Source organism: Ruegeria lacuscaerulensis, assembly GCF_013031245.1.
Classification (GTDB): domain Bacteria; phylum Pseudomonadota; class Alphaproteobacteria; order Rhodobacterales; family Rhodobacteraceae; genus Ruegeria; species Ruegeria lacuscaerulensis_C.
On record NZ_WPZL01000021.1, the window covers coordinates 1 to 57,671 of the forward strand.

Genomic DNA, 57,671 nt, shown 5'->3' on the forward strand with positions numbered 1-57,671 from the left:
AATCAACCATCTTACCACCCAACTCAACATGCAAGTCGTACAACGGCGTGCGTTTAACTTCGGTCATTTTTCAACCTTTCAATCAACGAGACATGTCGCGAACAACCATGACAGTGCAATGTGCATTGCGCACAACACGAGCCAGGTTCGGACCAATCTCATAATTCGGGAAATCGCCCTTGGTCGACGCCATGACGATCAGGTCAAAGCCTTCTTTATGGGCGAGCTTCAGGATTTCGCGGTAAACACTGCCTTCTTCGATGTGAATTGCGACATCGGAGGCATTGCCGTGATCCAGAATGGCCTGAACCGCATTGCGCACGTGGTCTTTGGCGCCTGCGCCATAGTTGGCAGGCAGGTTCGGCAGATGGATGATCTCGGGGATGACGGCAACCGCATGCAGTTCGGCACCGTAGAATTTTGCCTGTTCCAATGCGACCGGCAGAGCCAGTTTCCACGAGCGGTCATCGGTGTGATCAATAGGCAGCAGGATTTTCGTGGCCATCACGTCTCTCCTCGAGATATGGAATTCTGTTAAAAGCCGGGGGGCCGGGATGGCCCCCCGTTGAGTGTCAGGGCCGAGGTTACTCGGCGGCTGTGCCGCCTGGCTCTTCGGATTTGCCATCGCTGGCGAAAAACTCTTTCGTCAGTTTGAAGACGATCGGGCTCAGCAGGGCCAGGGCGATCAGGTTCGGGATGGCCATCATGGCGTTCAGCGTATCTGCCAGCAGCCAGACAAAGCCCAGATCCGCGGTCGCGCCGAAGTAGATCGCGATGATCCACAGCACGCGGTACGGCATCAGAGATTTGACGCCCAGCAGGAATTCGACGCATTTCTCACCGTAGAACGACCAGCCAAGGATGGTGGTGAAGGCGAAGATCGACAGTGCAATGGCGATCAGGTGCCCACCAAATCCGGGCAGCGAAGTCTCAAACGCCAGACGGGTCAGAGCCGCGCCAGATTCACCGCTGGTCCAAGCGCCGGACGAAATAATCGCCAATCCGGTGATCGAGCAGACGATGATGGTGTCGATGAACGTACCCAGCATCGCGATCAGGCCCTGGTTGACCGGACCTTTTGTCTCGGCTGCCGCGTGCGCGATCGGGGCGGAACCCAGACCGGCTTCGTTCGAGAACACACCGCGTGCCACACCAAAGCGGATCGCCGCCCAGACTGCCGCGCCAGCGAAGCCACCTTCGGCGGCCGAAGGCGTGAAGGCGTAGGTGAATACCAAGCCCAACGCGTCGCCGATAGCGCCGATGTTGATCAGTAGGACCAGCAGACCGGCGAGGATGTAGGCAACCGCCATGAACGGAACCAGCTTACCGGCAACAGCACCGATACGGGTGATGCCGCCCAGGATAACGCCTGCCGTCAGGACCATCAGCACAATGCCGGTAACCGAGGTGTTGACGCCAAAGTTCGAATCCAGAACCTGAGCCACACCGTTGGCCTGCACCCCGTTGCCGATGCCGAAGGCCGCAACCGCGCCGAACAGAGCGAAGGCCCAACCCAGCCAGTGCCAGTTCGCGCTGAGACCGTTCTTGATGTAGTACATCGGGCCACCGACAAAGTTGCCCAGCTCATCCTTCTCGCGGTATTTCACCGCGCAGACGGCTTCGGCATATTTGGTGGCCATGCCCACCAGGGCGGTCATCCACATCCAGAACAATGCGCCCGGACCGCCCAGGAAGACAGCAGTGGCCACACCGGCGATGTTGCCGGTACCGATGGTCGCCGACAGCGAGGTCATCAGCGCGTTGAACGGGCTGATCTGGCCGTCACCCTGACCTTCACGACCTGCAAAAAGCAGCTTGAAGCCGGTTCCTACACGCAGGATCGGCATGAATTTCAGCCCGACCTGCAGGAAGAAGCCGACGCCAAGAATGAGAACCAGCATCAGCGGCCCCCATACGACGCCATTTATGGCCCCTACGATTGAATTTAACGCTTCCATGGTTTCCCTCCCAATAGCGTTAGGTTTATGCCCCGTTTGCGATGGCCCGCTGGCGGGCTTGCTTAAGGGCGGCAAAGTCTTCGTCCGCGTGGAACGAGGAACGGGTCAGCGGCGTGGCTGACACGTGCAGGAAGCCCTTGGAGCGTGCGATCTGCTCCAGTTGGGCGAATTCTTCCGGTGACCAGAAACGATCAATCGGGTGGTGTTTTGGGGTCGGTTGCAAGTACTGCCCGACGGTCAGAAAATCGACATTGGCGGCGCGCAGGTCATCCATCACCTGACGCACGTCGTTCAGGGTTTCTCCCAATCCGACCATCAGGCCGGACTTGGTGAAAATCTCGGGCTTGGCGCGTTTTGCATCGTCCAGCAGCCGCAGCGAGGCATAGTAGCGCGCGCCGGGGCGCACAGACGGGTAGAGGTGCGGGACGGTTTCCAGATTGTGGTTGAACACATCGGGGGCGGCTTCAAAAACGACATCGGCGGCGTCGCCCTTACCCAGAAAGTCGGGCGTCAGAACTTCGACAGTGGTGCCGGGGTTCTGGTGACGCACTGCGCGGATGGTCTGGGCGATGTGTTCAGCCCCGCCGTCGGCCAGATCATCCCGGTCGACCGATGTGATCACAACATGGCGCAGGCCAAGCTTCTTGACCGCCGCCGCCACACGCCCCGGCTCGAAAGCGTCCAGCGCGTCCGGGCGACCTGTGGCGACGTTGCAGAAGGAACAGCCGCGGGTGCAGATCTCGCCCATAATCATCATGGTCGCGTGGCGTTTCGACCAGCACTCGCCGATATTGGGGCAGGCGGCTTCTTCGCAGACCGTCGCCAGATCGTGGTCGCGCATCAGGCGTCGGGTCTCGTAATACTCGGCGCTTTCGACCTTCTTCTTACGAATCCATTTCGGCTTGCGCGGGATGACACTGTCAGCCTTTTTGGCTTTTTCCGGGTGGCGAGGGCGAAGCTGAATGGTCATCTGGCTGCTCCGGTTCAGGCGTGAATAGCTCGGCCCATGGCGTCCAGGCAGGCCTCTTTGACTGCCTCGCCCATGGCCGGGTGTGCGTGACAGGTGGCAGCGACTTCGGCGACAGTTGCACCTTTAGTCATAGCGAGAACCAGCTCTGCAATCAAATCGCCGCCATGAGCCCCACAGATATGCGCACCCAAAATTTTGCCATTGTTATCAGCCAGAACCTTGACCGCACCGTCGGTTTCACCGGTCGAACGGGCGCGCGAGTTGGCCATGAAGGCGAATTTGCCGACCTTGTATTCCGCTCCGGTTTCTTTGAGCGCTTCTTCGGTCAGACCAACCGAGGCAACCTCGGGATCGGTGTAAACGACACCCGGAACGGTGTTGTAATCCACATGCCCGGCTTCACCCGCCAGCATCTCGACACAAGCCACGCCATCTTCTTCGGCTTTGTGCGCCAGCATTGGGCCGGGAACGCAGTCGCCGATCGCATAAACACCGGGGACAGAGGTCTGGAAAGTACCGTCAACTTCGATGAACCCGCGCTGGTTTACCACAACGCCCAGCTCTTCCAGCCCAAGCCCTTTAGTGACGGGGCGGCGGCCAACGGCGATCAGAACCTTGTCGGCCTCCATCACCTCTTCTTTGTCCTTGCCCACACGGTCCATGGTCAGGGTCAGACCCGCGTCGGCTTTCTCAACCGATTTTAATGCGCGGCCCAGCTGGAATTTCAACCCGCGCTTTGACAGGGCGCGCTGCGCCAGCTTGGCGATCTCGCCATCAATGCCCGGCAGAACGCGGTCCAGATATTCAATGACAGTCACTTTGGCACCCAGTCGTGCCCAGACCTGCCCCAGTTCCAGGCCGATGACGCCGGCACCGACAACCACGAGGTGTTCCGGCACGGACTCCAGAGCAATCGCGCCGGTCGAGCTGAGGATGTCCTGCTCGTCGATCTCGATCCCGCCCAACGTGGTAGGTTCCGAGCCGGTGGCGATCAGGATGTTCTTGGCCTCATAGACCTCGTCACCGACTCTAACCTGCCTGGCCGTGGGAATGCTGGCCCAGCCTTCGATCAGATCAACGCCGTTTTTCTTGAACAGAAACGCGATGCCCTTGGTCAGATCGCCTACGATCTTGTCCTTGCGCCCCATCATCGCGGGCACATCAATGCTGGCCCCCTCGACCGCAATACCGTGGGAGGAGAGATGTGCAAGTTCGGCATATTTGGCCGAGGAGGTCAGCAACGCTTTGGAGGGTATGCACCCCACATTCAGACAGGTCCCGCCGAGCGCGCCGCGCCCTTCGACGCAAGCGACTTTCATGCCCAGTTGCGCCGCGCGGATCGCAGCGACATAGCCGCCCGGTCCGCCACCGATAACTATGAGGTCGTAGGTGTTCATGGGCTTTCTCTCAGTAAATCGGGTGGCTTGCGCACAGGGTGCGGACTTTTTCGCGTGTCTCTTTCTCGATGGTCTCATCGCCTTCGGGCGACTGGGCCAATGCGTCCAGCACATCGCCGATCAGGTGGCCGATCTGCTTGAATTCTTCGGGCCCGAACCCGCGGCTGCACCCGGCGGCAGTGCCCAGACGAATACCGCTGGTGATAGTGGGTTTTTCCGGATCTCCGGGGACGCTGTTCTTGTTGCAGGTGAACCCGGCACGCTCAAGCGCGGCTTCGGCGTCCTTGCCTGTCACACCGACCGGACGCAGGTCAACCAGCATCAGGTGGTTCTCGGTCCCGCCCGAGACGATGTCACAGCCGCGTGCCATCATTACGTTTGCCAAAGCCGAGGCGCTGTCGACAACGCGTTGCATGTATTCTTTGAACTCCGGTTTCAGGGCTTCACCGAACGCCACAGCCTTACCGGCAATCACGTGCATAAGGGGGCCGCCCTGCAGACCGGGGAACACGGCAGAGTTGATCTTTTTCGCAAGTGCTTCGTCGTTGGTCAGGATGATGCCACCACGCGGACCGCGCAGGGTTTTGTGCGTGGTCGACGTAACCACATGCGCGTGGCCGATGGGTGAAGGGTGCAGACCGGTTGCAACCAGCCCGGCAATATGGGCCATATCGGCCAGCAGCCAAGCGCCAACTTCGTCTGCAATTTCGCGGAAGCGGGCAAAGTCGATCTTTTGCGAATAGGCCGACGCACCCGCGATGATCAGCTTGGGCTTTTCAGCTTTTGCCAGTTCTTCGACCTGATCATAGTCGATCAGACCCGCATCGGTCAGCCCATACTGGACCGGGCGGAACCATTTGCCGGATTGGGCGGGTTTTGCGCCATGGGTCAGGTGGCCACCGGCATCCAGCGACATTCCCAGGATCGTGTCACCTGGGTTGAGCAGCGCCAGCTTCACCGCGCCATTGGCCTGTGCGCCGGAATGTGACTGCACATTCGCGTATTCGCACCCGAACAGCTTTTTCAGCCGCTCGATGGCTTCTGATTCAACCTCATCGACATATTCGCACCCGCCATAGTAGCGGCGGCCGGGATACCCTTCGGCGTATTTGTTAGTGAGTACGGAACCCTGAGCGTCAATCACGGCCTGAGAGACGATGTTCTCGGATGCAATCAGTTCGATTTGTTCCGCCTGGCGTGTGCCTTCTCGCGCAATCGATGCAGCGATGATCGGATCAGCCTCTGTAAGCGACGTCTTGAACATGGTGTCCTCCTCCGGAATCGAATCCTCAGTTCGAAATTTTGTTTCCTATAGTGGAAATGATCCCCCTAAAGCAACATAAATCTCGTATTTGTGAAGTTGCGTGCAAAATGCGAATTTAGTATCCTTTGATAAATTTGGGAGATTTTTATGGCTGAAGACCAACGGAAGGACGTTTCCGTGCCTGAAGAACAGGACGAAGGGGAGGCTTTGGGCCGTTCCATCCGCGATGCGCGGCGCGCAAAAGGCTGGACATTGGAAGAAGCTGGTCAGGCAGCGGGAATCGGTCGTTCGACCCTTTCAAAGATTGAAAACAACCAGACTAAGCCAAGTTTTGAAATCGTTCGCCGGTTGACCCAGGCGTTGGAAATGAACACGCCGCAACTGTTCGTTCAATCAGGCCAATCCGGAATTGCGGGCCGACGAGACTATACTGCCAAAGGGCAGGGAGAGATCAGGGAAACCTCGACATATCTGCATGAGTTGCTGTGCTCGGACCTGACAAGCAAACGAATGTTGCCATATGTCGCGACAATCCGGGCCCGCGACATTTCAGAGTTCGATCCATGGGTTCGCCATTCCGGTGAGGAATTCATGTATGTTCTGAGCGGTGAACTGGTCTTTGTATCGGAGCACTACCGCCCGCTTCCCATGAAAGCCGGAGACTCACTCTATTATGACAGCGGCATGGGGCATGGCTGCATTTCGACCAGCGAGGAGGACGCCAAGGTACTTTGGGTGTCACTTGAATGACAACGATATTGCGCCGTTGATCTGGATTTTCAGCTTACGATGGCCCTTCCCTGCAGAACCAATGGCTGCATAAAATGCCGTGACGGGAAGTGTCAGGAGAGTTTTTGTTCCGACAAAAGGCGGCGCTTTTCGGCCATTGCTTCTCTGCGGCTGCGCTCAATTCCCAATCTGAAAGACTCTTCCACAAAATCGATGTGGTCGGTTGCGGCTTTTTCCGCGCGCGCTTCATCGCCATCCATCACGGCCTGACCAAGTTCCAGATGTTGGGCCAACAGCTGCCGGCCGGTACCGTCAATCGTCTTCAGGAAGTCGCGGTTATAGAACACGCCCTTGCGCGTGAGTTCATAAATCGAGGCCATGATATGGATAAGGGTCGCATTCTGGCTGGCATCTACGATGGCTGAATGCAGCGCAAAATCTGCTTCTTGTGAGGCCCTGGTGTCGTTCTCCCGCCAGGCACGCTCATTTTCGGCCAGAATTTCAGCGATCCTTTCTTTGTCCGCCTTGGTTGCGCGACGTGCGGCGAGGCGAGCGGCAAAGCCCTCCTGCTCGCGCCGGTATTCCAGATAATCGAAAAAGGCGGGTTCGTGCCGTTCATACAGCGCAAGAAGCGCGGGCATCATGGCCTGTCCCGTAAGCGCAGCAACAAATGTACCCTCGCCATGTTGGGTCGTGACCAGACCACGCTCTTCCAGAACGGACAAGGCTTCGCGCAGTTTCGGGCGCGACACGCGCAGCATCTCGGCCAGGTCCCTTTCAGAAGGTAGTTTGCGGCCCTGTTTCAGGATGCCCGAGGCAATCAGATCTTCAATTTGCGCCACTACGGCTTCGGCCAGCGATTCGTGTCCAACCGGTTCAAATATCGCTGTGGGGCTCATGACGCACCGCCTCTTTTGCTGCCAGGCTCGAAGATTACTGGTAAATAAATATAACCATAAATGCCCAAAACTCAAGCGGCAGTAGCTGGCAAGCGTATTGGGTTCAGATCCCTGTTTTTGAATGAATTTTAAGCAATTTTCCTATTTTCCCCGCTTTTGGCCCGTTTCGCGGGACCTGCTGCAATCACCACCGTTTCATGTGTAGGAATTAGCCAGTGGTAAACAAAATTGTTGACTGGTTGCGACTGGTAAAGATAGTTTACCACCGGAGAGGCGCTGGAAGAGCCTGCGCCGCTGATTGGGACGATGTTCCGACCAACCCTGGAGGAGATTTCATGAAAAAGACCCTGACGAGCCTTGCCGTGGCCGCAAGCCTGATGGCCGCACCGGCGGTTGCCGCTGACAAACTGCTGCTGAAAACCCCGATTGCATTCTCGACCGAACTGCCGGGCCTTGGTTCACCAATCCCGCGCGTTGCCGAACAGCTTGAGCTGATGTCGGGCGGTACGCTGAAGATGAAGGTTTACGAGCCGGGCAAGCTGGTCCCGCCGTTCGAGATTCTGGATGCCGTTTCCACCGGCAAGATCAACTCGGGCTACACCACTGCCGGTTATTGGGCGGGTAAAATCCCTGCCGCACCGCTGTTCTCGGCTGTTCCGTTCGGTCCCGAAGCGGGCGAATACATGGCGTGGCTCTACTATGGTAACGGCCTGACCCTGTACCAGGAGATGTACGATCAGGCGGGTTTCAACGTCAAAGTTCTGCCTTGCGCCATCATCGCGCCTGAAACCTCGGGTTGGTTCGCAACCGAGATCAACTCACCCGAAGACCTGAATGGTCTGAAGATGCGCTTCTTTGGGCTGGGCGGAAAAGTGATGCAGAAGCTGGGCGTGGCGACGTCGCTGCTGCCGGGTGGTGAGATCTTCCCCGCGCTGGAAAAAGGCGCCATCGACGCAACCGAATTCTCGATGCCTGCCATCGATGCGCGTCTGGGCTTCCACAAGCTGGTAAAATTCAACTACTTCCCCGGCTGGCACCAGCAGGCGACCGTGTTCGAATTGCTGATCAACAAGGACGTCTGGAACGAAACCAGCGACCAACACAAGGCGATCATCGAAAGCGCCTGTAAGGCCTCGATGGCCGACAGCTTTGCCGAGGGCGAAGCTATCCAGCACGCGGCCCTGATCGACAACGTGGAAAACAACGGTGTCACCATCAAACAGTGGTCGCCCGAGATGCTGGATACCTTCCGCGCGACCTGGGAAGAGGTTGCCGCTGAAGAAGCCGCCAATGACGCTTTCTTTGCTCAGGTTCTGACCGACATGAACGACTTCCGTGACGGCTATGACCTCTGGAAGACAAACGCGTTCCTCCCGCGTCAGTAAACTCCCTTACTGACGTAACCGGGGCGGCGGCATCCGTCGCTCCGGTTCTTATTTCCTGAACTTCGGAATTTCTAACCATTCACTGCCCGCGTGCCGGGCTGCTGAGCGAGGAATGACCATGACCACTCAGAACAACCTCAACGATCCGGTCGAAGCCTATGAGGGCATCCTGGAACACCCCGAAACCGACCGTCAGAAGATCGCGGTGGCGATCGACGCGAGCGTCAAGGCTGTCGGCCATGTGGTCATGTGGGCAAACGTCCTGCTGATGGGGGCGATCTTCGCTCAGGTCTCACTGCGGTACCTGCTCAGCCAGAACTACCCCAAGTTGGACGAGATCCAATGGCATTTCTACGGTATCGTCACGATGATCGGCATCTCTTATGCCTTGATCACCGACAGCCACGTGCGCGTTGACGTGCTGCACATGCAACTGTCGCGCCGGGCGCAGCGGGTCATCGAGGTGATCGGTATCCTGACCCTGCTGACCCCGTTCATCTACCTGATGATTGATCAGGGATATGACTATTTCTACGAGAGCTTCCGGGTCGATGAACGTTCGGACAGTCCTACCGGTCTGCCTGCGCGTTGGGCTTTCAAAGCGGTTATTCCGATCAGTTTTGTTTTGTTGGCGCTGGCGGCGCTGGCGCGGCTGATCCACGACGGACACGCGCTGCTTTATGGGCCAGCCTCGGAACGTGAGGGCGCACCCTTGCGCCGCATCCTGCTGGTTCTGGCCGTGTTTGCCGCCGTCTGCGTTGGGCTGACCTTCCTGGTGGAGACGACCGAGGAAAAACTGGTCATCGCAATGTTCCTGACCTTCATCGCGCTGCTCTTCACCGGCTATCCGGTGGCTTGGGTACTGGCGGGTGTCGGTGTGGCCTATTGCGGACTGGCCTATCTGTTCGACAACGATCTGATGTTGTGGACGGGGCTTGAGAGCACCTTTACCGGGCTCGACTATCTGACCCTTGGTGCTGTGGTGAACCGGGTTTATGCGACCATGTCCAATGCGGTTCTGGTGGCCCTGCCTATGTTTATCTTCATGGGTCTGATGCTGGACGAAAGCGGGGTGGCCGAACGTTTGATGACGTCAATGCAGCGTCTGTTTGGTACTGTACGCGGCGGGCTGGCCATCACAGTGACCCTGATCGGGATTATTCTGGCAGCCTCGACGGGCATCATTGGTGCGTCCGTGGTGTTGTTGGGTGTCCTGTCGCTGCCGTCGATGATGCAGCAGAAATATCAGCCGACTTTGGCCGCGGGTGTTGTTTCGGCATCCGGTACGCTGGGCATCCTGATCCCGCCCTCGATCATGTTGGTGATCATGGCCGACCAGATGGCCCTGTCGGTCGGAGACCTGTTCATGGCCGCCGTTTTCCCCGGCGTGATCATTGGTGGTCTGTATCTGACCTACATTTTCATTCTGGCACTGGTGAAACGTGACGCGGCCCCTGTGCCCGAGGGTGCCAAGGCCCCAGACTGGGCCGCTGTCAAGGACGTGCTGATTGCCGTCATTCCGACGCTGGTACTGATCCTGGCCGTGCTGGGTTCCATCTTCGCGGGTCTGACCACGCCGACCGAAGCTTCGGGTATCGGTGCTCTGGGCGCGACCCTGCTGGCACTGGGCTATCGCAAGCTGACCTTCAAGAAGCTGTGGAACGTGCTGGTGTCGACCTTCAACACCACCGCCTATATCTTTGCGATTTTCCTTGGTGCGACGGTCTTCTCTTATGTCCTGCGGGAACTGGGCGGGGACGAACTGATCGAACATGTGGTGCAATCCACCGGATTTGGCGCCAACGGTACGGTTCTCTTTATCCTGTTCATCGTCTTCCTGCTTGGCTTCGTGTTGGACTGGATCGAGATTACGCTGATCGTTCTGCCCTTGATGCGCCCCATCGTGAACGGGCTGGGCATCGACATCCCCGGATTTGGCGTTTTGGATGAACCGGCTTTGGTGTGGTTCGTGATCCTGGTCGCGGTGACGCTGCAAACCAGCTTCCTGACGCCGCCCGTAGGCTTTGCGCTGTTCTACCTGAAAGGCGTTTGCCCGCCCGAGATCAAGCTGATGCACATCTACAAGGGCATCATCCCCTTTGTGCTGCTGCAGTTGACTGGTCTGGCGCTGGTCTTCCTGTGGCCGACCCTTGCCACCTGGCTGCCTTCGGTCGCCTATTAAGGAGTTCTCCCGATGCGTTTGAGCCAATGCCATAACTTCCACGACTTCCGGCTGCTGGCCAGGAAACGGCTGCCGGGGCCCATCTTCAACTACATCGATGGCGGCGCAGATGACGAGGTGACGTATCGGGAGAACACAAGCGCGTTTGACCGTTGCGATCTGCTGCCTTCCGTGCTCCGCGGAGTGTCCGAAGTGGACATGTCGGTCACCGTCATGGGGCAAAAGCTGGATATGCCGGTCTATTGCTCGCCCACCGCCTTGCAGCGCCTGTTCCACCATCAGGGCGAGCGCGCCGTCGCGGCGGCGGCCGAGAAATATGGCACCATGTTTGGTGTTTCCTCTCTGGGAACCGTGTCGCTCGAGGAACTGCGGCAAAAGCACAAGAACCCGCAGGTCTACCAGTTTTATTTCCACAAGGATCGCGGATTGAACACCGCGATGATGCGGCGCGCGAAGGAGGCTGGTGTCGAAGTCATGATGCTGACCGTCGACAGCATCACCGGCGGTAACCGCGAGCGCGACCTGCGCACCGGATTCTCGATCCCGTTTCGCCTGACGCTGGGCGGCATGATCCAGTTCGCAATCAAGCCGATGTGGGGGATCAACTATGTAACCCACGAAAAATTCCGTCTGCCGCAACTGGAAGAGCATGTGGATATGGGCGGTGGTGCCAGCTCTATCGGGGGTTACTTCACCGACATGCTCGACCCGTCGATGAGTTGGGAGGACGTGGCCCAGATGGTGCGTGAATGGGACGGCCAGTTCTGCCTCAAAGGCATCATGACCGTCGAAGACGCCCGCCGCGCCGCCGAGATCGGCTGCACCGGCATCATCTTGTCGAACCATGGTGGCCGTCAGTTGGATGGTTCGCGCACGCCCTTCGATCAACTGGCCGAGATTGTCGACGCGGTCGGTGACAAGCTGGACGTAATGATGGACAGCGGTATCCAGCGTGGAACCCATGTGTTGAAAGCGCTGTCGCTGGGGGCTAAGGCCATCGGGGTAGGGCGGCACTATCTGTACCCGCTGGCCGCCGCAGGGCAGGCGGGTGTCGAGCGCGCGTTGGGATTGATGCGTGCCGAGATCGAACGCGACATGAAACTGATGGGCGTGACCCGCATTGACCAGCTGAGCCGCGAGAGCATTCGGTTTCGCAACGCATAGACTGTGACGAGGGCTGTCATGACCAATGAGGACCTGATCAAATCTTTCCGTTCCATCGTTGGTTCGCGCCATGTTCTGACAGGAAAGCGCGCGACCGAACGGTTCCGCAGAGGTTTCCGTTCGGGCGAGGGTGAGGCGCTGTGCGTTATCCAGCCCGGAACACTGCTGGAACAATGGAAGGTGCTTCAGGCCTGCGTCGCGGCAGACAAGATCGTTATCATGCAGGCGGCCAATACAGGGTTGACCGAAGGCTCGACACCTTCGGGCAGCTATGACCGGGATGTGGTGCTGATCAATACTCGCCGGATGGATACGTTGGTGCCATTGAACAACGGTGAGCAGATTGTCAGCTTTCCCGGGGCCACCCTGTTCGCTCTGGAAAAACTGCTGACGCCGCTGGGGCGCGAGCCGCATTCGGTGATTGGCTCGTCTTGCATCGGGGCGTCGATTGTCGGCGGGGTTTGCAACAACTCGGGCGGATCTCTGGTTGAGCGCGGACCGGTCTACACCGAGCTTTCTGTTTGGGCCCGGATCACCGAGCAGGGCCAGCTGGAACTGGTCAACCACCTCGGCATTGATCTTGGCGAAACGCCCGAGGAGATTCTGGGCAATCTGGACGCCGGAACCTTTGACCGGACCCCCGGCGCCACGAATAAACGCGCCTCGGCCAGTGACTATGCGCAGATCGTGCGCGATGTAGAGGCCGAAACACCGGCCCGGTTCAACGCGGACAAGGCAAAGCTTTTCGAATCCGCCGGGTCCGCCGGAAAGTTGGCCGTTTTCGCAGTGCGCCTGGATACCTTTCCGAAGAACGACACTGAACAAGTGTTCTACATCGGCACTAACGATCCGGATGATCTGGCCGCTTTGCGCCGCCACATCCTGTCCGAGCTCAAATCTCTGCCGGTCTCTGCCGAATACATGCAACGGGACGTGTTCGACATCACCGCGCGCTATGGCAAGGATACCGTCGTGATGATCGATAAGCTGGGCACCAACCGGCTGCCAATGTTCTTTGCCATGAAGGGGGCAGTGGATGCCCGCTTGCGCCGGATTCCGTTTTTGCGAAACTTCACAGACCGTTTCATGCAGACGGCTGTTGCGCTCTGGCCACGTGTTCTGCCCAAGCGGATGGTGGAGTTCCGCGATCGTTATGAGCATCACCTGATCCTCAAGATGAAAGATCGGGGAATTGATGAGGTCATGGCATGGCTGCCTGATTTCCTGAAAGACCGCGACGCCGATTTCTTTGAATGCACAGCGCGCGAAGCAAAGATTGCAGGTCTGCACCGTTTTGCCGCTGCAGGGGCCGCCGTGCGTTACATGGCCATCCATGCCGGCGAGGTTGAGGACATCATTGCTCTCGACGTCGCCTTGCGTCGAAACGATAAGGATTGGCTTGAAAAACTGCCGCCAGAGATCGACGACCAAATCGTCCACAAACTCTATTACGGCCATTTCATGTGCCACGTGATGCATCAGGATTACGTGGTCCGCAAAGGGGCAGACCCCAAGGCGCTGAAGGCGGCCATGCTCAAATTGTTTGATGAGCGTGGGGCGGAATACCCAGCCGAGCACAATGTCGGTCATTTGTACGCCGCCAAACCGGATCTGGCCGCGCATTACAAGTGTTGCGACCCGACCAATTCATTCAATCCCGGTATTGGCAAAATGTCGAAGGCCCGTGATTACGCCGAGGATGGGCCGCGTTAGTCGGTTGTCAGGCAAGTACACTCGGGCAACATCGACCATCGGGCTAGGGAAGCCGCGACAGCTTGGGTTTGGGCGCCGCCCCTCTGTGCATTGCAACTTGCTTTTGGGGTTTTTCTGATGCTTACGTCCCAATGTACACTTAGCGAGTTGATCGGAGCCCGGTGACTTTGAGAGACTGCCCTACAGACAGTGAACTGACAGCCGCCCTGCGGGCTGGCATCAAATCGGGCGAATTCCTGAAAAACGGCAAATTGCTGCCCGAGCGTATACTGGCCGAAGCATTGTCAGTGACGCGGACACGAATGCGGCGCATTCTTGATTTCTTAGAGGAAGACGGCACCGTATTTCGGCGCCACGGACAGGGCACGTTTGTCTCGCCGCCTCCTGCCGTAGGTGCCAGCCCATTCCGGGCCGTTGCGGCCAAGGTCATGCCCCGCGACGTGATGGAAGTCCGGTTGGAAATTGAACCGGCGCTTGCGGCCTTGGCCGCGCAGCGCGCAACCGTAAAGGAACTGAAAACACTTGAGCAGCTGACGCAAGCCTCGCTGGATGCGGCTGATACGCAAGCCTATGGCGTTGCCGATGACATCTTTCACTACAAGATCGCAGAGCTGGCGCATAACCCGCTGTTTTTGACAGTTTACGACTCGATCCGCGCTGTGCGGCGGCAGGCAGAATGGACCCGTCAGCGCGAAACGCGGTATTCGGCCTCAACTCTGGTTCGTTTGCGGGAACAGCATCTGCAATTGTTCAGCGACATCGCTGCCCGCAACAGCAAGGCTGCCGCTGAAACAATGGAAACGCATTTATTGTCGGTCTCAAACGCAATGCTGAGGGACCGCTCTTATGGCAGGGTGATCGACACGGATTAAGGGCAGTTACGCGCGGCTGTTGGACGGATTTTACGGGTGAACGCCGTGGGTTCTGATTTTCAACCGCGCCCGCGATAGGGGGGTACGCCCTGATCGGGGATCCAGACGCCTTCCGGCATTGCTCCGGTTTGCCAAAAGACATCAATCGGAATGCCGCCGCGCGGGTACCAATACCCTCCGATCCGCAGCCAGCGGGGCGACAGAAACTCGACCAGACGGCGGGCGATGGATACAGTGCAATCCTCGTGAAACGCGCCATGGTTGCGGAAGGACCCGAGAAACAGTTTCAGGGATTTCGATTCCACCAGCCATTCACCGGGGACATAATCGATCACCAGATGGGCAAAATCCGGCTGGCCTGTCATCGGGCAGAGCGAGGTGAACTCGGGCGCGGTGAAGCGCACGCAATATTCAATGTCAGCCTGAGGGTTCTGCACCCGTTCCAACTCGGCCACTTCAGGTGAGGCCGGCAGTTCGGTTTTCCCGCCCAACTGGGTCAGGTCGCTGTAGATGGTTTCCATATCATGCTCCTATCCGGGGTCAGACCCCGCGTTTGTTGCCCCACAGCAGAACGTGCAGTTGTGGCAGGACCCTGGGTGCGAACCAGCCATCGGCGGTGACTTTTTCGACCAGCCACAGCAGCCGGTCCGACAGGTTCTGTGGATCGACGGGCAGGTCGGGATCAACCTCGGGATTGCCCGGTTGCAAATACAGGGGCAGCGCCGGGTAACGATCCGTCACTGCGCGGGCCCAATTGTAATCGACCTCATCAAAAATCACGATTTTCATTACGACCTTTGGGCCGTTTCGCGCGGCTACGATGCAGGCCGCGAAGGTATCCCAGTCCACGGTTTCACCACTCGAGGGCGGTTTTGGGCTAAGGACCAGCGTGTCCAGATCGCCAAACCACGGCTTGGCCACCGACCCTTGGGTTTCGCAGGCAAAGCGGTATCCTTCGGCCTTGCCCCGCGCGATCAATGGACCGAATTCCTGAATGGCCGGGTTGCCACCGGACAACGATACGGTCAACGGCCGTCCGCCCGACAATTTGCGGACCCGTTCCCAGACCGTTTCCGTGGACATCGCCGCCCAGTCATGGCGAAAGGCCGGATCGACCGCATGCATGCTGTCGCACCAGCTACAGCGGTAATCGCAGCCGCCTGTACGCACGAAAACGGTGGGCTCTCCGATCAACGCGCCTTCGCCCTGAATCGTGGGGCCGAAAATCTCGGCAATTCGCAGGCGGGTCATGGGCGGTACTCGGCCCAGGTCTTTGGCGTTTCACTGACCCGCACGGCGGCGGTTTCCGGCCAGCGCGCGGCACACCAGTCATAGAAATGGCGCGCCATGTTTTCCGCCGTGGTCAGGATGTTCATTACGTCGTTCAGGTGCCTGTGATCGAATGTCTCGTCGATATAGGTCTTAAGCGGCCTAAGCTCACCATAATCCTGCACAAACCCGTCTGGATTCAGTTCGCACGCGGCCAGTTCGACTTCGACCACATAGTTATGCCCGTGCATCCGCGCGCATTGGTGATCGTCGGGCAGGTGGGTCAGCTGGTGCGAGGCCGAAAAGTGGAACTCCTTAGTGATCCGGTACATCAGGCGGATTCCTTCTGCGCCGTGGCCGCAACCCAGAAGTCCGGGTCTTCATAGGTTGTCGGGTCCTGGACCCCGGCCAGGTGAAATGCTTCACGCCGTTCCACGCAGGTACCACAGCGCCCGCAATGGTGTTCGCCCCCCTTGTAGCAGGACCACGTCTGAGCAAGCGGCGTGTCACAACGGGTGCCTTCGGTCACGATATCGGCCTTGCTGCGATGTACGAAGGGGGTGAACAGCGACACGTCGGCGTACCCGTCCAGCGCCTGTTTCTGCATTGCCTCAAAGGCTTCAGTAAATGCAGGGCGGCAATCGGGATAGATAAAATGATCCCCGCCATGCACGGCCGTTGCCACGGCATCGGCCCCCCGCGCGGCTGCCGCGCCAAACGCCACGGTCAGCATGATGGCGTTGCGGTTGGGCACCACGGTCACGCGCATGCTGTCTTCGGCATAGTGCCCGTCTGGCACGTCGACATCGTCAGTCAGCGCGGAGCCGGTCAGAACCGCTCCGACCGGGCGCAGGTCGATGATGTCATGGGGTACACCCAGCCGCTTCGCGCACAGCGCGGCAAAGTCCAGTTCCTTGCGGTGTCGTTGGCCGTAGTCAAAGGAAATCAGGCCCGTCAGCTGGTGATCGCGCGCAACCATATGTGCCAGCGATACCGAATCCAGCCCGCCTGAGCAGATTACGATCGTTTTCATATTTGAACCCTTGTTTTGTTACCCGGGTAGGCTGCGACCGGGACGCGCCCTGTTAACCTGTGCGCTCAGGCCTGCCAAGGCCCAATTGCACAGGACAGGCTCACGATTCAGACATGATTCAGGCGGTGCGATTGGACAGGATTGCCATTTGACCCTTAATCAAATTGATCGCTCAAGTACTCCGACAGTATGTCCAGCCCCTCTCGTAGCGCGTCGGGGTCGTTGGCAAAGCCGATGCGAACGTACCCCTCCATGTCAAAGGCGTCACCCGGGGTAAGCATGACACCGGTCTGCTGAACCAGTTCCACGCAGAATTCCCGCGAGCTTAGGGGTATGTCCAGCTTTAACATCGCCGTTGTTCCCGCGCGGGGTTTGACCCAACTGACGCGCGGCTGATTTGCGATCCATGTATCCAGCAACGCCAGATTGCTGCGCGTGATCCGGTGGCTGCGCGCCAGCAGTTTTTCGTGGTTCTCAAGGGCCATGGCGGCAAAGTGGTCGTTGATCATGCCAACTGAAATCGTATCGAAATCGCGGTGGATCAGAATTTGTTCAGTGACCTCTTTCGGCGCTGCGACCCAACCGACGCGCAAACCGGCGAGTGAAAACGCCTTTGAGGTACTCGCCGTGCTGATCCCTTTTTCGTAGATGTCCGCAATCGATGGCGACATGCCGTTCCCCTCCTGCCCAGTGCCGCGATAAACCTCGTCACAAAGCACATACGCACCGACGGATCGGGCAATCCTGACAATTTCCTGCAGCATCGCCTCGTCGATCAACGCGCCGGTCGGGTTGTTGGGATTTGTCAGAGCGATCAGTCTGGTTCCCGGCGTCACCAATTCGCGCAGGCGGTCAAGGTCAGGCAGAAACCCGTCCTCTGAACGCAGCGGCAGGATTTGAACATCGGCGCCGATACTGGCCGGGATCGAGTAGTGCTGCTGATAAGTGGGCACGATTGATACCACCCGGTCTCCACGAGAAACCACTGCCTTATGCACCAGCATGTTGGCTGCGATCGTACCGTGGGTGATGGTGATGTCTTCGACCTTCTGATCGTCATAAAGGTTCGAAATAGCCTGGCGCAGGCGGGTTGACCCTTCTATCGCGCCATAGGTCATCTTCATGGGCAGTAATTCAGACAGATCATTCTGATTGCGCCCTGACAGTTGCAAAAGCTCTGCTATGGTGATGCTGGCGACGCAGGTTTCCGCCAGATTGTGGATGCAACGGGTTTCCCACTCATTCATCCAGATTTCGACTTTGAATGGTTCGATGAACATATGCGCTCTCCTCAGGATGAAGCGTGGTCAAAAACGGGCATCGCGACGGTCTTACGATCACGGATCGCCATGATAATGCCAGTGCAAAGCGCGCGCATGGCCCGCACCAAATCCAGCTTGCCGAGGGGTGATGAAACGGTTGTATTATCCAGCGCAATCGGCAGATTTGGCATGTTTGAACTCCTTTGCGGCACCTGATAGCAGCATTTGCCAGCGCTGCTCTATCGTCCCAAAGGATGAGACACCTTGAGGAGGAGACGGAGTGCAATTGCATGAATTCAGCCAGACCCTTGCCGAGGTGATCGAAGGTCCGGCGGACAGCGATGCACTGATCCGGGCCGTCCAGTATCTGTTTCCTTGCGAAGCGGCCTTCGCAGTGCTCAACCCGCCGTCAGGACCGCCGGTTTATCTCGCGGATTCCTATCCGGATTCCACGTCCAAGGCGGCGGTGCAGCTTTATGTCTCCAAAACCTACCTGCTTAACCCGGTGCATAACGCAATTCGGAATGGCATTTCCACCGGGGTTTATCGAATGGCGGACCTCGCCCCGGACAATTGGAGCGCCACGACAGCAGATGTCATTGCGGATGATAGTGAAGAGATCAAATTTCGCACACCGGGCTGGCCTCACGGATTGCAAGAGGCTTGCCTTCTTGTTGATCTTCCTGGTGACGTCATAGGTGAAATCAGTCTGGCGCGTGAGACAGCCCCGGGTGGTATCCCTGAGGAAGATCTTGAGGCACTAAGGCATTTTTTGCCGCTGATCCGGCTGGCATTTTTGCGGGTGTCAAAAAACAAGCCCGCCCGGGTGGGCAGGATGTCCCCGTCGCTGGGTGCTTTCGGACGAGACGTTCTGACAGCACGTGAGGCCGAAATCGTTCAGATGGTTTTGAAAGGACATTCCAGCCTGTCGATCAGCCTGGAGTTGCAAATTACCATTTCAACCGTCAAATCGCATCGTCGCAACGCATATGCCAAACTGGGTGTCAGCACTCAGTCGCAACTCTTTCGCGCTTATGTCGACAGTTGCGATATTGGGACCGACTAACAATTGTGCCCCGGTTTTCAACTTCGCCGCTTCGCTAGGTTGCGATCTGTCAGCGGCTCTAGCTGGCTGCGTTAATTCACCCGTACCTAATAGGTCGTTCGCATCTGGTATCCTTGGTGGAAGGTCATACGCACGAATGTGACGGGTTTGTTCTGGAACCACGTGGTGCGTTCAAGCTGGAACAGCGGCGTTCCGGGTGGAACGGACAGAAAATCCTGCAACTGACCCGTGGCGGGGACGGCAGAGAATGCGATTTCAGCGTTTGAAAAGGGCACTTCAGCCAGCAACCATTCGTTGGGGCCAACGGTCAGAAAGTCCTCGTCCGCGACGTGTGGAACAGCCGCGATATTAATCCAGCGTTCTTCAAACTGGAACGGGCGGTTGTCTGCGTGGTGCATACATTGCAGGTGCAGGACCTGCGTGCCTTCAGGAAGGCCGAGTTTGGCCTGAAGCCACGCCGGGCAGTCAATCAGGGTGCGGCTGACAAGGGCATAGCGATATTCGGCATTCATTTCCTCGATGGTCTGACGGACCACGGTGATAGGTAGCCTGGCCTGCTTGACAGGCGTGGTGACCACGCGCGTGCCGCCCTTGCGCTTGCGAGTGACAATGCCCTGATCGGCCAGTTCGCGCAGAGCCCGGTTGACGGTGGCGCGGGCGACGCCGAACTCGGCGGCCAATTCAAGCTCGGTTGGCAACAGGCTGCCTTGCGGCCAGATACGCGTCTGGATGCGGTTCAGAACTTCATCGCGAATATCCTGGAAGCCAATGTTTCTCTGATCGGTCACGCTCTGCTCACAATTTTGACGTCCATATTTCTATTATGTTCAGATTTATAGGAGTAGGCAAAAACATTGAACCTGTCACGACCAGGCTTAGAAGCCGGAGAGAAGCCCGGCCATTGCTTTGCGGTAATTGGTTACGATCCTGTCGCGGGCAACATGGCGGCCGCCTTTCACCTGATGGCGACCGGCGGACCAAAGGTCAGTCACGACGTGATCTTTAGCGGCAAACACAAGCCCGTCCAGCAACTGATCAGGACGCAAAGCGCACAGGGCTGGATTCTGGCCGTCGATGGCAACGAGATCGGCCAGCATACCCTCGGCGATTTGCCCCGCTTTGCGACCAAGCGCCTGCGCTCCGCCCCTGGCTGCACCGCAATAAAGCGTCTGCCCGACCGAACCTTCGCCAACAACCAGTACATTGCGCGACAGGTCACGCAAGCGCTGGGAATACTCAAGTGTGCGCAACTCTTCGGTCAGGGATATCAGCACGTTGGAATCCGAGCCGACGCCGAAAGCACCGCCCGCGGCAAGATAGGTCGGGCCGTTGAACGGGCCATCGCCCAGATTGGCCTCGGTTACGGGGCACAGTCCGGCAACAGCGCCGCTGGCGGCCAAGGCGCGGGTCTCAGCCTCGGTCATGTGGGTGGCATGAATCAGGCACCAGCTTGCATCGACGGGGGCATTGTCCAGCAACCATGCAACGGGGCGGTCGCCCAGGCCGTCCTTCACTTCCTGCACTTCTTTCGGCTGTTCGGCGATGTGTATGTGGATGGGGCCAGCGCCCTGCGCCGCAATAACGTGCTCCAGATCGCGCGGGGATGTTGCGCGCAAAGAGTGGGGGGCAATGCCGACGCGGCAGTCTTCGGGCAGTTCCGCAAGCCCATCGCGGGCCTGCTCAACCAGCGCACCGAAGCGGTCTACGTCATTGCCAAAACGCCGCTGTCCGGGTTCCAGCGGTTTTTCCCCGACACCGGCATAACTGTAGAGCACCGGCAGATGGGTCAGGCCAATCCCGGTCTCGTCCGCAGCGGCCATAACCCGATCCGATAGTTCGGCCAGCCTGTCATAAGGCTGCCCGCCCGGCTGGTGGTGTAAGTAATGGAACTCGCCGACCGAGGCATATCCGGCTTCCTGCATCTCAAGGTAAACGAGTGCGGCGATGGCCTGCACCTGTTCGGGAGTCAGGTGGGAAGTGAAGCGATACATCAGATCGCGCCAGGTCCAGAAACTGTCGCGACCGGCCAACCGGTATTCAGTCATCCCGGCCATTGCGCGCTGGAAGGCATGGCTGTGCAGGTTGGCCAATGCAGGCAGCAGAATGTCGACGCGCGTATCCCCGTCCTGCGCCTCAGCATCCGACGTAAGGTGCGCGATTTGCCTGCCGTCGACCTCAAGCCGCAGATTCTCTGTCCAGCCGGTCGCCAGCAGGGCACGGTTAGCAAATATGGCTGTCATGCATCCCTCCGATTTTATGAATAGACATATGACATAAAGAACTGTACCAGAAAAGAGAGAAGTGCAGGGGAGAGATTCGAATGCAGACCCGCGATCAGCTGTTCACAGATCTGCACGCCGCAACCATGGCTGAAGGATCCAGTGCCTATGGTCTGATCGAAGATGCTGCGATAGCGGCGGTGGATGGTAAAATCGCGTGGGTCGGACCGCAGGAAGATGTGCCGGAGGTTTATGCAGAACTGCCCCGGACTTCTCTGGGTGGTCGTCTGGTGACTCCCGCGCTGATTGATTGCCATACCCACGTAGTACACGGTGGCCATCGCGCAGTGGAATTCGAGATGCGGCTGAATGGCGCCAGTTATGAAGAAGTTGCGCGTGCAGGCGGTGGTATCATCTCGACCGTAACTGCAACCCGGGAGGCTAGTGTTGAGGATCTGATCGCGCAGGCCCTGCCGCGGGTGGATGCGATGCTGGCCGAGAGTGTGTCGGTCATCGAGGTCAAGTCGGGCTATGGTCTGGACCGCGATACCGAGCTGAACATGTTGCGTGCAGCGCGTACATTGCCGGATCATCGCCCAGTGCGGGTTGTGACCAGCTTTCTGGGCGCACATGCGATTCCTGTGGAATATAAAAACCGCCCCGATGCTTATATCTCTGAGGTCTGCATCCCGACCCTGCGCGCAGCCCATGCAGAAGGTCTGGTGGACGCGGTTGATGCCTTTTGTGAGGGCATCGCCTTTTTGCCAGACCAACTGGTGCCATTGTTTGACGCGGCCAAAGAACTCGGTCTGCCGATCAAGCTGCATGCCGAGCAACTGTCCAACCTGGGCGGTGCTAAACTGGCCGCGTCCTATGGCGCGCTTTCTGCAGATCATATCGAATATCTGGATGAAGAGGGCGTGCAGGCCATGGCAGAGGCGGGCACTGTCGGCGTTATTCTGCCCGGTGCTTTCTACACTCTGCGCGAGACACAGACACCGCCGATTGACCTGCTACGCGAGCATAACGTGCCGATGGCGCTGGCGACTGATTGCAATCCGGGTTCGGCGCCGATGACGTCGCTGTTGCTGACCATGAATATGGGCTGCACCCTGTTTCGCATGACACCCGAGGAGGCGCTGCAAGGGGTAACCATCCACGCGGCCCGCGCGCTGGGCCTGGGCGATTGCGGCCGGATTGCTCCGGGTTTGCGCGCCGATCTGGCGGTTTGGAACGTAACCCACCCGGCAGAGCTCGCTTACCGCATTGGCTTCAACCCGCTTCACGCTCGTATTATCGGAGGCGCAATTTGACCCCTCTAACTCTCACACCCGGCGCAGTGTCTCTGGTGCAACTGGAACAGGTCTTTCGCGAGGAACGCGCCGTCCGTCTGGATGCGGCTTGCCGCCCTGCGATCGAGGCCGCTCATGCACGCATTGCGGCTGCGGCTGCGGGTGAGGCGGCGGTGTATGGCGTCAATACCGGCTTTGGCAAACTGGCCAATGTTAAGATCGCGCCCGAGGATACAGCGACCCTGCAGCGTAACCTGATCCTCAGCCATTGCTGCGGCGTCGGTCCCGCGATCCTGCGCACCCATGCGCGGTTGATGATGGTGCTGAAACTGCTCAGCCTGGGGCGCGGCGCCTCGGGCGTGCGGCTGAAATTGATCGATCTGCTGGAAGGGATGCTGGAAAAAGGTGTGACCCCGGTGATTCCGGCGCAGGGTTCGGTTGGGGCCTCGGGCGATCTGGCACCCTTGTCGCATATGGCTGCGGTGATGATGGGCGCGGGCGAGGCAGAGATCGGCGGCAAAGTGATGCCCGGCGGTGAAGCCTTGGCTGCGGCCGGGCTGACCCCGGTTGTACTGGGTCCCAAGGAAGGTCTGGCGCTGATCAACGGCACGCAGTTTTCCACGGCATTTGCTTTGGCGGGCCTGTTCGGTGCATGGCAGGCGGCACAAAGCGCGCTGGTCACGTCGGCGCTGACCACGGACGCAATCATGGGTTCCACGGCTCCGTTGCAGCCGGAGATTCACACGTTGCGTGGTCACCGCGGCCAGATTGAGGCCGGAGTTGCTATGCGCGCGCTGCTGGCCGGTTCGGTCATCCGCGAGAGTCATCGCGAAGGTGACACGCGTGTGCAGGATCCCTATTGCATTCGCTGCCAGCCGCAGGTCGTCGGCGCGGCGATGGATGTGCTGCGACAGGCGGCGACCACGTTGGAGATCGAGGCCAATGCAGCCACCGACAACCCATTGGTATTGTCTGAAACGGGTTTGATCGTTTCAGGGGGGAATTTTCACGCCGAACCCGTTGGGTTTGCCGCAGATATGATCGCGTTGGCTGTGGCCGAAATCGGTGCCATCGCGCAGCGCCGCATCGCGCTGATCGTCGATCCGGTGCTCAGCTTTGATCTGCCGCCCTTTCTGACCCCCAATCCGGGGCTGAACTCGGGGTTGATGATTGCCGAGGTCACTACGGCGGCGCTGATGAGCGAGAACAAGCACTTGGCCAACCCTTGCGTCACCGACTCGACGCCCACATCGGCAAATCAGGAGGATCACGTATCCATGGCCGCCCACGGTGCACGGCGTCTGGGGCAGATGGTGACCAATCTCGAGCGTATTCTGGGGGTCGAACTGCTCTGTGCCACGCAGGGCGTCGAGTTCCGCGCGCCGCTGGTCACCAGCGAAACGCTTCAAGGTGTGATGGCGCGCCTGCGCGCGTTGGTACCGCCCCTAGTCGATGACCGCTATACCGCCCCGGATATCGAGGCCGCCGCAGCCCTGATCGCCAGCGGCGACGTCGCCCACGGTACGGGTCTGGATATGCCCGAGCTTGGCGCATGACCGAACCGGTGGAAGTCACCCGGGGCAACAGCCCGGTCGTGCTGGGCCTGCCGCATACCGGCACATTCGTTCCGCCCGAGGTCGAGGCAAAGCTGAATGCACGGGGCAGGGGGCTGGATGATACGGATTGGCACATCCACACTCTGTATGACGGGCTTTTGCCCGATGCGACCACGGTGCGCGCCACGTTCCATCGCTATGTGATAGACGCCAATCGCGACCCGTCGGGTGTGTCGCTTTATCCGGGTCAGAACACTACGACGCTGGTGCCACTGACGGATTTTGACGGGCATGACATCTGGGACCAGCCACCGACGGATCAGGACATTGCCGAACGTCGCGCCGCCTTCCATGCGCCTTATCACGCCGCGCTTGAGGCCGAACTGGCACGAGTGAAGGCATTGTACGGCTATGCCATTCTCTATGATTGCCACTCGATCCGCAGTCATATCCCGTTTCTGTTCGACGGCACGTTGCCGGACTTCAACACTGGCACCAATCTAGGCACCACATGCGACCCTGAGATCGAGGCTCGCGTAGTGGCGATCTGCGCGGCGGTCAAAGGTTATAGCGCAGTACTGAACGGCCGGTTCAAGGGCGGCTGGACGACGCGCCATTACGGACGGCCCGCCGAGGGGCTGCACGCGATCCAGATGGAGCTGGCGCAAATCACGTATCTGAGTGCCGAGCGTGCGCCTTGGACTTATGACGCGGGTAAGGCCGACCGCCTGCGAGCGCATCTCAAAGACATTCTCGACAGCCTGGCCAACTGGGCCCCATGAGACCGGAGGAAAACCATGACCGATCCCCGTAAGAATACCCGTGACATCTTTCCGCCCACCGGCCCGGACCTGAACGCCAAAAGCTGGATGACCGAAGCTCCGCTGAGGATGCTGATGAACAACCTGCACCCGGATGTGGCCGAGAACCCGCATGAGCTGGTGGTTTACGGCGGCATCGGCCGGGCGGCGCGGACGTGGAACGATTTTGACACCATCGTGGCCAGTCTGAAGGACCTGGAAGAGGACGAAACGCTAGTGGTGCAGTCAGGTAAGCCGGTGGCGATCGTGCGGACCCATACAGATGCGCCACGCGTTTTGATTGCGAATTCGAACCTTGTACCGCATTGGGCCAACTGGGATCACTTCAATGAGCTCGATAAAAAGGGCCTGATGATGTACGGCCAGATGACGGCCGGTTCCTGGATCTATATCGGCACGCAGGGCATCGTTCAGGGCACCTATGAGACCTTTGCCGAGGCCGGCCGTCAGCATTATGGCGGTGACCTGACCGGCAAGTGGATTCTGACCGGCGGTTTGGGCGGCATGGGCGGCGCGCAGCCTCTGGCGGCGGTCTTTGCGGGGGCTTGCTGTCTGGCGGTTGAATGCAACCCTGACAGCATCGACTTCCGCCTGCGCACCAAATATCTGGATGAAAAGGCGGAAACGCTGGACGAAGCGCTTGAGATGATTGACCGCTGGACCAAGGCGGGTGAGGCGAAATCCGTGGGCCTGCTGGGAAATGCCGCTGAAATCTTCCCCGAGATCTACGCAAGGATGCAAGCTGGAGGAATGTGCCCCGATATCGTCACGGACCAGACCAGCGCTCATGATCCGGTGAATGGCTATCTGCCCCTCGGCTGGACCATGGCTCAGTGGAAGGACAAGCGCGAAACCGATCCGAAAGCGGTTGAAAAGGCTGCGCGGGCCTCAATGAAGCAACATGTGGCAGCGATGGTTGATTTTTGGAATGCGGGCGTTCCGACGCTGGATTACGGCAATAACATCCGGCAGGTGGCGCAGGATGAAGGGCTGGAAAACGCCTTTGCCTTCCCCGGCTTTGTTCCCGCTTATATCCGTCCGCTGTTCTGCCGTGGGGTTGGCCCGTTCCGCTGGTGCGCGCTGTCGGGCGACCCGGAGGATATTTACAAGACCGATGCCAAGATGAAAGAGCTGTTCCCGGAGAACACCCATCTGCACAACTGGCTGGATATGGCGCAGGAGCGTATCGCCTTCCAGGGCCTGCCGGCACGCATCTGCTGGATCGGGTTGGGGGATCGGCACCGCGCTGGGCTGGCCTTTAACGAGATGGTGAAAAACGGCGAGCTGAAAGCACCTGTCGTCATTGGGCGGGATCATCTCGACAGCGGTTCGGTTGCCTCGCCCAATCGCGAGACCGAAGCGATGCTGGACGGTTCTGACGCGGTCTCGGACTGGCCGCTGCTGAACGCGCTGGTCAATACCGCCTCGGGCGCCACCTGGGTGTCATTGCACCACGGCGGTGGTGTCGGAATGGGGTTCAGCCAGCACGCCGGGGTTGTGATCTGTGCGGATGGAACCGAAGAAGCTGCAAAACGTCTGGAACGCGTTCTGTGGAACGATCCCGCATCCGGAGTCTGGCGGCACGCGGATGCGGGCTATGACATCGCAAAGGACTGCGCCCGTGAACATGGGCTGCGTCTGCCGGGTATATTGAGGTAATCAACCGGCTGAAGCACAGATCTTCGTATGGAAGTGCTGTATTACCTGCGTGGTCCACTGACCATTGGTTGCCATATAGTGTGCTCGGGTGGATTTCACCGGAACTGGCTTCAGGTGAGCAAATAATGTGCCAGCAGCATAGCGGGGGAAGGATGAAGATCGTGGTCAATCCGGAACACGAGGGCTGAGGCCCTGCGATTACCCCGCGCACGCGTGCCCGAGCGCGCCGTATTCCGGATCACTACTATATCGGCCCAGCCAGAGATGACCGCGTGTTGGAAATCTGGGGTTACACCGACCGTCCCGGCGACACTGTCGAGCTGCGCGTCTCGACTACGGCACAGAACTGGTCATTGGAGGTCGGGCGGGACGGCATCGAATAGACGCCCGCTTTACATATTGCGGACTTGCAGGGGCAGCATTGGGACACCCCGGAACATTGCTCGGCGCATGGGCGTGAATGGGAAATCTCGCATTCCTTTCCCATTCCTGACGGCTGGAGGGCCGGGGCCTATCTGATCACCCTTCGTGCCGAACGTGGGGGCGATTCAATCGAAGAGCATCATCTGATTTTCGTTCTTCGGGCCTCGCATGCGAAACCGGCCCCAATGGCGCTGGTTTGTGCAACCGGGACCTGGCTGGCTTACAATTGTTGGAGCGGGTCCAGTGCCTACGAAGGGATCACAGGGCCCGAGCGCAACGCCTTCTCTCCGGTCCTGTCAAACCAGAGGCCCTGGACGCGCGGGTTCTGCAAACTGCCCGACGGCGCCCCCCGCGTATTGAGCGAACAGTCGAGCGATCCGGACGGAATGGTGCGCTATCCCCATATGGAACTGGCCTTTGCCTATGGGTATTCAAAGAAATATGCTTCGGCTGGCTGGGCCAGTTATGAACGCCATTTTGCGCGCTGAGCGGAAGCCGAGAGGTTTGCGTTCGAAATCGTCACGCAGCACGACCTGGAATTGGAACCCGACCTGCTGACTGGCTACCGATGTGCAGTATTCGTAGGTCGCGACGAATACTGGACTGCAACAATGCGTGAGAGGGTCAAGCTTTTTACCAAAAATGGCGGTCGGGTTGCACGCTTCGTCGGCAACTTCCTCTGGCAGACCCGGCTGGAGGATCAGGCGAAAACGCAAATCTGCTACAAATATGTGGCCAGGGATGCCGACCCCCTCATGGGCAGCGAAAATGAGCTATTGGTGATCGGTGCATGGGATGCTCAGCCGGTCCATTGGCAGGGTGCGCAATCCTTTGGTGTGTATGGTTTGATGGGCGTCTATGCTGGTCTTGGCAATTGTGTCGGGCAGGGCAGTGGGGGCTTCACGGCCTATCGCCCGGATCACTGGGCTCTGAATGGCGCGCGGCTTGGATGCGGCGACCAGCTGGGTGCCGGATCGAGGATATTTGGATATGAGGTGGACGGGGTGGATTTCACTTTTGACGACGGGCTGCCCTATCCAACGGGCAAAGACGGCACGGACAAATCGGTCGAAGTCATTGCCCTTGGACTGGCCACCAACATCGAAGCTGACTTTTCCCATTTGGGGGAAACGCTTTAAATCGGCAGCGCAGATGCCGAGTTCAAAGCACTTTCCCTGTTCGGTGAACTAACGTCGGTAACGCTGGATAAATCAAGCCGTGGCAACGGGGCGATTGTCTCTTGGAAAAAGGGAGATGGCGAGGCGTTTTGCGCAGGAACATGCGAATGGGTCGCCGGGTTGATGCGTCGTGACAGTCAGGTCGAGATCATCACCCGCAATGTTCTCAACCGGTTTTGCGATGAGAGCCAGGCCTAGGTTGAAAGAGCCTGGAGAATTCGCCACATATTCCGCAGGAATTTGCGGTCAAGACGTCGAGTGCGCTCAGATCAGCAATCGTCAGTACAGCGGCACGGATACGACCTTTCGAAAAAAGTTCTGATGACACTCGGATCGCATGTGCGTTGCCCGGCTTAGTACCACGTAACTCCGAATGGAGTTTAGCGACTTAGTCGATTAGCCCTTTTTGCCGTTGCCAGATACAAGCTTTCCTGAGGCTCCGAAGTCAATTTAGAAAACAGATGCTGACATGCGGTCCAAACCGCGTCTTCAAGCAGGGATTGCGTGCATGTTTTCCTCACGAAAGTCCGGGCGCAACGAAGGCTTCTCCAACCAAATCTCTTGCCGAATACCTACAAAATCAGGGTGTTGCGCATGTCGGCTAAGCGTGAGTGCGACATTTGGATCGGAAAGATCTGTATACGCGACGAACCTCGCGATTTGGTCGCCGTTAGGGTGACTATTTGCTGTTTTCTAATGCCGCGTAGTCTTTTCAACCGGATCTTCGGCGTGATTGACCTCGGCCTGCACAACGACAAAGTATGTGTCCGCCTTCTGAGGTTCAGCAACCGCATCTTCCAACCGGTACGCGTCGGGCAACCCTGAGAACGAACCATTCTGACGCCAAGGGTTATCAAATTGCTCGGTGTTCCAAAGGTGAAGATGCGTGTCGACCCGCTGCATATTGGTATCTCCGTTGGATTTGTATCGGAACGCAATAAATGCGCCCGTATCGCCAAACGAGGCCGGTTACGCCTCTTCCAGCTTTTGCATTGCCCATCGAACCACTCCGCCGACCCAGATGAAACCAAGAGCGCCACCGAGGTAGACGTTCATCGTGCCCCCCGGTGCGATGAACCCGGAATGCCCGAAGATAGTAATGGTTTCGATGGCCTGTTCGATCCCAAATACAAGGCTGAGCCAGGCGAGCCAGGAGGGAACGGTTTTGTGTTCACCAAAGCCCAGCACTGCGACCGAGGCAGCCATTGCGGTTGTAGACGCATTCACTACCGGCCCCCAGAATGCAGCAATGGCAAAAATCGCTCGTGCCGTCCCAACGGGTGCACCGCTTGGGCTATAAGCCAGGCCGGCCCAAATCCATGCCTGAACCTGAGCGGTCAGGGCGAATCCAAAGACACCCGCAATGAACACGTAGCGATTTGGCGAAGGAAGCAGGGCCGAGACCTGACCGGCGAAGATCATCAGACCAAGGGATACGAAAGTCGATGCCCAGGCATAAGTGCGTGCGCGCGACCCGTTTTCTGTGAACCATGCAACGATTTCTACCCCGGTCGACCCGATATTTGGAACCGCGCTGCCAAGTGCGATGAAACTGAAAACGTAAAACCCAGCCGTTATAAGGATATTGATGAGTAAAAACTTTTTAGCAGTCATTCGCATCGGTAAGCCCTTTGTCTTGCTTATGTCAGAACGTGTTTTGCGAGGATGTCCGTCGCACAATACCTTTGATACTCAGCACTCAGCGCTTTCAGTCAATTCAACCTGGGGTGTTTTACACACCTCCTGATCCAAAAGAGACTGATCCAGGTCAGTTGGAATCTGAAAGCTCCGGCGCGGCGGAGCTTTCGCTGGTTTCTTTAAGTTCGTATTTTCACCGACACTCAGTCGGTGAACGTGTATTCACCCAGATCACAGAGATTCAGTTCAAAGTCTTCCGCACTGGAACCATCCGAGAAAATGCCCCGAATGTCGTAGATGCACGTCGTCAGTCCGTCTGCGATATCCACGCCAATTTCATAACCAGGGGCCAGATAGCCACCTTCCAAAAGGTCGTCTTCCCAATCACCGGATGATGCCGGGGAGATATTGAACCCGACCAGATCGGCGCTGCTGTCATTGTAGAGTAAGAACTCCAGGTCCTCGGCACAGACCGAAGATGCCGCTGTCAGAGCTAAGGCGGCCAGCGCGGTAAAGTGCAGTTTTTTCATTGAGTAGTTCCTTCTGTTTGAACGATAAATTTTTGTGGGCCATCGGAGGGTGATATCAAGTGGCGGCACGATGGCCCACCTGAAAAAGCGCCTGATACGCGCTTCCTCATTTTGATTGCCGCAGCCCTAAAACCGGAATTCAAAGCCGATTTGCCCTGCATAGCCATGATCTTCTGAGCCGCCGCCAAACCCTCTATGAGCCGCGACTTCACCGAACAGCGTTGTCCTCTCGGAAAGAGACGTATGACCACCGAGTGTCACGGCGACATTGTTCCTGCCACGCTCGGTCAGGACAGTGTCGTTGCCAAATGTCACTCCGGTTTCATTGTCCAGGGTGTGGTAATAATCGAGCTGCCCGTAAAAGACACAGGAACCACCCAGTTCATGTTCAGCGCGCAGACCGAGGCGTGCGCCTAACGAGTTGCCATCAGAAACCGTACCCGCAGCACCTTCGGTTACGTCGGTAAGATCATCGGCATCGACATCGCTGTAGATAAGCTGCGCCTGCGGGATCAGGTTCAGCCCGTTTTCAAGCGTGAATATCTTGCCGATTTCAGCAAGAGGCAAGCTGGCGCCGACACGAAGGCCGCCACGTGTGTTTTTGTTCATACGATCGTCAAACGTATAGCAATCGCGGCCTCCTTCGACATTCAGCCGGATTAGCGGTTGGTCTGTCGTGCCGAAGTTGATCAGGGACCGGCTGACTGTTTCCCCTTCGGCTCTGCCTGTTCGGCCTGACAATCGCCGCAGAGCCCCGTCCAGAGACATATGATCGCTGTATTGCCGGACACCTACGGCAGGAAAGGCGCGGTCGGGGTTGCGGATCACACCGTCGCTTGCGTTGAAAGGAGTCAAAACGAACACACCGGTTTCCGCATCATAATCCATCAAAAACGCATATGCGTCTGCGTTGATCGCAGCTTGCCGCTGTTGGCAACGAAGTCGCCGTCCGCCAGACGGAAGTCCGACGCTGTACGCTTGCCGGAGACGACCGCCAACGTGGTGTTTTGCAGAGTGGATTCGTGGCCGCTGGCAATCCGGACATGCAACCTTTGCCGTGCACCTGCACTGTCACCAGAGACTATGATCCGGTCATTGGTGCCCGACGCGAAATCGACATCCAGAGTAACAGACCCGCTTCCGGAAAGATCGCCCCCGACGGTGACGCGATCACCGCTCTGGCCATCTGCCAAACGAATAAGGCCATCATTGAAGGTGTCGCCGCTGATTGCGACATTCCCCATGTCGGCATGGCTGGCGAGGAAATTGCTGGTTGCGTCAATCTGCAACTCGCCACCCAAATTCAAACCGCTGCCCATCGCTATTTCGTTCGGGCCGTTTTGCGCAGTAACCAGCCCGAAGCCCGCAGCGGTGTTGTCCAGGTTCAGGGTGCTGCCATTGTCGGCGGTCAGGCTTTCCCAATTGGTGGAAAGGGTTCCGCCGAGCGTTCCGGTAAAGGCTGAGAACGTCAAAGTGTCCCGCGTCGCGCCGCCGCCGTCGAAAACGGTTGCCGCGCTGATATCCGCACCGCCTTCGATCATCAGCGCATCCCGACCGTCGTACAGCAGAACCGCCCCAGAAAATGCCGAACCAGCGGCCAACCCGACCTGACTGACACCTTCGTTATTGGTGATTGCTTCATCCGACGCTGACAAAACCGAAGCACTCTGCCGCAATTCGATTACACTCAGATTGCCGGCATTGGTCAGGGTCTCGATACCATCTTCACTGCCGACTTCGAAACTGCCGGATAGACTAACACTCAAAATGCCAGAGCCATAGTTCCGGGCATGGATGCCGTACCCATCATTTGTACTGATCGCATCGCCAACATCGACGGTCAGATTCCCCGTACCGCGATTGCTTGCGAATTTAACATGGCGACTGCCGGTTACGGTGCCCGTCGATTCAACGGAAAGATCGGTACCTCTGTTGCTCGCCGAGATTCCGTGGCGGCCTGCCAGCGAGATCGCTGCACCAAGCGCGGTAGTCGAGACCGATGAAAGCACGCGCCCCGGTGAGGGCGCATAGCTTGCGATCTGTCCCTTGTGCTTCGCCATTCTGCCGCCACGTAGCAGGATAGCCCGATTGCCCGGCAGGTTTGCGCCCTGTTCTGTATTACTCATTATTTCCGTACCAGTTTTGGTTTTGTTGTTTGTTTAATGGGTGTTTTGGAGTCACGCCGATTTCGGCAGCGTTTTCAGCGTCGCCGCTTCGGGCGTACCGGGAGCGATAGCCACCGGGCAAAGGTGTCCGGGAAAATGTTCAAGATCGTAAAGCTCGGACTCCGCGCCATCAATGCGCAACCAGTCGACACAGGTTCTTGTCTCCAGATCGATGATCTGAATACCGCACCAAGGAACACTGTCCGCCGCGGCCAGTCGCGCATCTGGTTCCAACCCTTCGAACCGTTTGTAGCGAGGTTTAGACAGGCCGACGAAGGCGTAACGACCGTTCAGTGCCAGACCCCTCGTAAATCCGGGACAGAAAACGTGTGGTTCAAAATTGCCCTTGCCGTTCTGATCGAATTCCATTGTGCCCAGTTCCCCGCGCCCGGAGTTCAACAGCCACAACCGGCCTTCATGCAGTCGGGGCAAATGCGGCATCGACAGACCATCGCACACGATGTCATTGGTTTCTGCATCAATGATGATGCCGCCATCGGCGCGCCGATCACGCCAGCCGTCAATCGTATCCGACCGGCTGACGGCAGTGACATAGCGCGGCTGTCCGTCCTGTATTGCCAGCCCGTTCAGGTGGTGCAAAATCTGATTATCGGCCGCCACCGACAGACCATGCGCACTGTGCCGATGGATGCCCATGGGCCGGTGAAACGCCATTTGATGGATGTTAACCCCTCCACCTGGCTTGACCCCTGCCATGTACAGGAACCCGGATCGGTATGATGAAAAGGCCAAGGACAACCCAAGTCCGTTCAACCGCCGGGCAAGGCCTGCGGATACTGAATAGTCGACCTTGGTAAAGCCTGCGTTTGTTTCGGGATCAACATTCTCTGCGCTGCAGAAGGATCCCTGATTTAATCCGGTCGTGCCGTTCATTGCGCCGCTTCCCCGAACGGTGTGCGATTGACGGGATGACCGCCAATCGCAAAACCACCCGTCCGCCTGCTTCGACGCGCTGGCGGATATCGCAGACCCACTTGCATAATTAAGCAGCCCAGCCCCACTTGTACTGATGGTGTTCGAAGGACGCGTGCATATCCGTTCTGACAAGCCCTTCTTTCATGTGACGGTAGAGTGACCGCCAATAGGGTTGAACCGTGACACCCTCTTCCTGGATCAGAGCTTCGCCCCTGGCGATCACTTCGCGCCGCTTGTCCGCGTCTGCAATTGCCAGTGCTTCGCTCAGGATCGCGTCGAACTCGGCGTTGTTCCATCCGAATTCATTCCAGGCTTCGCCCGATTTGTAGGCTAGTGCCCAGATCTGAACGCCAAGGGGGCGGGGGTTCCAGTCCGTTGAACTGTATGGGTATTTCGCCCAGTTATTCCAGAAAGTGTTTCCGGGCAGAACCGTCCTCCTGACTTTGATTCCGGCATCGCGAAGCTGCGCGGCGACGGCGTCAGTGGTATTGCGTCGCCAGTCATCGTCGATCGAGAACAACTCATGCTCATAATCGGCCAGCCCGGCCTCGTCCATCAGCTTGCGGGCGCCTTCCGGATTCACTTTCTGTTTTGGAATCGCAGCATACTCGGGGTGATTGGGGCCGACGTGGTGGTTTTCTGCAGGAACGCCACGGTTGCCATAGCCCAGTTCCAGCAGGACATTGTTGTCGATAGCCATCTGCAGCGCCTGACGAACGCGCTTGTCCGCATAGATCTGTTTGCCACCCACTTCCACCAGCTGGTTCGGGCGAATTACTATTGTCGCCATAGTGATGACTTCGGATTTTTCGTAACCGAGGCTATCCAGCACATCGATATACTCGCCCACGGACTCGTTCAGCATGTCCACTTCGTCGGATTCCAGCGCCGCGAGCCATCCTGACGGATCGGTACCGTAGTCGACGTATTCGATGCGATCCAGCGCGACAGGCCCAAACACCGCCTCTCCCCACCAGGTATGGTTTTCATTGCGGACCAGAGTGCACTTCTCACCGATCAGCAGTTCTTCGATCAGGTAAGGGCCGGTGCCGATGTTGTTGGTCAGGTCACTCTCGGTGAATGAACTGTGGACGATTGCTGCCGGATAATCGGCCATGCCCGCGATCAGTGATATATCCGAATTGGGCAGGCTGAGCTTGACCGTGTGGCCGTCGACCACCTCAATCGCGCCGTCCATGGCTTGCCCGGTGTCATCATCGATCAGCGTTGCGAACCGGCCAGCCATCGAGTTGGCGTCGGCGTTTTTGTCACACCAGCGCGCGATATTTCGGGCCACGTCTTCGGCAGTGAAATCGTCTCCGTTGTTCCATTTGACGCCTTGGCGAACCTTCAACGTATATTCGGTCGCGTCATCGTTGACTTCCCAGCCTTCCAGCAACATGCCGCGAAAGCTGCCGTCCGAGTTGTACTCGACCAGATATTCCAGCGTACCGCGGCTTTCGTTGCCCATTTCGTTGAAGTCATAGGTGCGAGGGTCCTTCAGCGCGAGAACGCTCATCTGCACACGCAGCGTGCCACCTTGCTGCTTTGCGTCCTCACCATCGGCACGGGCCGGGGTCGCAAGCCCGATCAGGCCATAGGCGGTGGCAGCGCTGACCCCAAGTCCGGTCGCGCGGGTCAGAAACTCGCGACGGCTGAGTTTGCCGTCACGATATTCCTGGGCATGCATCCTGGCCGCCCAGTGAATCGGGTTTTCGGAAAGCCTGTTGTCAGTCATCGAAGTCTCCCTGATTGTTTGGTTGTTCGTGGTGTCGCCCGAATTGGCCGTGCGTCAGTTCAGAAGCTCATCTTCGAACGGGAAGTCGGCCATGATTTCACAGCCTGTCGCGGTGACACGGACCATTTGCTCGAGCTTCACACCGTGGGATCGCCCGACCTCACCGATGTAGCTTTCGATGGACAGGGTCATGTTCTCTTCGAACACGCCGTCGTAGCCGGTGCGCTCCCAAAAGGCGAGCGGCGGGACCTGCGGGTATTCGTTGCACATGCCAGTTCCGTGGACCAAAACGCGGCAGTCGAGATCCTGGTACTTTTCGGGCATCTTCCACGCCTTCTCTGCGAATTCCCGAAGACAGACACCGGCCTTGATCAGTTCCATATTGGTGTGAACCTGATCATAGGATGTCTGATAGAGCGTTTTCTGTTCCGGCGTCGGCTTGGCAGGTTGGCACAGCCACGTGCGCGAGATGTCGGTGTTGTAGCCGAACGGCCCGATCATGTCGGTGTCGATGGCCAGAAACTCTCCGGGTTTCAGCGCCTTGCCGCTCGCTTCGGTGTACCACGGGTTGGTGTTGCTACCCGCCACAACCAGCTTGGTTTCGATGTAGTCGCCGCCAAGGTTTGAATTCATCGACGCAAGGACCGCCCAAAGGTCATTCTCGGTCGCACCGGGCACGGTCATGTCACGCATGGCACGAAGAGCCGTCATGCATACCAGCGCCGAATGCTTTTGTGCTTTCAGTTCCTCAGGTGTCTTGACGGATCGCGCCCGCTCGATGACGTCCTGCCCGAAGACTGTGGTAATCTGCCTTTCGGTTAACGCCGTGCGCCCGCCCGGTTCAAGCTTGTCGATTGCGATCCGGGAATTTCCGCAGCGCTCGGAGATGACGTCGGCCAGCTCATCCGCCCATGCTTCGATCAATTCCGGTCGCTTGTCCCCGGCGGTGTGGTGGTACCAGAGCGTTCCGGGGCGCGATTCAGCGATCGTATCCAGGCCCTTCGACAGGTGACCGCAATTGACAAAGTCGAACATGATCGCCTTGCCTTCGGTCGGAACGAGGCAATACCTGGCAGCGTTGTGCATCGTCCAGATCTGCATGTTCCGGCAATCGGTCGCATAGCGTATGTTGATGGGATCATAGAGCAAAATACCACCGAGATCGTTATCGGCCAGATGGTTCTGAAGCCGATCCAGCCGCTCCATTCGCATTTTGGCTTCGTCCACTTGCGGAAGCTGGATCAGACCCCTTCGCGCATCATTGATGTAACTGGTCAGGTCCACGCGGGTATCCTTGGTTGATCACGGGCATCGCGGCGTCAACGGATCGTGATCGCCCTGCATGTCTACCCATTGCAATCCGCCACGCATCCGAGGACTCTAAATTTATTGGACTGCACTGACGCCATAAATGTTGAAAAATGTCCTGAAAATCCATAACCACAGGTAATGAAAAACTACCGTAAGTCTCTTCCGCCTCTGGACGGCCTTTTGTTCTTTCATGCCGCAGCTAGCAACAAAAGCCTGACGCTTGCGGCAGGAGAGTTGTTTGTTACTCAGGCGGCGGTCAGCAAACGAATTCAAAGGCTGGAAGATTGGCTTGGGGCGCCACTTTTTTCTCGTGAGGGGAGAAACCTTGAATTGACGGCGACGGGCCGCGAATTGGCGTCGGACGTAGAGATGGCGCTGGAGTTTCTTGATCGCGCGATCCACAAGATAAAGGCACCCGAACAGCCCGCCGTTCAGATCGCTGCCAACACTGCGCTTTCAATGTTCTGGCTGCATCAACGTCTCAAGGAATTTTCATTCAGCGATACGGCTTGTGACGTCAACATCCGGACGACCGAGGCGACATCTGAACTTCTTTCGGAAGCGCAACATATGTCCATCATCTACTGCGATGGAAATATCCCCGGATGGGATTGTGTCAGGGTTCTGAATGTCGAAATGGTTCCAGTCGCCGCACCCGAGATTGCCAGACAGGCGGAAGAGTCGATGGTGTTTTCGGGCCAACTAAAATTCGAACAGGCGCCCCCCATCCTCGAGTTTGCAAATCTGGCACCTGACTGGATCAACTGGCAGATTTGGTTAAAACGAGTTGGCCTGCCTGACATAGACAAATGGCCAATTCTACATTGCAACAGCTATGTTCAATCCGTTGGTAAAGCCCTGGAAGGCACCGGAATAGCGCTGGTTAACGCGGCTATGATGAAAGAGGAACTGGCCAGCGGTGCTCTCGTAAAAATTGGCGACCAGAGCCTGATGCCCGGAAGCGCGTATTACCTGTGCCGAAAGCAAAACTTCAACCTGCCCCAAAATGCGATGAGTCTGTATGAGTTTCTCACGAAGTAGGGCCATGCAAACTATCACCGCAAGGGTTCTGTAATATGACCCCGAGATCGGCAAATTATCCGCTCTGTTGTTTTCTTGGGCCATTTCAGAGGGCCGCAATCACCTTCAAAAGTGCTTAAAATCCAAGCTGAGCAATATGCCGGGGCGCACGATGGCACCGGGCAGGGCGATCCGTACGACGGCCGATCATCAGCGCGCATTCCTGTGGCGATTGGCCGATGACGTTGTTGGTCATCTTCTGGCGTCAGCCCGAAGGCAGCACGTCGTCACTGCCAACGCGCATCGAGTTTTTGGCACACCGGTCGCTGATCGGTGTGACGCCGAATGTTTCGCGATAGTGGCGGATAAACGAGCCGGGCGTGGCATACCCGACCATATAAGCGACCTCGGCAATTGGGTCGTTGGTGTACAGAACCAACTGTCGCGCCTGGTTCATTCGCATTTTGCGATAATAGCTGAGCGGGCTTTGACCGGTTGCCTTTTTGAACCCACGTTCCAGCGAACGCGCCGACAGTCCGACTGCCTCGGCCACTTCGCTGATTTGTATCGGGTTTTCGATATGTTCAGCAAAATGCTGAATGGCGCGCGCAACCTGTTTTGGTAGCAAGTCCTGGCTTTTGGCTGTCGAAAGAGCCGGAACTTTCTGTGACATGGCGGCGCTACGGATGAACGGGTGCTGAAACCAGCATGCAACCTCGGCCATGATATCACCACCAAGACGATCTTCGATCAATGTAAGCATGTGGTCGAACACGGCTGATGCACCCGAGATGGTTGTAAAAGCGCCGTCGGTGCAAATAACGGTGTCTTGTATCGGGATATCAGGAAATTCGGCCTGAAAAGCAGCTTCATAACACCAGTGCACGGACAAGGGCTGGTTTCCGGTCAAGCGGGTTCTGGCAAATGGAAAAACACCGCCGCTGATCGCCCCAAGCTGCGTCTTGCCGCGCAACAGCCTTTGCAATGCAGCATTTGCCTTGGAGGGGTTTTCGAACACGCTGTTCGGGCTGGACGCAAACAGCAAATGATCCAGAGTTTTCAGGTCTGCCAGCGTGCAATCCGGTGAAAAAGTCACTCCGGCAGAGGATTGCACAGGCTCGTTTTTTTCAGCAACAACTGTCCAGCTGAAAGCATCCTGCCCGGATATCTCGTTGGCGGCGCGCAACGGCTCGATACACGAGGTCAGGCAAGCCATAGGAAATCCCGGGAAGATCAGGATTCCAAGTGTTGTCGAGTTTGTCTTTTTCGCCATTTTCAGATCACGACTTTGCAGAGTTTACGCCCGGCTTGTGGGGCAGGAGTTCGATCAGAACACTTTATCGACGTTATTTCAGTTGGCTCAATAAGTGTTTTTCAATGAACTGAATTCAGTAGCCGATATGAGTTTTCCGCAGATACTCGGCGGCTGCGATGTCTTTACTTTCCTGCGCTATTAGCAAATCGGATGTTTCCTTGGCCAGTGTGGCCCCTTTCAGCTAGTTGCCCAGGCGGCAATACGCAATGCAGATACGTTCAGGACCCTGCTGCTGAATCCGATCGACGGTCGCTTTCGGCGGTGATTCGATTCGTGGTTCGGAAATGGTCAAGTTTTCGGGCCTTCCATGCGGGGTTTTCCGGGTGTGTCTGGTATTCAGAGTTCTTTCAATTAGTGGTCATATCCCGATTTGCTGTCGTTAATACCCGCCTTGCGCAGCGCACCCTTTGCCATCGCCTGAATCGAGCAGATGACCAGTTCGTTCAGTGGTGTTTCAAGCTGATCGACGACGACAATCACGCGCACGGCACCACAGCTGACAAATACGGCCTCGGCGCCGTCAGAATCTACGGATCGCGCTAGCCATTCAATCGTCTCCGGGAAAACGCGGATCACGTCGCTGTCTCGTTCCAGATTGAGCCACGTATCTTAGTTGCCCTGAAACCGCGATCTTCCGCGTACTCAACGTATTTTTGGAATTGACTGCTGCTGTAATCAGCAAGGTGGTAACGGTGTTCGGCGTACCCTTCTGTAGCTCTTGAAACCGACGATCTTGGCCAACACCGGCCTGTCGGGTGTATAGGGCTAGCTTGCGAATTCAAGACTGCCATCCGGCAGCGGGGTCGATGATGCCCTCGCCAGGTCGCGGCCCTTGTCTGTCAGACTATCAACTGTGATCCTGTAGGGGATAGCGACGCGCGTGAAATGTGCACCAAGCCCCCGCGGTATGAGGGTTATCAATCCCACTCGATGGTTTGTACTGTCGCTAGCAGCACAAATCCAGTTTTTCCCCTGTCGTAATGCCATGATCAAACATGGCCCCGGAGTCAAATTTGCCAAGCTGCGGGTGTCCCGTTTCAAAAAAGTGTGTTTCGCATCAGCGATATGAAGTTTTTGCACATAGCGCTATGCAGAGAATTTATCCCGCCAGACTGCGGGGGCTACGCCAATAGCAGGCAACGTTGGCATCAAACGCAGGTAACTTAGCAAATGCAGGTATTGAAAACACTGGAATCTGATGCCGCCGCGCTCGGGTTAGCCGCGCCAAGTTCTTCGACCCAGAGCATCATCCTCGCCCACGTGATGGATCAAGAGCACAACTTCCACAAAGTGTCCGAGCAATTCACCGAACGCCTATACGGACTGTCCGGTTGCTCCCTGACAGTTTCACATCACATTGGCGGGGATCTGAGTGACTGAACCTCGATCGTCGAACAGGTCGCTCAGATAACCATGTCGTGGAACCATTCCGGGCTTGATCCACGCCGGAACGTGTCCATTCTTGGTTATGTCGCTGACGAACGGGAACAGGGCAAAGAAGTCTACGGTTCCGGTTCGGCCTTGCCCGTGCCGGACGCGCTGCCGGATTCGCGGTACTCTTTTGCAAGCAGTTGTTGGCTATAGATCGTTATGCGTTGCTCGCGGGTCTCAGTGGAAGCGCACGCCGCGACTACGGCCCATTCCAATGCGGTCGCACGGGGTGATCCGCGTTTTCTAGGCCAATTTCAGATTGACCCCTGCCGCCTCGGATCAGCCACTGATGTCTTCGAGATCGCCGCCTGGCCACCCGTTGCATTCGGAGGGGAGAAGAGTCTCGCGTTACAGACGATCCGGTTACTGGTACTCCCGTCCGGTCGCGATGACGGCATAGCACTCGGAAGCTGGCGGCATTGTCGCCCGCTCACCCATCTTAGGAGCGTTGGGACTTCATTTCGAACTGCCCGAGAGAAGGAGGAAATACTTCCATTCTTCGCCATGTCGACCTAACTGGACCGAGCATGCGTATTTAGACATCATAATGAACATTCAGAGTACTAGAACAACAGCCGCCTTCGCTGCGCAGCGTTTGAATTGGCAATGCGGCGCAACAAAGCGAACTTTCGCTACGGCTGCCCCGATGTCAGATTGCGGAAGAACGCCGTCAATCATCTGACCCTTTCCGTCGGCGGTCTTCTGAGCGTTGGGGAGTTCGGGATCTTTCTAATCTGTTAGGAATTGATCTCCGGCCAAATCAGTGGAGTCCCGTGACTATCTCCCTGTTCAAGGCAGACCATGAACACTAACACTGTGAAGCTTACCCAGAACACGACAGCAACCAATTCCTGACCCGTTCTGCCGGCCCCTGAGAGGCGCGTCCCGTCCCCATTTCAACGAAATAGGCGTGGGTTGGGGCAATTTCTTCGTTAAACAGCCTGACGATTCGCTCATCTTTGAGGTCTTGCTTGATCAGCGGGAGCCAGCCAATGATCGCCCCTTGCCCGTCGGCCGCGCCCCGCAGCAACACGTTGGCATCATCGAATACGGCCCCGTGCAACGGATCCTGAGGTTGGACGCCCATTGCCGCGAACCAGTCAAACCAACCCCAATGATTACTTTGATGCAGTATTGGAAGCTCTAGCAATTGCCGTGGCTGTGTCACCCGGCCGAAACGATCCAGATAGCCGCGGCTTGCGATAGCCACGGGATTAAGCTCGAGCAGCTTCTCAGCCTCCTTTGGGGCATCGGCCATTCGTTCCCAGCGAATGAAAATATCCGCATTAGCCTGTCCGCGGGCGCTTGGACGCCAGCCTGGCACGACTTCAAGCTCGATACTGGGATGGGTTTCCCAGAATTCGCTGATACGCGGCATCAGCCAGCGTGCCGTGAAAATCGGTCCGGCGGCGATCCGCACGACCCGGCGCGATGTACGGCGTAGGTTGCTCACCGTCTCTGCCAACATATCGAAAGCCTGTTCGGTGGTTTCCGACAGGCGTCTGCCTGTAGGGGTCAAGTAGACGCGGCGGCCTGTGCGTTCGAACAACGCTGCGCCAAGTTGCGCTTCGAGTCCGCGAATATGATGGCTGATCGCGGTCGGCGTGACTGACAGTTCTTCAGCTGCAGCGCGGAAACTTCCCGTGCGGGCAGCTGCATCAAAGGCGCGCAAGGCAGACAGCGAGGGCAGCATATGAGGCACCAAATGAGTTTTACTCATCTATTGATGAATAAACTGCTTTTGTAAACGCGTCATTTAACTCTCATCCTGTCCAAAAAAGCGAAGTACGACTCATGAAGAAGTTGGAAACCCGACGGCGGGGCCGCAGGGATAGGCTCGCTCAGACCGATGCAGCGGACCTGCATTCCCCGGTCTGGCCGGGGCTTGCAGGAGGCCGGTTCAAGCCACTTTCTCCGCAAGAGGTGGATCTTGTCGATGAGGCCGCGCTTTCGCTGCTCGAGACGCTCGGGCTGAGCCAGGCAACTCCGTCGATGATAGGAAGGGTGGTCGCGGCTGGCGGTAGATTGACCGATGACGGGCGGTTGCTGTTCCCGCGGGGTCTGGTCAAACAGGCACTAGCCGGGGCGCGGCGTGATGTGGTGCTGTACGGCCAGAACCCAGCCCATGACCTCGACCTCCGCGGGGCGCGGGTGCACATGTCATCTGGTGGTGCCGCGCCCGGTGTGTTCGACATCGACACCGGTGCCTACCGGGAATCAACGTTGAAGGATCTCTATGACGCGGCGCGGCTGGTCGACGCGATGGAGAACATCCACCATTTCAGCCGCTCGGTTGTGGCGCGGGACATAGAAGACAACCGGCTGATGGACATCAATACCGCCTATGCCTGTCTGGTGGGCACCTCGAAACACGTGTCGATCAGCATCAGCGACCCCTTTCATGTCGGGGATATTGCAGAACTGTGCTACGCACTGGCGGGCGGGGAAGTGGCGTTCCGGGATCGTCCCTTCCTCACTGTAATGGCCTGCCATGTGGTGCCGCCCATGCGGTTTGCCGAAGAAACCTGCGAGATTCTGGAACTGGCGGTGCAGGCCGGTTTTCCGGTGCAGCTGATTAGTGCCGGACAGGCTGGCGCGACCAGCCCTGCCACCGTTGCAGGATCACTGGTGCAGGCGGTCGCCGAAACGCTGGCGGGGCTGGTCTTTGCCTGGCTGGTCGATCCGCAGGTCCGTGCGATCTTTGCCCCGAAACCGCTGGTGGCGGATTTGCGCACCGGGTCGATGTGCGGCGGGGGAGGTGAACAGGCAATCCTGATGGCAGCGGCAGCGCAGATGGGGCGGCATTACGATCTGCCGACCTCCTCGATAGCAGGGATCACTGACGCCAAGACGCTGGATGCGCAATATGGAGCGGAAAAAACGCTTGCCGTGGCCACGGCGGCCCATGCCGGGTCGAACCTGATCACCCAGGCGGTGGGGTCGATGTCCAGCCTGCTGGGGATTTCGTTGGAAGGCTATGTTTCCGACAACGACTTGGTGGGCAACATCCTGCGCACCGTGCGCGGGATCGAGGCGACACCCGAAAACATTGCCGCCGACGTCATCGCCCAGGTTTGCCGTGGCGAGGGGCACTATCTCGGCGAAACTCACACCTTCAGCCGGATGAAGTCGGATTACTTTTATCCTCATCTCGGTGACCGTCGCGCGCCAGCCGAGTGGGAAGCGGATGGCGCAAAACCCGTTGGCGAGGTCGCACGGGCGAAAACACGGGAACTTCTGGCGGGTCATTTCCCTACCCATATCGACGACGTTCGGGACGCGCTTTTGCGCGACAAGTTCGATATCCGGTTGTCCCGGACACAGGTTGGACGAGCCTGATGCTGAACCACCCCCGGCTTGCAATGGATTTGAACAACGTCGCCTGCCAATGGCTGGGCGGTGCTGGCGTGAAGGGCAACGGCCTGGAGCGCACGATGACCGACCCAACGACGGCACAGAGCTATGGCTCGGTCCCCGATGCTTCGTCTGTTCAGGTGGATCATGCGGTTGAACTGGCGCGATGGGCGTTGCCGGACTGGTCTGCGACATTTCCCGGCGCGCGGGCACGTGTTCTGTTCCGGCTGGCCGACCTGATCGAGGCACGTGCCGACGACCTGGCTTCGGTCGAGGCAGTGAATGTCGGCAAACCCGTGGCCCAGGCCCGGAGAGATGCCGGGCGCGCGGCGGATTATTTCCGCTTTTACGCGGGTTGCTGCGACAAACTAAACGGCGAAACTATCCCGCTTGGCCCAGATCAGACCGCGTTGACCGTGCCTGAACCGATTGGCGTCAGCGCACATATCATTCCTTGGAACTATCCGTTGTCGACACTCGCGCGCGGTGTTGCACCCGCATTGGCCGTGGGGACAACTGTGGTGGCGAAACCTCCCGAACTGACCCCGTTCACCGCCGTGATGGTCGCGCAACTGGCGCTGGAGGCGGGCGTCCCCGATGGAGCTTTCAACGTGGTAACCGGCGGGGGTGAGATTGGTGCCGCGTTGGCCGGTCATCCGGATGTCGATCAGGTCACCTTCACCGGCTCCACTGCCACCGGGCGCAAGGTGATGCAGGCGGCCTCAGCCCCTGTTGCGGATGTTTCCCTCGAACTGGGCGGCAAATCCCCTGTCATCGTGCTGGGCGACGCGAATATGGAGGACGCAGCCGAAGGAGTGCTGCGCGGCATCTTCTTCAATGCAGGTCAGGTTTGCGCCGCCGGATCGCGGCTGATCTGCACCCGAGACATTCATGACGCCTTGATCGAACGGGTGGCAGAGAAGGCCAAAGCCATGCAGATGGGCCATCCGTTGGACAATCCGGACTTGGGTCCGTTGGCCAGCAGGGCGCAGCTCGACCGGGTACAGGGCTATGTGAACGGAGCAACAAAAGCGGGTTCAGAACCTGTTCTGGGCGGCATTCCTACGGCGCCGAGCGATTACCCCGATGGCTACTTCTATCCGCCTACGATCTTCGCCGACGTCTCTCCCGATGCGGAAATCGCACGCGAAGAAGTGTTCGGCCCGGTGCTGACCACCTTCCTATGTGACGATGCCGATCATGCTCTGGCGCTGGCCAACGGCTGTGAATTCGGCCTCGTTGCCGGGGTCTATTCCCGCGACAGCACCACTGCCTTACGCTTGGCACGGCGCCTGCACGCGGGGCAGGTTTTCGTCAACGGCTTCCTCAATGCCGGTGATACCGTTCCCTTTGGCGGGGTCAAACACAGCGGCATCGGACGCGAAAAGGGGCTGGCCGGGCTGGATACTTATGTCGCCAGGAAATCCATCATTCTCAACCATCCGGGCTGATCCCATGCGTATTACCAATTCCGATCTTGCGGCCCGCGCCCGCGCCGTGATGCCCGGCGGGGTCAGCCATGAACTGCGCTATCGCGAGCCTTATCCGATCTATATCGACCGCGCCGCAGGAGCGGAAAAATGGGACGTCGAGGGTAAACGTTATATCGATTTCAAACTGGGTGCCGCCAGCCAGATCCTTGGCCACGCGCACCCGCAGGTGATAGAGGCAGTCGCTGCCCAGCTCAACCGTGCGCCCTATACCAGCGATTGCCACGTGCTGGAGATCGAATGGGCTGAATGGCTGAACCGCCTGTTCCCCTCGGCCGAGCGGGTGCGGTTTACCGGATCGGGCACCGAATCCACTATGCTGGCGTTGCGGCTGGGCCGTGCACATTCCGGGCGCGACAAGGTGCTGCGTATAGATGGGCATTTCCATGGTTGGCACGACATGCTGATCAAAGGTGCCAAGCCCGGCACAAATACTGCGCCATCGTTGGGCGTACCGCGGGCGGTCAGTGATCTGACCGTGATCGCGCCACCCGATCTGGCGACGATTGTCTCCATGCTGGACCGCGATCCGCAGATCGGCACCATCTTTGTCGAAGCATCAGGGGCGAATTATGGTTCGGTTCCGTTGCCGGGCGGGTTCCTGACAGGTATCCGCAAAATCGCAGATGAATTCAGTATCGTCCTTATCTTTGACGAGGTCATCACCGGCTTGCGCTGGTCTCCGGGCGGGCGGCAGGCTCGTGATGGTGTGACACCGGACCTCACTACGCTCGCCAAGGTTGTGACCGGCGGCCTGCCCGGCGGTGCCGTGGTTGGGAAGGCCGACATCATGGAGTTGCTTTCCCCTGCCAACCTGCGTGACGGATTGGCACCGCCGGTCAGCCACAAGGGAACGTTCAACGCGGCCCCTCTGGTGGCCGCAGGGGCTATCAAGGCAATGGAGATCCTGTCGACCGGCGAGGTCCAGGCGCATGCCGACGCCATGGCCGCCCGATTGCGTGACGGTTTCAACCGGGTGTTTGTCGATCTCGGCGTCCAGGCGCTGGCATATGGCGACAGTTCGACCTGCCACCTCTATTTCGGCGGCACTTCGATCGATGGGCTGGATGCTGCCACCATCCGACGCACCTCGCCCGCACTGGTCAAGGGGCTGCGGGACGGCCTTTTGGATCGCGGTGTAGATTTCATGTCGTTCACATCTTGTGTCACCGGGTTGGCGCACACGCCCGAGCTGATTGATGAGACGACAGATAATTTCCGCGAGACGGTGGCAGAACTTATAGAACGGGGAATCCTGACATGACCCTGCCCACGCAAGCGCGCACCGTCATTATCGGCGGCGGCGTCATCGGCTGTTCTATCGCCTACCATCTGGCCCGCGAAGGGCGAAAGGACATCGTGGTGCTGGAGCGGTCAAAACTGACCTCTGGCACCACGTGGCACGCTGCCGGTCTTGTGCGCCGCCTGCGGCCTTCTGCGGCGCTGACGAACCTGATCAACTACTCGATTGACCTTTATCGAGAGCTGGAGGTCCAAACCGGCCAGGCCACCGGCTGGACACAGACCGGGTCTTTGACGCTGGCCACAAACGAGGATCGCCTGACGAATATCAAACGTCAGGTGTCGCTGGGCCGTGCCTTCGGGCTCGAGGCCGAAGTGGTCGATGCCGCCCGCGCCCAAGAGCTGTGGCCACTGATCGAAATTGACGACGTGATCGGCGCAGTCTGGTCGCCTGCGGATGGGCGGGTGAACCCGTCGGACGTAGCGTTGGCGCTGTCCAAGGGGGCAAGGGCGAAGGGTGTGCAGATATTTGAGGATACTGCCGTCACCGGTCTGCAAAAGAAAGCCGGGCGCATTTCCGGCGTCGAAATCGATGATCATGTGGTTGAGGCCGATGAGGTGGTGATCGCCTGCGGTTTCTGGTCCCGCGAGGTCGCCGCCATGGCCGGGGCGCATATGCCGCTTTATGCCTGCGAACATTTCTACATTCTTACCAAACCGCTCATAGAAGTGCAGGCCTTAGGGAAGGGGGCGCACCTGCCGACGCTGAACGATCAGGACGCTTTCCTTTATGCCCGCGATGATGTCGAGGGGCTGCTAGTGGGTTGTTTCGAACCCCAGGCTAAGGGCCTGCCGATGGACCGGTTGCCGCGTGACTTCAGCTTTGACCTGCTGGACGAGGATTGGGACCATTTTATGCCGATGATGGAAAATGCCCTGCGACGTATCCCAGCGCTTGAGCGCGCCGAAGTGCGGATGCTGCTGAATGGCCCCGAAAGCTTTACCCTCGACAGCCAGTTCATGATGGGAGAAAGCCCCGAAGTGCCGGGGCTGTTCCTGATGGGTGGCATGAATTCTACCGGCATCGCGCTGGCCGGTGGGGCAGGCATGGCAATGGCGGAATGGATCATCGCGGGCGAACCGACGATGGAGTTGAATGAGGCTGACATCCGCCGCTTCTCGCCCGAGATGAACGTGTTGCGTGCTTTGGAGGTGCGCATCCCAGAAGTGCTGGGCCGTCACTACGACAACCCTTATCCGGGACGGTCCATGGATACTGCGCGTGGTCAACGGCGGTCACCGATCCATGCGGGTCTGGTCGCAGCCGGTGCCCGGTTCGAAAACCGCGGCGGCTGGGAAAGGGCGGTGCATTTCGGCGGTGACGGGGCGCACCTGCCGCTGAGCTTCGGGGTTCCAGCGTGGCGGGAACAGGTTGGCCGCGAAGTGGAGGCGTGCCGCAATGGTGCGGCCATTTTGGACCAAAGCGCCTTTGGCAAGATCATGGTGCAGGGGCCGGATGCGATGGCCTTCCTTAACCATCTCTGCGCCGCACAAATGGACATCGCCGAGGGCCGCATTGTCTATACACCAATCCTGAACCGGCGCGGCGGGGTGGAAAGCGATATCACTGTGCAGCGGCACGGGCCCGAGACGTATCTGATGATCGTGGGCGCTGGCGAAGTTGTGCGCGACCTCAAGCGGATGCGTGAGGCCAAGGGGGCGTTCCGCGTCGAGTTCACCGACGTGACCAGCGGCTTTGCGATCATCGGTCTGGCGGGGTCCGGGGCGCGCGAGGTGTTGCAAGCCACCACGAACAGCCCTTTCCCCGACCTGAAACGCTTCCAGTTTGGGTCTGTGGAAATTGGCCTCGCACGCGGGTGGGTTGGACGGCTCAGCTTCACTGGCGAGGAAGGCTATGAGCTTTACATCCCTGCCGACATGGCAATGGCCGCCTATGAGGCACTTGTTGCGGCTGGGGTGAGCCACGCCGGTCTGTTTGCCAGTAGTTCCCTGCGGATCGAAAGCGGCTACCGCGCCTTCGGTCATGAACTCAGCCCTGGCACCACACCTCATGAGGCCGGGCTGGGACATTTCTGCGCCTTTGGAACCGGGTTTGTTGGGGAAGGCGCGCTGAAGGATCACACTCCGGATCGCCGGGTTGTCTCGATCCTGTTCGACGATCCTGAAGCGATCCCGATCCACGACGAGCCGGTCTATTTCAACGGACAGATTGCGGGCCAGATCACTTCGGCGGCCTGGAGCTACCACTACGGACGTTCCGTTGCACTGGCGATGCTTGATGCGCCCTTGGACCGGCTTGCCAAAGAAACAGTAGTGGGCGGATTTGAAGTTGAAATTGCTTGCACCCGCTACGGCGCCAAAGCGTCACTGAAGCCTGCCAAAGAGGCGTTTGCGCATGACTGAGATAACCCGGACAACCCAGGTTGCCATTATCGGGGGCGGTATCATGGGGGTGGCCGCCCAATTTCAGCTGGCCGAGAATGGCTGGACCGACACGATCCTGTTCGAAAAGGCCGAACTGACCTCCGGTTCGACCTGGCACGCCGCCGGGCAGATCGCTCATGCGGTCGGCTCGCGCCTGGCGGGCTGGATTAACAAGACCTCGATCGAGACCTACAAACGCGTCGAGCAGGAAACCGGACAATCCATTGGCTGGCACGAGGTCGGCGGATTCCGTATCGCCACCACCGATGACGAAGTCGACTGGATGAAATCTATCATGGGGGTTGGCAATCTGCTTGACCTGCCGATGGAACTGGTTGGTGCCGAGGAGGTTGCCAGAAGCAACCCGTTCTACAAGGTGGATGACGTCAAAGCCGCTGTGCAGACTTTCGAGGACGGTCATATCGACCCTTCTGGCGTCACAATGGCGCTGGCCGCCGCGACCCGCGCGCGAGGGGCAAAGATCGAACGGCACAACAGGGTGATCGGAGCTTCTCGCAAGGGCGACGGCTGGCTGCTGCGCACGGAAAAAGGGGACGTCTGGGCCGAACATGTGATCATCGCCGCAGGGTCTTATTCCAATCAAGTTGGCGAATGGTTCGGGCTGAAAATCCCTTCAGTTAGTTGCCTGCACCATTACCTTGTAACCGACACCGTGCCGGAGTTCGAAGGACGCCCCGAACTGCCCGTGATGAGAGATAACGCCTATGGGGGCTACATCCGGCAGGAACAGAAATCTGGCCTGATCGGTATATATGAAAGCCACGTTTGTCCCACGGTATGGGAAATGCCTCAGGGCACTCCCTGGGCCGCGGAGAATGAGCTTTTCCAGGCCGATTATGACTCCATTGGTGATTTCCTGATAACCGCCTTTGAAAAGATGCCCATTCTGGCCAATCTCGGCATCAAGCGCGTGGTACGCGGGGCGATCACCCATACACCCGATGGCGGCATGCTGGTCGGCCCGTCCGGTGCGCCTAATGTCTGGCTGTCCTGCGGGTCGTCCATTGGCCTCGCTTGGGGCGGCGGCGCGGGCAAAGTGCTGGCCGACTGGATGGTGCATGGCGAAACCCCGATCAACGCCCGCGGCATGGACCCGCGCCGCTATGGCGGTTTTGCGACCGACCACTTCATTGTCGAGCGCACCAAGGATGAATTCATGCGCCGCCATGACACTCCTTGCCCAGGCAAACAGTTCCATTCCCTGCGCCCGCTGAATCGTCATGTGCTTTATGACCGGCTGGCCGCCAAGGGCGCGGTGTTCGGCGAAGTCGCCGGCTGGGAACGCCCACGCTATTTCGGCGAGGTGGGTGAAGCAGAGCAGATAGGCTGGGGGCATCAGTCTTGGCACCAAAATGCCATGGCTGAGGCCAAAGCCACACGCGCAGCGGCTGGCGTGATCGATCTTTGCGCCTTTGCACAGACCGAGGTCACGGGTCGCGACGCGGGCACGCTTCTGGACCGGTTATCGGCAAACACGATCCCGACGCGCGACGGGCGGATCAGCCTGAACCACCTGCTGACGCCCAAGGGTAGGTTCGAAACCGAAATTACCATCTGGCGCATTGCCGCAGATCGTTTCTTCATAGGGTCCGCCATCGCCCGGTCCAACCCGGATCAGGACTGGTTGCGCATTCATATCCGCAAAGGTGAAGGCGTTCAGATTATCAACCGTTCCGCCGACTGGGGCATGCTGGCGCTTTCCGGCCCGGCCTCGCGCCGGATTCTGGCGGAGCTGACAGATGCGGACTTGTCAAACGCCGTCTTCCCCTGGCTTTCTGGGCAGGAAATCACCGTGGCGGGCGTGCCCTGCTATGCCTTGCGAGTCGCCTTTACTGGCGAGTTGGGGTGGGAGCTGCACGCACCCTTGAACCGCATCGCCGCACTTTATGATGCGCTTCACGAGGTCGGCGGAAAGCATGGTCTTGTCGATCTGGGCAGCTATGCCTTCAACGGCTTGCGGATGGAAAAAGCCTATCGCGCATCTGGCGAATTGACGACCGATGTGGGGCCGTTCGATGTCGGGTTGGAACGGTTCGTGCGCGGCGAGGGGCGCGAATTCATAGGCCGCGAAGCACTGTTGAATGCTGCGCCCGAATGGGAGTTGTTCTATGCCGAACTTCATGCCGACGGCATCGACATCCACGGTGGAGAACCGGTGCTGCGAAACGGTCAGCCGGTCGGCCTAACCACGTCGGGCGGCTATGGCTATACCGTGGGCAAAAGCCTGGGGTGGCTTTTCGTGCGCAAGGGCATCCCCCGCGACGGGCTTCAGGTGCAAATCCTGAACCAGAACTTTGACGTGACGGTGCATGAAGATGCCGCCGTTGATCCGCAGAACCTGCGACCCAGATCCGAGGATTGAGACATGACTATGATCAATGGCGGCGAGGCCGTCTATCGCGTTTTGAAGGCAAATAAGATTGAGACTGTTTTTGGGCTGCTGGGCGGTTCGATGCTGGAATTGTATGATGCCATGTATCATGGCGGCGACATTGCCTATGTCGGTGCGCGAGACGAACGTGCAGCAGGGCATATGGCGGATGCATGGGCGCGGATGACCGGCAAACCCGGCGTTGTTCTAGGCGCACAGGCGGGACCTGGAGTGGTAAACCTTGTCACCGCCGTGGCTGAGGCACATCTTGCCTATTCGCCGCTGGTAGTCATCGCCGGGGCGATTACGCGGGTGGATCAGGCCAAGGACACGTTTCAGGAGGTCGATCAGGTCGCGCTTTTTGCGCCGATCTGCAAACGCTCGGTCATGGTGCCGGACCCTTCGCGGCTGGCACCGATGCTGGAGGATGCAATCAGGCTTGCCAACTCGGGGCGTCGCGGTCCCGTGGTGTTGCATGTCCCGCGCGATCTGTTCGCGGCCGAAATACCCGCGATCGATCCGGAACCAGTCAATATCGCCCGTCCAGGGCCTGCCGCTCCATCGGATATCGGCGCCATAGCTGACCTGCTCTCGAACGCGGAACGTCCGGTTATCTTCGCGGGCGGTGGCTTCAGATGGGGCAGAGGTCGCGAAGCTTTGACAACGTTGGCTGAAATGCTGGAAATTCCGGTGGTCGCCTCGACCGGCCATGCCGACATCATGCGCCACGGCCATCCGTGGTTTGCCGGTCAGGCTGGTCCACGCGGCAACTTGGTGGCCAGCCGGCTTACCAAAGAGGCCGACGTAATGGTGGTCCTGGGCGCGCGGCTCGGCTTCAACTCCACCTTTCACAGCAACGATTATGTGGGGGCCGACACCCGCATTGCCCATGTGGACATCGATGGCTCTGCTGTAGGGCGGTACTTCCCGGCGGAAATCGCGGTTCAGGCGGATGCAGCGCAGACCGCTTTGGCGCTGACCACGGCCGCGTCAAAGCCTGACGCCGATATGTGGCGCGCGGCCTTCAAACAGGACATGGCCGCCCTTACAGCGGAACGGGCCGATGAGGCACAGATTGCCACTCTGCCGATGCACCCGCGCCGGGCGTTGGGCGAAATCCGCGAGGCGATTCCGAAAGACGCCATTGTCACGCTGGATACCGGTAATACCTGCCTGCAGGCCGCGGACCGGTTGGCGCATTACGCACCGCTTTCGCTTATCACGCCGCTGGATTTCGGGTTGGTCGGTTTCGGGCTGGCTGCTGCCATCGGGGCCAAGGCGGCCGCGCCGGACCGCCCGGTGGTGGCGATCATGGGTGATGGAGCCATCGGTTATACCATGATCGAAATCCAGACCGCCGTCTCACAGGGGTTGCCCATCGTGATCGTGGTCCTGGATAATGAAGCCTGGGGCGCTGAGAAGGCCTATCAGCAGGAGTATTACGGTGGTCGCCTACTGGGCGCGGAAATCCTGTCGCCGCGCTTTGACAAGTTCGCCGAACTTTGCGGCGGCAGGGGGATTTGGGTGGATGGCCCCGGCGAGATGGGACCGGCCCTGACCAAAGCCATCGCCAGCGGCGAGACCACGGTTATTCAATGCAAGATCGACCCCGGCGCGCTGATGACCCTGCGCAAGGACTTGTTCAAAGCCGCGAAAGAGGGCTGAAATGAGAGGAATAAAGAGATGACGACCTGGGACACGATTACCGTCGGGGCCGGCAACGCAGCCTTTTGCGCGGCCCATGCCGCTCGAGAGCAAGGAGCCAGTGTGCTGATGTTGGAATGCGCCCCAGAGGCCGAAAATGGCGGCAATTCTCGCTATACCGCCGGCGCGATCCGCTTCGCCTATGACGGAGTGGATGACATCCGCGCGCTATGCCCGGACCTGTCCGAGGAGCAGATCGCCATAACTGATTTCGGTACCTACACCAAGGACCAGTTTTTTGACGACATGTTCCGTGTCACCCGATATCGCACCGATCCAGCCCTTTGTGAGAGGCTGGTGACGACCTCGCGTGAGACCATGACGTGGATGCGCGACAAGGGCATACGCTTTTTGCCGATCTATGGGCGACAGGCGTTCAAGGTGGAGGGGCGATTCAAATTCTGGGGTGGGCTTACACTCGAAGCCTGGGGCGGCGGCCCGGGACTAGTCGATGCGCATACAAAAATCGCCAGGGATGCAGGTGTCGAGATCCGATACGAGACACGGGTGACGTCACTTATCACCGATGGGCATGCAGTGACAGGCGTCAAAGTGCGTCACAAGGGGGAGATGTTCGACCTGAAGTCCCGTTCCGTCGTGCTGGCCTCGGGCGGCTTTCAGGCCAGCACCGAGATGCGTACGCGCTACCTTGGCCCAGGCTGGGAAATGGCTCGGGTGCGCGGCTCGCGGTTCAATAATGGCGAGGGCATCCGGATGGCCTTGGAGATCGGCGCGTCGTCTTTTGGCAACTGGTCTGGCTGCCATGCGGTGGGCTGGGATTACAACGCGCCAGAATTCGGCGATCTGGATGTCGGCGACGGGTTCCAGAAACACTCCTACCCCTGGGGGATCATGGTCAATGCGACCGGTCGGCGCTTTGTCGACGAAGGTGCGGATTTCCGCAATTATACTTACGCGAAATACGGACGAGTGATCCTCGAACAGCCCGATCAGTTTGCATGGCAGGTATTCGATGCCAAGGTCACGCATCTGTTGCGTGACGAATACCGCATCAAGCGGGTCACCAAAGTGACCGCCCCGACATTGCGGGAACTGGCTGGCAAGATGGAAGGCGTCGATCCAGAAGGTTTTCTGGGTGAGGTCAATGCTTACAACGCTGCTGTAAATAAGGACATCCCGTTTGATCCCAACGTCAAGGATGGGCGCGCCACTAAAGGTCTGGCGGTGCCGAAATCGAACTGGGCCAATACTATCGACGAGGGCCCATTCGAGGCCTATCAAGTCGGCTGCGGTGTAACCTTCACCTTCGGAGGGCTAAGGATCGATCCTGACAGCGCCCAGGTGCTCGACAACGACCTGACACCGATCCCTGGGCTCTTTGCAGCGGGAGAACTGGTCGGAGGCGTGTTCTTCTTCAACTACCCAGGCGGCACGGGCCTTATCAACGGATCGGTCTTCGGACGCCTTGCCGGAACGCATGTAAATAGCGGCTAGAATGAGCGCAGGTTGTCTGTTTTTTGATCGAGCCGACTAGTTCGACCGGGCATTGTTGCATAAATCCAGACAGGGATTCACTGTATGAATCCAGCATGATAGCTGGAGGGCATGAGCAGTTGTGCCCCAACGAAGTACAAGACCACAAACTGGTCGTCTTACTTGCAAACTCGATGTGGCTGGGCGAGATGAACGTAACAGATCCCTCGGCAAGGCTGGCGAAGAACGCGTCTTAATCCATGAACGCGCGACCCTCACTGATGCTGGACGCCAGGATCTTGCCGAAAGGGTGCGTTGGATCAGCCAGGAAGACGGCGATGGTGCAGGATATGACATCTCCAGCTTCACACTTGATGGCCAAAGCCGACTGATTGAGGTGAAGACGACCAACGGTTGGGAGCGCCCGCCGTTTCATATTTCCAAAAGGAACTGACAATCGCAGATGCGAACCGCGACAACTGGACACTTTTTCGCCTCTGGAATTTTTCCAGGAATCCGAAGGCGTTTGAATTGCGCCCGCCTTTGGATGCCCATGTCGAACTGACTGCCACAAGCTTCCGAGCGAGTTTTCTCTGAGGGATCCTCCATGTTACGCTGCGGGTAGGTTCACCTTGGCGAGGCCCATAAACGGGAGAACGCCGCTTGCAGCACAAAACCGCTGCCGCCTAAACTCAAAAAAAAACTGGTCCAGAGCCTCCGTTGCAAAATACGACCACCCAGTCCGATAAGCTTCGAATACGGATACGATGTATGGCGTTGGATTGACTTCTTGCGCTTATCTTAAGGATTACCAAGTACCGAAACGCAGTGCGCTCCAAAGTCTGACAAGTCGTCGCCCAGATCGCTGTCACCGGTTTCGGCGGCCATTCGATCGAAAAAAGGAAGGTAGGCCACCGCTTCTGACTGCGCCACCTGACAGAAGAATTCATTCAGGATAGTTCTGTCACAAAGCTCTGCTCTGTGACAGAAAGCCACTTGGCTGTAGAAATTGTCCAAGAGGATGAGCGCTTCTCGTATCTGGTGGTCGGCCTTGTGCCGGAAAACTTCCTGACTGAGCGCAGCTCGGTAAGCCCTCTCCGAAATTCTGCCATTCGTCAGCAGCTGGACCAGCGCTGGGCGCTCGGACCAGAACTCATGTAGGGTCAGACGGGCAGCCACATACCTCTCACTGCCATACTCCTCGATATAGGACAGAGATCTACTTTGGGCCTCTTTTTCTACGATCTCGCCGCGCTCTTGAAAATAGCGTATTCCGCCAAAGCATATTGCTACGACGCTGAAAACCTTGAAGCTGATGTCTGCGATCTTATCGAAGCGTGAGAGTTGAAGGCTCATGGTGCCCTGACCACCACTCGGCAACCATCGGGGTAAAAGGCGATGAGACTTGCGACCTCTGGTAAGGATTGACGTGCGATACAAGCCAGATCTTCGCGGGTCAGAACAACGACTTCGTCGGGGATGTTTTGCTCTTCGGCGATTCTGATGTCGGGCGCGGCATTCAGGGTCATCTCCATAAAGCTTATGGTTTCGCCGGTTCGCTCTGAGCCGCAGTCGCCGGGTCTGATGAACAAGGTTTCTTCGGAAGAAGACAGGTAGCTGTCCACGTTTTTGGCAATGCAATCGATTTGAGCGCCAGACATGAGGAAGAATGCATCGTCCTGCGCCGCAGAAGCGGTTGGCCCAAGGGTCGCAACACTCAGCAGCAGTGTCCTAATAGTTGATTTCATTCCGTAATCTCTTCCATGGTCTGGTATCCCGCCACGCTGAAGCTGCCGAAGCAAAAAATGCTTCCCGTTGCATTGTTTAGCCAACAATCTTCATTGAGCCACCGTTCCTCTGGGGTAGTCAGGATCTGGGCTGCATCGTTAATCGCCGTGCTTGTTCCGTCCGGCAAGTTCCAACTATCGATTTTTTGCGCCGAAGATCCGTTTAAAATGTCGGCCTGGCGTGTACCGGCTTTTCCTTTTTCCACAACAGTCTGGCTGCCCGATGGCCAATGGAAACGCCAAACGTTGTCCACGGTTAAATCAGCGTGCCTGGTCTTCACAATTTCCCAACGGCAGGGTTCCCGATCGCTAAATCTGCCATCTGCGAACACGAGGCAAACAGCCTCGGCATCCGTGGTTTTTTCGATTTTTGCTATACGGGCAGGCGGCTTGCCGTCGGGGTTGTAAAGCGCAGTGATCGGCGTTTGCGGGTCATACATTTGATAAGGGTAGACCCCTTCATTATCAGTGATCGAGTGGATGGCGCGATGTGTCAGCGGCCCATAGCGATTGTATTCCGAGTCTGCTGGTTGGATTATATCGCAGGGCATCGCACGCTCTCCGCGAAAACCGAAAGGAAGCTTGCCGGTCATCCTCGAGCCTTCCTTTTCGATCGCCACGTCTTCTGTATTGGCAAAAATAGGCAATAGAGTGTCTTGAAGAAAGAACTCATGGTTGTAGCAGGCATTGATAGTTGAGACTGCATCAAGCTCGTCACGTGGTGCAACAGGAGCAATCGCAATACCCCAACGAGAGGCCTCGCCAACGGTGTTCACATACAGCATGTCGTCGCTGGGTGTGTTCAGCATACGCAAGACGAGGCTGCGCTGAATGTTCATTTGGTCTCCTCGCTCCAAGAGGAAGCCGATATTCGCCAGGGCTCCTTCAAATGCCTGCTGGACAGTTTGTGCCGAATACTCGCGTTCGGGAACCTCGATAAAAGGTGCGTGGAAACCCAGATTGCCAAGTGGATGCAATTGGCGGAAGGGGAGTAGGCCCGCATCCCCTTTGGTGTCATTTGTTCCACCCATAAATGCCACTGCGCAGGCCGAAAGGCATTGGGCATCTTTGGGAACAGCACTTCCGATGCGCTTACCCAGCAAATACTGTGCGATCTTCACGCCCTCTGAAAAACTTCCCCCGGTGCTATCGAAGCACACTTTTTTCCAGCTGTTCATCGAATTCGGGTAGAAAAGGTTCGCCTCTTCCGGGTGGTCGGTAGAAAAACTCGCCATTGCGTCGCGAATTTTGTCAGCGTCTCCAGCTTCGATCGGGCCTTCGACCGAAATATAGCAACGCATTTCGTCGTTCGGAGTCTTGGTTACTTCTGCGGCGTGAGCGGATGTGAATGGGGACCACGTGAACAAAAGAACAGCAGTCGAAAGGTAGAAGCGATTGGTCACAGAATGGTTCTTCTCTTTTTGGGCA

48 protein-coding genes and 2 pseudogenes are annotated in these 57,671 nt (G+C 58.1%); 22 read left to right on the top strand and 28 right to left on the bottom strand.

Going from position 1 to position 57,671, the window contains the following annotated elements:
* Positions 1 to 82: 82 nt before the first annotated feature.
* From GOX66_RS18780 to glyA, 5 genes are all read right to left on the bottom strand, one after another.
* A complete protein-coding gene (locus GOX66_RS18780) occupies positions 83 to 505 on the bottom strand; it encodes a universal stress protein (protein ID WP_170764503.1) in 423 nt (140 codons plus the stop codon).
* A 79-nt stretch (positions 506 to 584) separates the two neighbouring features.
* Positions 585 to 1,958 (bottom strand): alanine/glycine:cation symporter family protein, encoded by a 1,374-nt coding sequence (locus GOX66_RS18785; RefSeq protein WP_170764505.1) that lies wholly within the window; start codon positions 1,956 to 1,958, stop codon positions 585 to 587.
* Between the two features lie 25 nt (positions 1,959 to 1,983).
* Complete coding sequence (gene lipA / locus GOX66_RS18790) at positions 1,984 to 2,928, bottom strand: lipoyl synthase (RefSeq protein ID WP_170764507.1); 945 nt, start codon at positions 2,926 to 2,928, stop codon at positions 1,984 to 1,986.
* Between the two features lie 14 nt (positions 2,929 to 2,942).
* Positions 2,943 to 4,325 (bottom strand): dihydrolipoyl dehydrogenase, encoded by a 1,383-nt coding sequence (lpdA, locus tag GOX66_RS18795; RefSeq protein WP_170764509.1) that lies wholly within the window; start codon positions 4,323 to 4,325, stop codon positions 2,943 to 2,945.
* A 10-nt stretch (positions 4,326 to 4,335) separates the two neighbouring features.
* Positions 4,336 to 5,589, bottom strand: a complete 1,254-nt coding sequence (gene glyA, locus GOX66_RS18800; protein ID WP_170764511.1) for a serine hydroxymethyltransferase — start codon at positions 5,587 to 5,589, stop codon at positions 4,336 to 4,338.
* A gap of 147 nt (positions 5,590 to 5,736) precedes the next feature.
* Here glyA and GOX66_RS18805 point away from each other — a divergent pair, with 147 nt between their 5' ends.
* On the top strand, positions 5,737 to 6,339 hold the full coding sequence (locus GOX66_RS18805; RefSeq protein ID WP_170764513.1) for a helix-turn-helix domain-containing protein: 603 nt from the start codon (positions 5,737 to 5,739) through the stop codon (positions 6,337 to 6,339).
* A 92-nt stretch (positions 6,340 to 6,431) separates the two neighbouring features.
* Here GOX66_RS18805 and GOX66_RS18810 read toward each other — a convergent pair whose 3' ends face one another.
* Positions 6,432 to 7,217: a FadR/GntR family transcriptional regulator gene (locus tag GOX66_RS18810; protein ID WP_170764515.1), complete on the bottom strand. Its 786-nt coding sequence runs from the start codon at positions 7,215 to 7,217 to the stop codon at positions 6,432 to 6,434.
* Between the two features lie 335 nt (positions 7,218 to 7,552).
* On the opposite strand from GOX66_RS18810, the gene GOX66_RS18815 reads away from it, so the two are divergent.
* The 5 genes from GOX66_RS18815 (at position 7,553) to GOX66_RS18835 (ending at position 14,533) form a co-directional block, all read left to right on the top strand.
* Positions 7,553 to 8,602, top strand: a complete 1,050-nt coding sequence (locus GOX66_RS18815; protein WP_170764517.1) for a TRAP transporter substrate-binding protein — start codon at positions 7,553 to 7,555, stop codon at positions 8,600 to 8,602.
* 118 nt (positions 8,603 to 8,720) lie between these two features.
* Positions 8,721 to 10,784 (top strand): TRAP transporter large permease subunit, encoded by a 2,064-nt coding sequence (locus tag GOX66_RS18820; RefSeq protein ID WP_170764520.1) that lies wholly within the window; start codon positions 8,721 to 8,723, stop codon positions 10,782 to 10,784.
* Positions 10,785 to 10,796: 12 nt separating this feature from the next.
* Complete coding sequence (locus tag GOX66_RS18825) at positions 10,797 to 11,948, top strand: alpha-hydroxy acid oxidase (protein WP_170764522.1); 1,152 nt, start codon at positions 10,797 to 10,799, stop codon at positions 11,946 to 11,948.
* A gap of 18 nt (positions 11,949 to 11,966) precedes the next feature.
* Positions 11,967 to 13,661, top strand: a complete 1,695-nt coding sequence (gene dld, locus GOX66_RS18830) for a D-lactate dehydrogenase (RefSeq protein WP_170764524.1) — start codon at positions 11,967 to 11,969, stop codon at positions 13,659 to 13,661.
* Positions 13,662 to 13,828: 167 nt separating this feature from the next.
* Positions 13,829 to 14,533, top strand: coding sequence for a FadR/GntR family transcriptional regulator (locus GOX66_RS18835; RefSeq protein WP_170764526.1), 705 nt, complete (start codon positions 13,829 to 13,831; stop codon positions 14,531 to 14,533).
* Positions 14,534 to 14,592: 59 nt separating this feature from the next.
* Here the strand turns inward: GOX66_RS18835 and queF are convergent, their stop codons facing one another.
* From queF to GOX66_RS18865, 6 genes are all read right to left on the bottom strand, one after another.
* A complete protein-coding gene (gene queF / locus GOX66_RS18840) occupies positions 14,593 to 15,054 on the bottom strand; it encodes a preQ(1) synthase (RefSeq protein WP_170764528.1) in 462 nt (153 codons plus the stop codon).
* Positions 15,055 to 15,073: 19 nt separating this feature from the next.
* Positions 15,074 to 15,784 (bottom strand): 7-carboxy-7-deazaguanine synthase QueE, encoded by a 711-nt coding sequence (gene queE, locus GOX66_RS18845; protein ID WP_170764530.1) that lies wholly within the window; start codon positions 15,782 to 15,784, stop codon positions 15,074 to 15,076.
* Positions 15,781 to 16,134, bottom strand: coding sequence for a 6-carboxytetrahydropterin synthase QueD (queD, locus tag GOX66_RS18850; RefSeq protein WP_170764532.1), 354 nt, complete (start codon positions 16,132 to 16,134; stop codon positions 15,781 to 15,783). Before queD ends, queE begins: the two co-directional genes overlap by 4 nt.
* On the bottom strand, positions 16,134 to 16,835 hold the full coding sequence (gene queC, locus GOX66_RS18855; protein WP_170764534.1) for a 7-cyano-7-deazaguanine synthase QueC: 702 nt from the start codon (positions 16,833 to 16,835) through the stop codon (positions 16,134 to 16,136). Before queC ends, queD begins: the two co-directional genes overlap by 1 nt.
* A 155-nt stretch (positions 16,836 to 16,990) precedes the next feature.
* Positions 16,991 to 18,115, bottom strand: a complete 1,125-nt coding sequence (locus tag GOX66_RS18860; protein WP_170764536.1) for an aminotransferase — start codon at positions 18,113 to 18,115, stop codon at positions 16,991 to 16,993.
* Positions 18,116 to 18,126: 11 nt separating this feature from the next.
* Positions 18,127 to 18,288 (bottom strand): hypothetical protein, encoded by a 162-nt coding sequence (locus GOX66_RS18865; RefSeq protein ID WP_170764538.1) that lies wholly within the window; start codon positions 18,286 to 18,288, stop codon positions 18,127 to 18,129.
* A gap of 89 nt (positions 18,289 to 18,377) precedes the next feature.
* On the opposite strand from GOX66_RS18865, the gene GOX66_RS18870 reads away from it, so the two are divergent.
* A complete protein-coding gene (locus GOX66_RS18870) occupies positions 18,378 to 19,163 on the top strand; it encodes a LuxR C-terminal-related transcriptional regulator (RefSeq protein WP_170764540.1) in 786 nt (261 codons plus the stop codon).
* A gap of 86 nt (positions 19,164 to 19,249) precedes the next feature.
* On the opposite strand, the gene GOX66_RS18875 is transcribed toward GOX66_RS18870, so the two are convergent.
* Positions 19,250 to 19,951 carry a UTRA domain-containing protein gene (locus GOX66_RS18875; RefSeq protein WP_170764543.1) on the bottom strand — a complete coding sequence of 234 codons (702 nt, stop codon included), beginning with the start codon at positions 19,949 to 19,951 and terminating at the stop codon, positions 19,250 to 19,252.
* 87 nt (positions 19,952 to 20,038) lie between these two features.
* Positions 20,039 to 21,403: a formimidoylglutamate deiminase gene (locus GOX66_RS18880; RefSeq protein WP_170764545.1), complete on the bottom strand. Its 1,365-nt coding sequence runs from the start codon at positions 21,401 to 21,403 to the stop codon at positions 20,039 to 20,041.
* 80 nt (positions 21,404 to 21,483) lie between these two features.
* Here GOX66_RS18880 and hutI point away from each other — a divergent pair, with 80 nt between their 5' ends.
* From hutI to GOX66_RS26200, 5 genes and pseudogenes are all read left to right on the top strand, one after another.
* The gene (gene hutI, locus GOX66_RS18885; RefSeq protein WP_170764547.1) at positions 21,484 to 22,695 is read left to right on the top strand and encodes an imidazolonepropionase; all 1,212 of its coding nucleotides are present in this window, start codon (positions 21,484 to 21,486) and stop codon (positions 22,693 to 22,695) included.
* Complete coding sequence (hutH, locus tag GOX66_RS18890) at positions 22,692 to 24,230, top strand: histidine ammonia-lyase (RefSeq protein WP_170764549.1); 1,539 nt, start codon at positions 22,692 to 22,694, stop codon at positions 24,228 to 24,230. Before hutI ends, hutH begins: the two co-directional genes overlap by 4 nt.
* Complete coding sequence (gene hutG / locus GOX66_RS18895; RefSeq protein ID WP_170764551.1) at positions 24,227 to 25,012, top strand: N-formylglutamate deformylase; 786 nt, start codon at positions 24,227 to 24,229, stop codon at positions 25,010 to 25,012. Before hutH ends, hutG begins: the two co-directional genes overlap by 4 nt.
* A 15-nt stretch (positions 25,013 to 25,027) precedes the next feature.
* A complete protein-coding gene (hutU, locus tag GOX66_RS18900) occupies positions 25,028 to 26,710 on the top strand; it encodes a urocanate hydratase (protein ID WP_170764553.1) in 1,683 nt (560 codons plus the stop codon).
* Between the two features lie 407 nt (positions 26,711 to 27,117).
* A pseudogene (locus tag GOX66_RS26200) lies at positions 27,118 to 28,272 on the top strand (N,N-dimethylformamidase beta subunit family domain-containing protein).
* A gap of 732 nt (positions 28,273 to 29,004) precedes the next feature.
* Here the strand turns inward: GOX66_RS26200 and GOX66_RS18910 are convergent.
* From GOX66_RS18910 to GOX66_RS18945, 8 genes are all read right to left on the bottom strand, one after another.
* Positions 29,005 to 29,214 (bottom strand): hypothetical protein, encoded by a 210-nt coding sequence (locus GOX66_RS18910; protein ID WP_170764555.1) that lies wholly within the window; start codon positions 29,212 to 29,214, stop codon positions 29,005 to 29,007.
* Between the two features lie 66 nt (positions 29,215 to 29,280).
* Positions 29,281 to 29,925, bottom strand: coding sequence for a hypothetical protein (locus tag GOX66_RS18915; protein WP_170764557.1), 645 nt, complete (start codon positions 29,923 to 29,925; stop codon positions 29,281 to 29,283).
* 227 nt (positions 29,926 to 30,152) lie between these two features.
* Entirely contained in the window at positions 30,153 to 30,479 is a 327-nt protein-coding gene (locus GOX66_RS18920; RefSeq protein WP_170764559.1) for a hypothetical protein, read from the bottom strand.
* A 126-nt stretch (positions 30,480 to 30,605) separates the two neighbouring features.
* On the bottom strand, positions 30,606 to 31,367 hold the full coding sequence (locus tag GOX66_RS18925) for an autotransporter outer membrane beta-barrel domain-containing protein (protein ID WP_170764561.1): 762 nt from the start codon (positions 31,365 to 31,367) through the stop codon (positions 30,606 to 30,608).
* Positions 31,367 to 32,605 carry a pertactin-like passenger domain-containing protein gene (locus tag GOX66_RS18930; protein ID WP_170764563.1) on the bottom strand — a complete coding sequence of 413 codons (1,239 nt, stop codon included), beginning with the start codon at positions 32,603 to 32,605 and terminating at the stop codon, positions 31,367 to 31,369. Before GOX66_RS18930 ends, GOX66_RS18925 begins: the two co-directional genes overlap by 1 nt.
* Before the next feature lie 51 nt (positions 32,606 to 32,656).
* Positions 32,657 to 33,538 (bottom strand): DUF4915 domain-containing protein, encoded by an 882-nt coding sequence (locus GOX66_RS18935; protein ID WP_170764564.1) that lies wholly within the window; start codon positions 33,536 to 33,538, stop codon positions 32,657 to 32,659.
* Between the two features lie 109 nt (positions 33,539 to 33,647).
* Positions 33,648 to 35,318 carry an ABC transporter substrate-binding protein gene (locus tag GOX66_RS18940; protein WP_170764566.1) on the bottom strand — a complete coding sequence of 557 codons (1,671 nt, stop codon included), beginning with the start codon at positions 35,316 to 35,318 and terminating at the stop codon, positions 33,648 to 33,650.
* A gap of 54 nt (positions 35,319 to 35,372) precedes the next feature.
* A complete protein-coding gene (locus GOX66_RS18945; RefSeq protein ID WP_170764568.1) occupies positions 35,373 to 36,602 on the bottom strand; it encodes a M24 family metallopeptidase in 1,230 nt (409 codons plus the stop codon).
* Between the two features lie 165 nt (positions 36,603 to 36,767).
* Between GOX66_RS18945 and GOX66_RS18950 the strand changes: the two genes are divergently transcribed.
* Positions 36,768 to 37,670: a LysR family transcriptional regulator gene (locus GOX66_RS18950; RefSeq protein WP_170764570.1), complete on the top strand. Its 903-nt coding sequence runs from the start codon at positions 36,768 to 36,770 to the stop codon at positions 37,668 to 37,670.
* 244 nt (positions 37,671 to 37,914) lie between these two features.
* Here GOX66_RS18950 and GOX66_RS18955 read toward each other — a convergent pair whose 3' ends face one another.
* Positions 37,915 to 38,922 carry a GlxA family transcriptional regulator gene (locus GOX66_RS18955; RefSeq protein WP_170764572.1) on the bottom strand — a complete coding sequence of 336 codons (1,008 nt, stop codon included), beginning with the start codon at positions 38,920 to 38,922 and terminating at the stop codon, positions 37,915 to 37,917.
* A gap of 393 nt (positions 38,923 to 39,315) precedes the next feature.
* Complete coding sequence (locus tag GOX66_RS18960) at positions 39,316 to 39,558, bottom strand: aspartate racemase/maleate isomerase family protein (RefSeq protein ID WP_237212681.1); 243 nt, start codon at positions 39,556 to 39,558, stop codon at positions 39,316 to 39,318.
* Between the two features lie 576 nt (positions 39,559 to 40,134).
* Between GOX66_RS18960 and GOX66_RS18965 the strand changes: the two genes are divergently transcribed.
* Positions 40,135 to 40,344, top strand: coding sequence for a hypothetical protein (locus GOX66_RS18965; RefSeq protein WP_170764576.1), 210 nt, complete (start codon positions 40,135 to 40,137; stop codon positions 40,342 to 40,344).
* A gap of 874 nt (positions 40,345 to 41,218) precedes the next feature.
* On the opposite strand, the gene GOX66_RS18970 is transcribed toward GOX66_RS18965, so the two are convergent.
* Entirely contained in the window at positions 41,219 to 42,115 is an 897-nt protein-coding gene (locus GOX66_RS18970) for a LysR family transcriptional regulator (protein ID WP_237212678.1), read from the bottom strand.
* Between the two features lie 74 nt (positions 42,116 to 42,189).
* On the opposite strand from GOX66_RS18970, the gene GOX66_RS18975 reads away from it, so the two are divergent.
* The 8 genes and pseudogenes from GOX66_RS18975 to GOX66_RS19010 form a co-directional block, all read left to right on the top strand.
* Positions 42,190 to 43,734, top strand: coding sequence for a trimethylamine methyltransferase family protein (locus GOX66_RS18975; protein WP_170764578.1), 1,545 nt, complete (start codon positions 42,190 to 42,192; stop codon positions 43,732 to 43,734).
* Positions 43,734 to 45,200, top strand: coding sequence for an aldehyde dehydrogenase family protein (locus GOX66_RS18980; RefSeq protein WP_170764580.1), 1,467 nt, complete (start codon positions 43,734 to 43,736; stop codon positions 45,198 to 45,200). The genes GOX66_RS18975 and GOX66_RS18980 overlap by 1 nt, the downstream gene beginning before the upstream one ends.
* Before the next feature lie 4 nt (positions 45,201 to 45,204).
* Positions 45,205 to 46,503, top strand: a complete 1,299-nt coding sequence (locus tag GOX66_RS18985; protein ID WP_174822799.1) for an aspartate aminotransferase family protein — start codon at positions 45,205 to 45,207, stop codon at positions 46,501 to 46,503.
* Complete coding sequence (locus GOX66_RS18990; protein ID WP_170764582.1) at positions 46,500 to 48,905, top strand: GcvT family protein; 2,406 nt, start codon at positions 46,500 to 46,502, stop codon at positions 48,903 to 48,905. Before GOX66_RS18985 ends, GOX66_RS18990 begins: the two co-directional genes overlap by 4 nt.
* Positions 48,898 to 51,309 carry a GcvT family protein gene (locus GOX66_RS18995; protein ID WP_170764584.1) on the top strand — a complete coding sequence of 804 codons (2,412 nt, stop codon included), beginning with the start codon at positions 48,898 to 48,900 and terminating at the stop codon, positions 51,307 to 51,309. The genes GOX66_RS18990 and GOX66_RS18995 overlap by 8 nt, the downstream gene beginning before the upstream one ends.
* 3 nt (positions 51,310 to 51,312) lie before the next feature.
* Positions 51,313 to 52,983 carry a thiamine pyrophosphate-binding protein gene (locus tag GOX66_RS19000; protein ID WP_170764586.1) on the top strand — a complete coding sequence of 557 codons (1,671 nt, stop codon included), beginning with the start codon at positions 51,313 to 51,315 and terminating at the stop codon, positions 52,981 to 52,983.
* Between the two features lie 18 nt (positions 52,984 to 53,001).
* Entirely contained in the window at positions 53,002 to 54,477 is a 1,476-nt protein-coding gene (tcuA, locus tag GOX66_RS19005; protein WP_170764588.1) for an FAD-dependent tricarballylate dehydrogenase TcuA, read from the top strand.
* Between the two features lie 166 nt (positions 54,478 to 54,643).
* Positions 54,644 to 55,053 (top strand): annotated as a pseudogene (locus GOX66_RS19010) (protein NO VEIN domain-containing protein); the annotation flags it as partial.
* A 204-nt stretch (positions 55,054 to 55,257) separates the two neighbouring features.
* Here the strand turns inward: GOX66_RS19010 and GOX66_RS19015 are convergent.
* Genes GOX66_RS19015 through GOX66_RS19025 form a run of 3 tightly spaced genes read right to left on the bottom strand, consistent with a single transcriptional unit; the run spans position 55,258 to position 57,646 of the window.
* Positions 55,258 to 55,812 carry a hypothetical protein gene (locus GOX66_RS19015; protein ID WP_170764590.1) on the bottom strand — a complete coding sequence of 185 codons (555 nt, stop codon included), beginning with the start codon at positions 55,810 to 55,812 and terminating at the stop codon, positions 55,258 to 55,260.
* Positions 55,809 to 56,204, bottom strand: coding sequence for a hypothetical protein (locus tag GOX66_RS19020; protein ID WP_170764592.1), 396 nt, complete (start codon positions 56,202 to 56,204; stop codon positions 55,809 to 55,811). Before GOX66_RS19020 ends, GOX66_RS19015 begins: the two co-directional genes overlap by 4 nt.
* Entirely contained in the window at positions 56,201 to 57,646 is a 1,446-nt protein-coding gene (locus GOX66_RS19025; protein ID WP_170764594.1) for a COG3904 family protein, read from the bottom strand. The genes GOX66_RS19020 and GOX66_RS19025 overlap by 4 nt, the downstream gene beginning before the upstream one ends.
* Positions 57,647 to 57,671 lie beyond the last annotated feature (25 nt).

Coding starts and splice junctions, on each gene's coding strand:
- GOX66_RS18780 (WP_170764503.1), bottom strand. CDS start 505: ATGGCCACGAAAATCCTGCTGCCTATTGATCACACCGATGACCGCTCG.
- dld (WP_170764524.1), top strand. CDS start 11,967: ATGACCAATGAGGACCTGATCAAATCTTTCCGTTCCATCGTTGGTTCG.
- GOX66_RS18965 (WP_170764576.1), top strand. CDS start 40,135: ATGCAGGTATTGAAAACACTGGAATCTGATGCCGCCGCGCTCGGGTTA.
- GOX66_RS18910 (WP_170764555.1), bottom strand. CDS start 29,214: ATGCAGCGGGTCGACACGCATCTTCACCTTTGGAACACCGAGCAATTT.
- GOX66_RS18940 (WP_170764566.1), bottom strand. CDS start 35,318: ATGACTGACAACAGGCTTTCCGAAAACCCGATTCACTGGGCGGCCAGG.
- GOX66_RS18805 (WP_170764513.1), top strand. CDS start 5,737: ATGGCTGAAGACCAACGGAAGGACGTTTCCGTGCCTGAAGAACAGGAC.
- GOX66_RS18970 (WP_237212678.1), bottom strand. CDS start 42,115: ATGAGTAAAACTCATTTGGTGCCTCATATGCTGCCCTCGCTGTCTGCC.
- GOX66_RS18865 (WP_170764538.1), bottom strand. CDS start 18,288: ATGCCAAATCTGCCGATTGCGCTGGATAATACAACCGTTTCATCACCC.
- GOX66_RS18915 (WP_170764557.1), bottom strand. CDS start 29,925: ATGACTGCTAAAAAGTTTTTACTCATCAATATCCTTATAACGGCTGGG.
- tcuA (WP_170764588.1), top strand. CDS start 53,002: ATGACGACCTGGGACACGATTACCGTCGGGGCCGGCAACGCAGCCTTT.
- queF (WP_170764528.1), bottom strand. CDS start 15,054: ATGGAAACCATCTACAGCGACCTGACCCAGTTGGGCGGGAAAACCGAA.
- GOX66_RS18820 (WP_170764520.1), top strand. CDS start 8,721: ATGACCACTCAGAACAACCTCAACGATCCGGTCGAAGCCTATGAGGGC.
- queC (WP_170764534.1), bottom strand. CDS start 16,835: ATGAAAACGATCGTAATCTGCTCAGGCGGGCTGGATTCGGTATCGCTG.
- GOX66_RS18880 (WP_170764545.1), bottom strand. CDS start 21,403: ATGACAGCCATATTTGCTAACCGTGCCCTGCTGGCGACCGGCTGGACA.
- GOX66_RS18955 (WP_170764572.1), bottom strand. CDS start 38,922: ATGGCGAAAAAGACAAACTCGACAACACTTGGAATCCTGATCTTCCCG.
- GOX66_RS19000 (WP_170764586.1), top strand. CDS start 51,313: ATGACTATGATCAATGGCGGCGAGGCCGTCTATCGCGTTTTGAAGGCA.
- GOX66_RS18975 (WP_170764578.1), top strand. CDS start 42,190: ATGAAGAAGTTGGAAACCCGACGGCGGGGCCGCAGGGATAGGCTCGCT.
- GOX66_RS18810 (WP_170764515.1), bottom strand. CDS start 7,217: ATGAGCCCCACAGCGATATTTGAACCGGTTGGACACGAATCGCTGGCC.
- hutI (WP_170764547.1), top strand. CDS start 21,484: ATGCAGACCCGCGATCAGCTGTTCACAGATCTGCACGCCGCAACCATG.
- GOX66_RS18930 (WP_170764563.1), bottom strand. CDS start 32,605: ATGAGTAATACAGAACAGGGCGCAAACCTGCCGGGCAATCGGGCTATC.
- hutU (WP_170764553.1), top strand. CDS start 25,028: ATGACCGATCCCCGTAAGAATACCCGTGACATCTTTCCGCCCACCGGC.
- GOX66_RS19015 (WP_170764590.1), bottom strand. CDS start 55,812: ATGAGCCTTCAACTCTCACGCTTCGATAAGATCGCAGACATCAGCTTC.
- GOX66_RS18950 (WP_170764570.1), top strand. CDS start 36,768: ATGAAAAACTACCGTAAGTCTCTTCCGCCTCTGGACGGCCTTTTGTTC.
- GOX66_RS18860 (WP_170764536.1), bottom strand. CDS start 18,115: ATGTTCATCGAACCATTCAAAGTCGAAATCTGGATGAATGAGTGGGAA.
- GOX66_RS18815 (WP_170764517.1), top strand. CDS start 7,553: ATGAAAAAGACCCTGACGAGCCTTGCCGTGGCCGCAAGCCTGATGGCC.
- GOX66_RS18920 (WP_170764559.1), bottom strand. CDS start 30,479: ATGAAAAAACTGCACTTTACCGCGCTGGCCGCCTTAGCTCTGACAGCG.
- GOX66_RS18935 (WP_170764564.1), bottom strand. CDS start 33,538: ATGAACGGCACGACCGGATTAAATCAGGGATCCTTCTGCAGCGCAGAG.
- GOX66_RS18785 (WP_170764505.1), bottom strand. CDS start 1,958: ATGGAAGCGTTAAATTCAATCGTAGGGGCCATAAATGGCGTCGTATGG.
- queE (WP_170764530.1), bottom strand. CDS start 15,784: ATGACCCGCCTGCGAATTGCCGAGATTTTCGGCCCCACGATTCAGGGC.
- GOX66_RS18990 (WP_170764582.1), top strand. CDS start 46,500: ATGACCCTGCCCACGCAAGCGCGCACCGTCATTATCGGCGGCGGCGTC.
- hutG (WP_170764551.1), top strand. CDS start 24,227: ATGACCGAACCGGTGGAAGTCACCCGGGGCAACAGCCCGGTCGTGCTG.
- GOX66_RS18985 (WP_174822799.1), top strand. CDS start 45,205: ATGCGTATTACCAATTCCGATCTTGCGGCCCGCGCCCGCGCCGTGATG.
- GOX66_RS18825 (WP_170764522.1), top strand. CDS start 10,797: ATGCGTTTGAGCCAATGCCATAACTTCCACGACTTCCGGCTGCTGGCC.
- GOX66_RS18995 (WP_170764584.1), top strand. CDS start 48,898: ATGACTGAGATAACCCGGACAACCCAGGTTGCCATTATCGGGGGCGGT.
- GOX66_RS18925 (WP_170764561.1), bottom strand. CDS start 31,367: ATGGATTATGATGCGGAAACCGGTGTGTTCGTTTTGACTCCTTTCAAC.
- GOX66_RS18980 (WP_170764580.1), top strand. CDS start 43,734: ATGCTGAACCACCCCCGGCTTGCAATGGATTTGAACAACGTCGCCTGC.
- lipA (WP_170764507.1), bottom strand. CDS start 2,928: ATGACCATTCAGCTTCGCCCTCGCCACCCGGAAAAAGCCAAAAAGGCT.
- lpdA (WP_170764509.1), bottom strand. CDS start 4,325: ATGAACACCTACGACCTCATAGTTATCGGTGGCGGACCGGGCGGCTAT.
- GOX66_RS19020 (WP_170764592.1), bottom strand. CDS start 56,204: ATGAAATCAACTATTAGGACACTGCTGCTGAGTGTTGCGACCCTTGGG.
- glyA (WP_170764511.1), bottom strand. CDS start 5,589: ATGTTCAAGACGTCGCTTACAGAGGCTGATCCGATCATCGCTGCATCG.
- queD (WP_170764532.1), bottom strand. CDS start 16,134: ATGTACCGGATCACTAAGGAGTTCCACTTTTCGGCCTCGCACCAGCTG.